We start from the raw sequence: 57,527 nt of genomic DNA, 5'->3' as shown, positions 1-57,527 counted from the left end.
TCATCATTTATGATCCTGCTGTAAAAAACAAGAACGGCTGTAAGATTTCTCTTACAGCCGCTGCTTTTGTAGCGAAGACGGGAATTGAACCCGTGACCTCAGGGTTATGAATCCTGCGCTCTAACCAACTGAGCTACCTCGCCGTTTTGGTGGTGCAAATATACAAAAATATTTACTCCCTCCAAATTTATTTTAAACTAAAATACTGCAAAACATCAGCAACATGTTCTGGTCTGTTGATTATCTTATTGTTAGCATCTAAAATAAAATAGGTTGGTGTTGCATGCACATTATACGTATCCACATAGCTGCTGTTCCATCCCTTCAGTTCCGAATCATTGACCCATGGGAATGCTGCGATTTTTTTGGTATATGAATCTTTATCAACATCCATTGAAAAACCGACCACCTGGATATTCTTAGATTTTAAATCGTTATACTTTGCCAGCAACTTAGGCAGTTCCTCTTCACAGTGCGAGCAGGTAGATGACCAGAAGATAATAATTTTTTTATCGGCTTTTACATCATAAAGTGATTTTGCAGTTGTATTTACAGGCGTCTGGAATTTATAATTGGGAAAGGCTGCTCCTATTTCAACATTGGCGTTGGATTTTAAGGTCGATGCCAACCGGTCTGTGATGGTGCATTTCAGATTTTTAGCAAGGCTTAAATATTTGTCTTTAAATTCCTGCATGTCGTAAACATCAAAAATATCAATCAATTCAGAAAGGACTGTCTGACCACGAGGTGTCTCGACCTTTAAGCGATCCAGCAACTTATCTACGGAAGTTCCTACATTGGTATTTCCTCCGGTATTAAGATAAGAAACCAGCACAGGCCTTAACAGAGAAGAAGTTTCAAGCATATCATTTGACTTATCAATAAAGTTGATGATCTCGTCCTGAGTAGGTTTTTTTGCCGGATTATTAGATAGGAACCTGTTGTAGTTTGTGTTGTAATAATAAATGAAAGGATGCTGGCTCTGATCCATTCCCTCAGATCCTCCGGAAAGCCTGTTGATTTCCGCCTTTAACGCTTTGCCAAAATCCGTATTGTCCTTGTAATATTCTTTGATTTGAGATAAGGCAGGAAGAATAAGCTCCTTTTTCTGGGAACCTTCCTGAAATTTACTCATGATCTCATTGGCTTCATCCAGATAAATGATGTCTTTTACTTTATTTCCCTGGGTTTCAAGCCTAACATTTACGTTTTTGTTTTCCGAAATAAAATTAAAGGTATTATTTGAGCCGGGAAAATAGACTTTCATCATTCCCATATAGTTTTTCGGGTACTTGAACGTCCAGACATTATTTTTACCCTGCTCTTTGGTAAATATGATATCTTTAGAACCATTTAAAGTATATAAAATCGCGTCTTGATCTTTGAAATCGGCAGGAGCCTGGATGGTAACGGTAAATTGTGCCTGTAATGAAAATACAGCCAACAACGCTGAAATCGTAAATGTCTTTTTCATAGGGTAAAAATAAAAAAACTCTCCGACTAATCGGAGAGTTTAATATTATTTTAATAAAATTTTATGCTTTTTTGCCGGTATATTTTTTAGTAAAAAATACAATAAACATTACTGCAATAATTCCAAGTGCAAACACATACATATCAATTGGAGAAGCCTGAGCTCCTGGTCCAACAACACCTCTGCTGGTTTCACCTGAATTTGGTGCGGGCGGCATCTTCTGTGCATGGATCATAAGAAATCCGAAGATCAGAAAAAAAGCTGAAACTAGTTTATTTATAACTTTCATATTTATTATTTTAAGATTTTGGTATTAACAGTTTCTCCTTTATCGGAAACAACTTTTACTACATAAGAATTTTTAAGTTTACTGTCAAGTTCGATTACAAAATCGGTTGATGTGTTAACTGCTTTCTTAGTAATAACCAATTTACCGCTCATATCATAAACCTCAATATCTGCTTTTTTCCAGTTAGGATCGAATCTAACGACGTAGTTCTCGATTCCCGGATTGTATACAACAACTGTTCTTGAAGGAGACTTCGTTTCATTTGTTGCTAATACTACATTGCTCGGCTCACCATAATATAGGTCATAATCAGCACCGTTTACAGGAACAACCGCTCCCTGAAGTGCCGGCTGAACCGTTCCGTTCTGCGACTTGTAATAGAAACCGATACCTGAAGAAAGGGTATGAACACCATCATTAATAGGCGTTCCGTTTTCTCTAACTTCAAACTTATAAGATTTAATCGTGTTAAGATCAAAATTCTTCAGCCTGATGTTTTTCCCTTTGAAGGTATTTTCGTTAGCTTCATTGATGTATAAACGGTATTGCGACATATAGTTAGGATCAATCCCTCCTGCCGGTGCTTCTTCATAAGTACCTAAAACATCAGAAACATCTATTGTTACTTGAGCTCTTGCTTCTGTTAGAGAATGACCGGTGGTTCCGTCCGGATATACCACATAATAGGTTCTTGCTACTTCATTACCGTTTACGTCAAGACCAATAACACCCAGTTGTTTATAAGTAGCAGTCGTATTTTTATTAGCCGTCACACTATAAGCAGTGGATGAATTTCTTGTATAATAATTAAATCTTCTGAGCGTCCCGAAATTCAGCTGGTCTGCTGCCGTATTATCTCTTAATTTAATAACGAAAGTACCCAAAGGCCGTACTATCTGATAATCATAATCACCAGCCATAGGATTACCTGATGCATCAAAAGCAATATATTTATAAGCTGCACCACCTGAGGTTACCGTACCTGAAGAAGTTGTCTGTACTGCATTCGGTGCAATTTCAAGTCTTACCCCTTGGATCGTAGTTAAATAATTACCATCGCCGTTAGCCTCGTTCTTTGCAATTTGTGATAAATCAAGATTGGTTAAGAACGGATTTCCGAACTGATAAACATTTTTACCATACGTTGCAGACCACGGTGTGGTTTCGAATTCATCCTGAACATAAGAATAGTACTTTTCATTGTACTGGTTAAGCGCATTTCCGTTTGTTCCGAAATTTACATTAGCCCCGGCACCCTGCAAAGTTGTAGTGGTACCGATATCGGTAAGCGGACGTCCTTTCAAAGTTCGTGTTACCGTACTTACATTAAGTCCTAGACCTCCAAGCATATAATAAGCAAATCCGTCAAGTCCGATTCCGATCTTATAGCCCGTACCGAAGTTCTGAGGTACTACATTCGTATTGTTGTTCCATAAGATCTCATTTTGAGAATGCCGGTTGTTGGTAAAAGTTTTTCCTAACTCAGTACTCAATGTAGATGCTGTTTTATCATAGAAAGGAAGACCGATCTGCTGATAAGTACCGTGGTTAACCGCTCTGAACTCCTGATCAACGATTCCCGTGAGATTAGCCTGAGGAATTCCAGTGATGAAAAGCTGGCCATAGGTGTAAGCCGGCGTTGCAGCAGAATTGTTGGTATTATAGGTAGAATAGGCGGTAGGTTCATTAAGACTGTTAACGAAATTTCCTCCGCCAGTGGCTTCGGTTTTATCAGTATTTCCGGTAGTAATGGTTTTAAAAGAATCTGTAGAAGTACCCTGAACCATGAAATTCCCGTGATTTTCGATCTTACCGGTACCTCTCATCTGTAATCCGCCTCCACTGTAAACCAGTGTGCCTTTACTTACGTACGTAGTAGCATTGTCGTCTACATGTATCAGAACATTCTGCGCCTGAACAGAACAAATGGCTGCTAATAAGCCAATAGCAAATAAACTTTTTCTCATTGTATATAAATATTTGTGTGTTAATACAATATCTCAATTGCAAAGGTATACCTTTTTTAGTAAAAAACAAAAATATTTTATCGATTAACAAAAATATTATCTTCCGTTAATATTATTTCTTTTTCCTCCCCTATGGAAAACATATAATCTTCAAGTACTTTTTCGGTAGTTCCCCTCAGACCCCTTGCACCAAGGCCTTTTTCCATTGTTTCTTCCACAATTTTTTCCACAGCGCCATCAGTAAAAACCAATTCTGCTCCATCCATTTTAAAAAGCTCAACAAATTGGTTCACAATGGAATTTTTAGGTTCCTGCATAATTCTTACCATGGTTTCTTTGGTGAGTTTGTCCAGGTAAGTGATGATCGGGAATCGTCCCAAAAGTTCGGGAATCAATCCGAAAGAACGCAGGTCAATAGCATTAATATTTGTTAATATATATTCATCTTCACCGGTTTTATTGATCTTTTCAGAGCTGAAACCAATGGCCTGCTTGTTCATTCTTCTTTCGATAATTTCTTTAATTCCGTCGAAGGCGCCACCGGCAATAAAGAGGATATTCTGGGTATTTACCTGGATGTATTTCTGATCTGGATGTTTTCTGCCCCCCTGCGGCGGAACATTCACGATGCTTCCTTCCAAAAGTTTCAATAGCCCCTGCTGTACGCCTTCTCCTGAAACATCCCTTGTGATGCTCGGGTTGTCCGATTTTCTGGCAATTTTATCAATCTCGTCAATAAATACGATTCCTTTTTCCGCTTTCTCAACATCATAATCTGCGACCATAAGAAGTCTGGAAAGAATACTTTCCACATCTTCCCCTACGTATCCCGCTTCGGTTAAGATAGTTGCATCTACGATGCAGAAAGGAACATTCAGCTCCCGGGCGATTGTTTTTGCCAGCAGGGTTTTTCCGGTTCCCGTTTCACCGATCATAATGATATTGGATTTTTCCAGCTCCACTTCCCGGTTTTCTTCCTGTGCATGCAGGAGTCTTTTGTAGTGGTTATAAACCGCAATCGATAATTGTTTTTTTGCCTGATCCTGCCCGATGACATACTGGTCAAGAAATTCCTTGATTTCTTTCGGCTTTTTCAGTTCATTTATATTTTCTGCCGGCGCATATCCCGATTTGGATCCGCTGTCTTTGACGATGGTGTGTGCCTGTTCGATACAGTTTTCGCAGATAAAGCCGTTCTGTCCGGAAATCAGCATCTGCACTTCATTTCTCTTTCTTCCGCAGAAAGAACATTGGTTTGAATTCATTTTATATAACTATAATAAGGGATAGATAAAAGAAACCCGTAAAATCAGTTTCACGAGTTTCTGGTATGTTCTAAGAATTGATAATGGAGTTCCGAATCTCGGTGTATTCTTCACCCGTAAGTTTTAACCGTTCATTTTTAAAGTTCATATCCTCCACCCGGTTCAATGGAATCAGATGGATATGGGCATGGGGAACTTCCAATCCGACAACGGCCACTCCTACCCTTACACAGGGTATCGCTTTTCTAATTTTTTTCGCGACCTCCTGGGTGAAGCCCCAGAGGTTTTTGTATTCTTCACTTTCCAGATCAAAGATCAGATCCACTTCTTTTTTAGGAACCACCAGGGTATGCCCTTTTACCAGAGGCATGGCATCCAGGAAAGCGATGAAATTCTCATCTTCGGCAATTTTATAGGAAGGGATCTCGCCGTTGATGATTTTTGTGAATATTGTGCTCATGGTCTAAGATATATCAATGAGAATACGTTAAAGGGTAATATCCAATACTTCAAACGACAGCTTGTTGCCGTTCGGCAAGGTAATGTCGGCCGTTTCTCCTACCGCTTTTCCCAGTAAGCCTTTGGCAATCGGGGTATTTACGGATATCTTTCCGGCCTTAAGGTCGCTTTCGTTATCCGGCACCAAGGTAAATACCTGCTCCTGATTGGTAGCATTATTTTTAAGCTTCACGGTGGTAAGGATGGAAACTTTCGAAGTATCCAATTGACTTTCGTCTATGATTTTTGAGCCCGAAATAACATCCTTCAGCTTGGAAATTCTCATTTCGAGCATTCCCTGCGCCTCTTTGGCCGCATCATATTCTGCATTTTCAGACAAATCCCCTTTATCTCTTGCCTCAGCAATCTGCTGGGTAATTTTCGGTCTTTCTACAGTTTCCAACTGCTCCAGCTCAGCTTTCATTTTCTCCAGCCCCTCCTTTGTAACATAGCTTGCCATAATTTTCAAAATTTAGTTTTAGTATAAAAAAATAATCCGACATTTGCCGGACAATGTTTTCGAGTTGTAATCGTTTAATTTTTACAAATATATAAAAATTTAAATTCAAATGAAAAAAAGTTTTTCAATATTAACCGTCATCACATTATTGATTTTCAGTAATTTATATTTAAATTCATGTGGAACCCGTGAAGATACCGTCAGTTGTTTCCCGACCAACCCGATCAATGTAAGCTTAAATCTGAACCTTCCCGCTTACTATAATCTGAATCAGGTCGGCGGATGGGTTTATATCAACGAACAGCAGTCCGGAACGAGAGGACTGATCGTGGTCCGGGCATCGGATACCACCTTCAAAATATACGACCGGAATGCACCGCATATATGCCCTGATAACAATACCACACTTGAAGTTCAGGATAATATCAGAATCCTCTGCCCGAAAGATAATGCCCAATGGATCCTGCTGACCGGACAACCCACCGCCGTGGCCAACGTTCCGCCGAAAACTTACCTTTACAATTACGACCCGGGAAACAAATTATTAAACATTTACTATTAAAAAAATGAAAGTCGTTGTACAGAGAGTCTCTGAAGCCAGCGTAAAAGTGAACGGACAAACCGTCGGTGAAATCGGAAAAGGACTGATGCTTTTGATCGGGGTTGATGAAAATGACGGAAAAAGTGATGCCGACTGGCTGGTACAGAAAATTCTGAATTTAAGAATTTTTGGCGATAAAGAGGACAAACTGAATCTTTCCGTTCAGGATATACAGGGGGAAATTCTCTGCATCAGCCAGTTTACCCTGATTGCCGATTATAGAAAGGGCAACCGCCCTTCTTTCATCAAAGCGGCCAGACCTGATGTGGCGGTTCCTTTATTTGATTATTTTAAAGAGGAAATTTCAAAATCCGGACTGAAAACCGGAAGCGGGATCTTCGGTGCCGATATGAAGGTTTCATTAATTAACGACGGTCCGGTAACCATTGTGATGGATTCCGTTACAAAAGCTTAAATTCGCAAAAAATATTTATATTCAACAATGAAAAAAACCTTAATTACCCTTGTTCTTCTTACAGGAGCAAACCTTGCCTTCGCCCAGAAATCGTATACCGATGAGCAGAAAGCCTCCTATTACATCGGTCTTGATATTGCCCAGAACATGAAAAGACAGGGCTTCCCGGCAGACAGTGAGCTTCTGGCACAGGGAATCAAAGATGCTTTAGCTGATAAACCGACGCTTTTCCCAAAAGAAGAAATGGGAACGTTCCTACAGGGCTTTATGCAAAAGCAGAACGAGAAAAAGCAGGCAGAAGCCAAAGTAAAAGCGGAAGAAAACAAAAAGAAAGGTGATGATTTCCTGGCTAAGAACAAGCTGAACAAAAACATCAAGACAACAGCGAGCGGCCTGCAGTATGAAGTTCTGAAAGCAGGAGACGGCAAAACAAAACCTACCGCTTCCAGCACGGCAAACGTTCTGTATACCGGAAAACTGATGGACGGAACCGTTTTCGATTCTACGGATAAGAACGGCGGAAAATCTATTGAGCTGAATCTTTCCGGAGTTATCCCGGGATGGACGGAAGGCATGCAGCTGATGAGCAAAGGAGCGAAATACAGGTTCTATATCCCTGCCAATCTGGCTTACGGTGACAATGGTGCCGGAAATGTAATTCCTCCGGGAGCCACCTTAATTTTTGACATCGAGCTTGTGGATTTTAAATAAAACCTAAAGCAGAATAAAATAAAGACCTCTGATCATAAAACAGGCTATCCTGAAAGGACAGCCTGTTTCTGTTTATGATTTGACCAACTTAAAAAAGGATATCTTAAGAAGCCTTTCCAATTTTACTGCAATGATTATCTTTTGATTATTTTCCGGGTAAAGCGGTCTTTCTTTGTGATGATCATAAGCACATAATTTCCTGCCGGCACATCATCCAGCATGATTTTCTCTGATGCAGAACCTGTTCCTGAATACTTTTTCACTAATTTCCCCTGCATGTCGTAAACTACGACCGATATAATCGCCGAATCAGCATCGATCTGCACCTGATCTTTCGCAGGATTTGGATAAACCGTTACTTTTTCCGCTACTGCTTTTTCTTTTACAGAAAGAAAACTGCTGCAGTTTGAACCGACCATAGCCGACGGCAACATATCCTGGAAATAGTTCACTTCCGTATAGTTAGGATCGGATGGATTTGCTGGATCATTATCTGCACATACATACTGGATATCCGAATTGTTCTGAAGATCTATAAAGTCGTTATATACTCCGTTCTTAATGAATAGCGTATGAATATTGTTGTCGGAAGCATTTACAGAAGGAACCTGGGTGTTATTGAGGTTTAGAAAAGTGAGCTGGTTATGGCTGCAATCCAGCAAGTGGTCGGTATTAAAAGGATTCAGGATTGCATTAGGATTACTTACTTGAAGCAAAGCAGGACTTATAAAGGAAGTCATAGCGTTATAGCTTGCGTTCAGGATATTGATTTCTGATGAATCGCTGATGGTAAGGGAAGTCAAGTTGTTATTGTTACAGCTGAAAATTTGGGTTACGATATTGGGGATTGTCAGCGTATTCAGGTTGTTATAGCTACAGTCGAAAGACTGGATAACAAAAGAACCGTTTATGTTCAGAGAAGTCAGCTGGTTGTGGCTGCAGTCGAAATACAGGCTTGGTTCCGGAATTGCAAATACGGGGACATTAGGCATCTTAACCAACGTCAGAGTACCCGCATTCAGAGAAGTAAGGTTATTGTAACTGCAGTTCAGAAAGTTGGTGGTGAGATTGGCAATATTCAGACTGGTGAGGTTGTTATGACTGCAGTCGACCCCTCCTTTGTGATAAGTCAACGTATTGGGCCCTGACCCAAGGAAATAAGCTTCCCCGGTAATATTCAGTCCGCTGAGGTCCAGTGAGGTAAGAAGGTTGTTGCTGCAGTCCAGGATATGCAGGTTGCTGCATCCGTTTAGAAGAAGCGTAGTAAGCTTACTGTTGCTGCAATCCAGTTCATAGATATTGCTGTTCTGCAGGTTAAGATAAGACAGCATGTTTTTATTACTGAGGTTCAGGGGCATCTGGCTGAAGGTAACATTATGAAGATCCAAGTACTCGATGTTTGCGCCTACTCCGACGCCACCGTTATTCAAGGTATTATCGGATGCGTTGATCCACTTGATGGAAGCCATATTCATAAAAAGCTTGTCGATACTGTTATGGCTGCAATCAAAAGACTCCAGATTGGTAAAATCAGTGATTCCGTCAAGAGACGAAATCGAAGAAGTGTTTACGTCGAGGCTTTTCACCTGAGCCGCTTCGGCCTGCTGAATTTCCCCGTCTCCATTGGCATCAACGGCAAAATAACTGCCGGACAAATTTTTGGCAATGGTATTGGCAGGACCGGAAGAAAGGATTTTGGCTTTGAAATTAGGGTCCGGAATGGTGATATTCTGGGCGAAGGCTGCCTGAGCGCATAGGGCGAACAGCGTAAGTAAATAAAATTTCTTTTTCATAGGGTTGTGAATTTTAAATAATTTTCTGCAAAATTAATTTAAATATCCGCTGTCCTAAGTATAAAACCTGTAGATTAAATTCTACAAACCACCTGATTTCTAAGATAAAAGCTACCGGAGATTCTGGCCACTCGAAAAAAAGCGCCTTTCAATATTTGAAAGACGCTTTTAAAATAAACTTTTATAAAAAATTAATTAGCAGGCACACTGTTGAAATTCAGTGCCACCCTAAGGTTCATATCTGAACTTGTCTGATTTTTCAATTCATAAACCGTTCTTACGGTAACGCCGGTGCTTTTTACCACACTATCCAGATATCCTGTATTTTCAAGGTCCAGGGTGATGCTTGAAGCATCGGTGGAAATGTTGGATCTTGAAGCCACCAGCCTTTCTCCGGTTCCGTTTGACGAAATATACACTTTAATGGTTTTAAGAGCGTTAAGCGATCCACCGGAAGGTGAAACTACGGATACTTTAGCATCTGAAATCCTTACATCTTTAATTCTTGCATCATTATTTCCTCCGAACCAGGTCTGGATATTGGAAGCGGTCGCAGTGGAAGATACTTCCTTATCTGCAGGGACACCGGTGGAAATCAGTACATTCGCCGTATAAGGAAATGTATTCTGAACCAATGACTGCACGGTACCGCAACTTACTAAAGCTACCGAAGCCACTGCCGCTGTCAAAAATATATTTTTCATAATGATAAATTTTAGATTTTGTTTGCAGAAATTATACCAAATTGAAAATTACTCCACACTTACGGTAAAACTTCCTTTCGTACTGCCGGATGCCATATTGCTTTTGCCGACGATCAGCCATACTTCCCCTTTTCCTTTTACGTCATAGGTAATTTCCCTTCCGAAAGGTCCGTCATAATCGCCGTTCGGCAGTTTGATCTGGTTAAAGCGGATATTGAAATCCTTGACGTCGGTGGAAATTTTCGCTTTGAGTGTCTGTTTACTGAAATTGGTTATTTTTAAAATAAACTCCTGACCGTCTTTGGTAAATTCTTCCCCCAGTTTAAAAGGAAGCTGTGCCGCATCGGCAGTCCGGATAATCTGCCCGTCTTTCACATCCCTCATTACCCCTTTACTCAGAACCTCTTTTGTTTTGGGGGCGTTATTGATTATGGAATCCTTCATTTTTACTGTGGCCGAATCTGTTTTTTCTACAGGAGATGCCTCTTCCGAAACAATCACTGAATCCCTGTCCTGCATTTCCATAACTTTCGGTTCTTTTTTACAGGAGATGATCATCAGCGGAATGAGCAATAAGGACTTTTTCATAATATGTCTTTTTTAATTAAACCTTTAGGCTTTTTGAGTATAGGGTGCAGCGAAAATTGTTCCAACCGTACATTCAGATTTGTTTTGAATGGTTATTTTGAGGGTAAAGTCCGGTAAAACAATACGCTGGAAAGAAGTGTTTCGTTTTGCTGTAATTTTACCTGCTCCGAATTCAAAATTTCAGATTTTAAACGGAGATCGTTCTTCCCTTCGGCATAATTCAGCAATTGCTTTTCACTGAAACTGATGTGCGTCCGGTGGTAATCCAGGGCGAAATCTTTTCGTTTCATGTTTTCTGCGGTGATGATGCCGCCCCAATTGATATAGCTGCAGACCAGAACCGTACCGTAAACAAACCATGCCATTGTATTGAAGAGAAAGGCATTTCTTTTCCTGAACTGTATTTTAATGAACGTCAGGACCAGGCCGGTCAGTGAAAGAATCAGGAAAGCATAGACGCCAAGCCTTTTGTAGGTGAATCCGTGATTGATGATATACTCCGAGTTTTTTACCATGGCAGAGAGAATGAGCAAGGCATTCAGAATAATCCAGATCTTCGCCAGTATTTTCATAAAGCGGGCTTTGGGATCAAAATTAAATCCGGATTTAAAGTAGAACATCATCACCAGAATGGACATGACGATAGACATGATGACGGCATTGACCTGCTCATGGGTTTCTTCAGAAAGCCTTACCGGAGTCTTTACCGATTCATAGAACTGTTCGTAATTGTAAGTAAAGATGAAGAATACCAATAAAATATTTAAGGCAGATAAAGAAATAACCCCACTCATTCTTTCGGCATCAAGATCAAGAAAAGAATAGGTCGGCTTCTGAACGTTTGACTTTTTAAAATCATTATCCAGTGTACGGTTGCTTTTGTAGATAAACCGTTCTACCGAAAAGTTCCAGTAATTGAAAGCAATGAAAAAACCCAGCACGATCATGGTCATCAGCTGCCAGAAATTAATATCCAGTTCCAGGTCCGTAAACAGATTGGCAAAATGGTCACTGCCCGCTGAATAAATTCCGAAGAATACAGAGATCAGGATCATCGGGATCAGTATAAAAGCCAGCGTCTTCTGCCATAGTCCGGGAACATTTCTTTTGGGAAGCCAGTCATCGAAATTGAAAACCCTGACAAATGAAGTAAAGAAATTGGTAACGAAAACAGGAAGCAGCAACAGGACCTTCATTCTCCGGTTCCGTGACCGGTAGCCCAGCATCAGGAGCGAGCAGGTCACCGCCAGGAATGAAGGAGAATCTCCATACCAGGCAAAAGCAGCACTTGAAAGAATACTTGCTGCAAAAAGCAGGACAAAAGTTTTAGTTCTTCTTCTTTTCGGGGTTCTGATCAAAGTCAGGATGGCATACACCCAACCGATCATCCCCAGATTGAGACCGGCACTCTGACCGTAGAACAGGATAACAAAGAGAACGGTGGTAAGAAATATATAATGATGTGTTTTCATAAGGTTATATTTAAATTAAAGATTACAGGAATTAATGACTGCGAGGAAATAAATGATGCTGATCGGAATGTTCATTACAACCAGGACAGCAGAATTTCCGTGCGGCTTGTTATCCTTGACATTTGTAAAGAACGAAATGAGTTCATAAAAGAATACGATGAGATTGATCACGGCTGCTGCCAGAACATAATAGAATCCGACGGTCAGCAAGACTTCACTTTTAGTCAGCAAAAAGCTGATGAGAATCAGCGTTCCCAAAGAAAAGGAGAGATAAAACGCCGTTTTTCCTTCCGTGCTGAATTTTATATTTCCCATATCAATGCAATACTGTGGTATTTTTCTGTTGGATAAAGTCTTTCAGATGTTCGAAATTCTGCCAGAGCAGGACTTCAAAATCCCAGTGGTGAAAGGGCCGCATGCTTTTGCCTTTTTGATAAGCTTTTATATAAATCCTGAAGTATTCCGGTAAGATCAGGCTTCCCAGAACAATGGCCGCCAGAAGATGGGCATTCAGTTTTCCGTTTCCCAACAGCAGGAACTGCATCGCAATTTCATCCTCAAACTGCGTACTGAAACCCGTAATCAGGTGATGGACATCATGGTCTTCCATTTTCGGGATCATGCTGAACCCATGTTTCCTGTAAAAATCCCCGAGCTTCCGCCCCAGAGAATCTTCCCGAAATTCCAGCAGCTGCTTCTCGGTAAACTGCCATTGTCTTTTCTTTTTCTTAAAATATTTCCGGTAAAGCTTCTGGGTCTTACCGTACACGAAAAGCAGAAAACGGACGCGTAATTTTTTCATAGTTGATAGGTTAAAATTAAGTTATAATTAATAGGTTAAAATTTGCCGGAATGAAAATCCGCTAAAAGAAAACTTCTGATGATACCCACTGTCTCAGTCATCATTTAAGGTCAATAAGGCATCCATAAACAAGGGCAATCGGAATATTGATCAGCAAGACAGCTGCTGACTTCAGGCATGCTATAAATTTTGATTGATAGATAAACCCGTAAATCATCAGAGCAAAAAACACGAATGTATTCAGCAGGGCAAATAGGCATAAAACCCATCCGCCAAACACTACAAATTCAGTCATAAATCCCGAGTATAAGCTAAAAAACAGAATGGTTCCGGCAGAGAAAGAAAACCAGAACACTGATTTTCCAGTTTTTAAAATATGAGGTTCAGTCATTTATCCCCGTATTAAAGTAAACACCGTAATTTCCGGACGCACCATAAACCGGACCTGGAAAGAATGCCCCAAAGCACGGTTGATGTAGAGCATCCTGCCATCTTCAAGGTCAATGGCTCCCGACGTATATTTCCGGTTCTTCACCGGCAGAAGCGGCGTGATGACACCGGGAATGCGGCATTGTCCCCCGTGGGTATGGCCACTGAGGGTCCATCCCCGGTAATTGTTCCATACCGGTTCATCGCAGGTGTCGGGATTATGGCAGAGCACGATATTGGCTTTTAAAGGATCATAATCTCGCATCACTTCTTCAGGTGTAAAATTCTTTGACCAGAGGTCGTCGAAACCGATAAAATTTAATCCGTAGCTTTCCTGCTGTGCATTTCTCAGCATGGTAATTCCCGAATCTTCTGCAATTTCACAGATTTTACCAGCCACACCAGGTCCTTTCCAACCGGTCCCGTAATCATGATTTCCCAGAATTCCGAAGGTCGCCAGGTTTTCCGGTACCGCATGTTCCAAAACCTTTCTGAGATCCTCACGTTCTGCCAGGTTTCCGTGATTTACAAAATCGCCGGTATATACTACGAAATCAGGCTTGTATTTTTTGGCTTTTTCAAAGGAATCCATCAGGAACTTCCAGTCGAAACGCGTTCCGACGTGCAGGTCCGAAATCTGCATCAGGATTTTCCCTTCCAGCTCCCGGGGCAGGTTTTTAACAGACAGTTTTCTTTCCACAAACTCCAGCCAGAAAGGTTCGACCTGCCAGGAATACAGCATTGGAAATGCACCAACGGCTGAAATCTGCAACAGTCTTTTTAAAAATGTTTTACGGTTCATTACACTTCCGTTTAGCTTCCCGCAAAAGGACTTCCGAAAATTCCGACGGCCAGCTCGATCCATACGAGGGCCAATACCAGGAGAATCGCAAAGCAGATTATAAATTTCGAAGCATTTGTTTTCCCTGACCTGATCACCAGATTGACGAGAAAAGCCATTACGAAAAGCAATACCGCAGCCACCAGAAAATCAAGCGGCGACCAGTTCCACCCTTCTGCAAAGAGGTTTCCGAAAAACGCCGTAAGGAGCAACAGGGCCGGTACAGCGAAAATAATCTTTGTTTTTTGTTTGTCTAAAATCATAATTCTTTAATTAAATATTTAAAAGTACTTTGTATTTCAAAGTATAATTACAAAAAAATATACCCATCAACGGCCGATCAGTTTTTCCAAAGCATTGAGATGATCGGTAAATGCTTCCCTTCCGCTTTGGGTTACCCGGTAAGAGGTTTTCGGCTTTTTACCAACGAATTCTTTCTTCACTTCGATATAGCCCGCCTTTTCCAGAGCATTGCTATGGCTGGCCATATTGCCGTCCGTAATTTCCAAAATGCTTTTCATTTCGGAAAAATCAACCCAGTCGTTCACCATCAGGACGGACATGATGCCCAGTCTGACACGGCTTTCGAATTCTTTGTTGAGTTGATTTATATTTATCATTTTATTTAATCTTGTTGTCTGATATGCTCAAGCACAATGACTTTATTATGGGCAAACTTTACAATCAGCTGATGGTCCACAAAACCAAAGCCGGTACTTGTTCCTGTATAATACTGCCAGAATTTTTGCTTCTGGTCTTTTAATTCAGGGCTACCTAAAATTTCTCTTACTTCCGAAGAATCTCTATCAATCAGTAATCTGCTGTCAATAAGATCATCAACCATTTCATAGTTACCCGTTCCGTTTTCCGTTCTTGCATTTGCCTGCCATATAGCTGCATCAAAATCTCTGCTTCTTTCTCTGGTTGCACTTAAAATCAGAACGGAAACAATCAGGAAATAAATAACCGGAGCAATAAAAACGGCCAGCAGGATGCTTTTAAAAAACTGCCTTTTCCTGTTTTTAAACACCACCGAAAAGATGCCGAAAACAACAATTGCCAGGATCAAAATAGTTAAAAAAGCTGAACGATCCATTTTACTTATACTTTTTATGCATAATCAATCCGTACACAATATGCAACAGCCCGAAACCGATGGTCCAGAAAAGCAGCCCCCATCCCGGAAAAAACAAAGAGATCAGTCCTAAAGCAATCTGGCAATAGCCCAGGTATTTTACATCCGTCAGCGTATACCGTTCCGCACTTACCAGGGCCAATCCGTAAAAAACCAATGTCGCCGGTGCAATAAATACAAAGAGATGATGATATAAAAGGCCCAGGCAAAAGAAACCTCCCGTTACCAAAGGAACAGCAAAGGTAACCAAAAGACGCCGGGTAGTGGCATCCCAGATCTTCAATCCTTTCTTTTTGCTCTTATTGGCTGTAAAAAGATAACCGCTGAGCACCGCGACAACCAGAATGGCAATTCCGGTCAGGACAAGCTCTTTTACCAGCGAAAGTCCGAAAATATTCCTTTTCCCATCAAAATAATCAATTCCTTCCCTCTGGAAAACAAAATACACGTACACGGCACCAACCACTGCTGCCAGACCGGCAACAACGCCTGAAAGACCGCTTAAAGAAATAAACCGGGAAGAGCGCTCCATCATGGAACGGATATGCGACAAGTCTTCGTGATAGTTTTTTGATTCCATAAAAAGAACTTTGAATTACAAAGTTATTATTTTTTTTGAATGTGCAAGATATTTTTTAAAAAAAACGAATAATTCTCCTTACCTGTCAATCTGAAATGATAACAATACCGAAAATCCAATTTTGTTGACGCCGAAAGCATCAAATAAAAAACCGCCGGGAAATCCGGCGGTTGTCGTTTTATGAAATTTTGAAATTATTTCGCTCTCAGTCTTTCTTTAATCGCTCCGATGCTTTTCTTTGCGGAATCTTCGAGAATCAGGCTGGCACTCATGTGAATCCTGGCCGGCATCAGTTCATTGAAATGATCGGTTCCTTCCCAGGATACTTTTTTAATCAGCGCCAAAGCTTCGCTGCTTCTGGAAGCCAGGGTCTGCATGAATTTTTCAAGTTTAATATCCATTTCTCCGATATTTTCAGAAACCGAATGGTAAATATTGTGCTGTTCCGCCCATTCCGCCGATCTGAAGTCCGCATCGATGGCCATTGCAGAAAATTGCGACTTCCCGATTTTTCTTTCAACATAAGGTCCGATAACGAAAGGCCCGATCCCCAGGTTAATTTCCGTGAGAGCCAAAGCGGCATCTTTCACTGCAAAACAATAATCCGCACCGCAGGCAATCCCCACACCGCCGCCGGTGGTTTTTCCCTGTACTCTTACGACAACAATCTTACCGCAGTTCCTCATGGCATTCAGCACTTTTGCAAAACCTCCGAAGAACTTCGTCGATTTTTCCAGTTCTTCAATTTCCAGCAATTCATCGAAGCTGGCGCCGGCACAGAATGCTTTTTCCCCTTCGCTTTTTACAAGGATGGCCTTTACCTCATCTTTAGCCCCCTCTTCAAGTATGGTCCGGGCCAGTTTTTCAAGGATGGCTCCCGGAAGGGAATTGCTTTTAGGCGTTCCGAAGGTAATTTCGGCAATGCTGTTTTTCAGTTCTGCTGCTACAAATTCGTTCATTTTTAGTTTAAATTGGATTTCCACAAAAATAGGAAAGTTCGGCGAAAAGCCATACAGGAACTTTACCCAATGTCCAGTGGCCGTATTAAAATCCTTTACTTCTCATTACCGCTATCCATCCATACAATAAAAGGGCCTGAAAAACGGATTTCCCCCTGTATTCAGTAGAAATACGTAATGCTGAATTTGGGGATTTTTACGCTACCTCAGAATTTATATTTATTGTTACTTTGGGGTGTCAATAAGATGAAATAAAATTTACATCAGCTGATTCCAAAACTAATACCCATAAAAACTTGATATTGCAGAATATCGATTGAGATTCTAAACGCATAAATGAGAAGAAATCCCCTTATGACAGGGGATTTTTATTTTAATGTTGATTCGGCTGTATGCACTCTGTAATCAGTTGTTTATTTAATTACAAATAAAATCAATTCTATTCAGCCAGGATTTTAAATAGAATTTTCCTGATCTAATAACAAAATATTTTGTTTGACTATTAATACCTTCAAAAGGAACTTCCGGCATCCTTCTTCCCTCTTCCAGCTTCTAACCTGACTCTTGTTTCAAGTTTACATTATTTCAGTATCCTTCAGCTTCCGACAATTAAGCAGCGCAACACCAATATTTAAATGCCATGAAACTTATTTTACCCATTTATTAATCTGTTCAATCTTTGTATTTCTATTCATCAAAGACCGGAATCTGAGCTGTAATAGAATTTTCCTACCTTCCGGTGTTCTTGTGAAAATCAGCTCTGAGTGAGCAAAATTTTCACTCCACTTCTTTCTGAAAAATGCTGCACTGGCTTTATTTTTACCCATGATTTCAGGAACAGGAAAATAAATACCTGTCTTAACAAATAGGAATTTTTCTTCCTGCTGAATCAGATATCTCGGATTATCGACCGGGGAAATCAGCTCCTGCAATGTCCTGATGAATATTGATTTTTCATAGCGGCTTCCTCCTTCCAGATGACAGACAGAGCTTTTATAAACATCATCAGCTGTCACAACTGACATTTCCTGAGGAGGTGTTTTAATAATTTTTTCGTGGATCAGGCTTTCCAGAACCACATTACCCATGGCCTGCAGATACTTCGAAAACTTCTTATATTTAAAATATTGCCTGCAGGCTCTTATGAATTTCATACCGCAGGTCAGGATTCCGATGATGCCGGCCACCATAGAAACCTTGAAAAACCCGTCCATCGAATGGATATCATCATAAGATTTCACAATTTCCGAAACCACTTCGTGGAGAAAAGTGATTCCCGTAGAAATCATGATCCCTGAAAAGTTACCCAGCATCTTTTTCAGGTACGTCAGTTTCATTTCTTCAGTCCGGCGCATTTCACTTTTCGGGACCTGTATTTCTTCAATCAGAATATTGCCTTTGGCTAAAGCTTTTTTCCACCGGTTTGAAAGATTTTTACGATCTCCTGCAAATGCAAAGGTCTGCAGATTGATCAATGACAGGTCTCTTTTACTTTCCTCAATTTTTATATGCAGCCTTTCAAAATTGTTTTCAATGGTATTCTCATCATTATTGGAGACTCCGACAAAAGTTTTAAACCTCTTTTTCAGAATATCGAGATCCTTGCTCCCGATTTCATCATTGCCATCAAAACATACCAGATGCCAGATATTTCCCGTTTTGTCCGGACAATCTTTATCCGTTCTGATGACCCTTCCCCGCATCTGATTGGAGAGTACGAAGGAACTTACAAAGCTTGCCAGAATTAAAGCGTTCATTTTCGGTGCATCCCAGCCTTCTCCCAAAAGCGATTTTGTACCGATGAGTACGTGTATTTCTCCCGACTGAAACATTTCCGTGATGATATGGACGATCGCATGTCTTACGGCATCTGTTATATGGATTACCAAATAGTTTCCGTCATAGGAAAGCTCAGTCCCTGCTGAAACTTTGCTGGTACGGCATAAAAGATCAAAGACATTTTCTGAACCTTTGGGGATAATCACCAGACTACCGGTGAGAACCCCTATTTTTTTATGATCCGGATTTTCTCTGCGCAACTTTTCAAAAATAGGAATTGCCCCGGTTTTATCAATTTCAAAGCCGTTATGATGATGGGTGGCCAGAAATTCTTTTTTGATGAAGTCGGTAAGAACAAGCATTTTCAGACCATCACCCAGAACAGAATACTCAAAATTAACGATTTCTTTTATGCCTTCCAGTTTTCCTATGCTCGAGTTTAACATCTGATGTACCTTCTTATTGTCGAAAAAGCAAACCGTTTTGTTTTCCAGGAAGCCGTTTCGTCTTACTCTGTTTTCCAGCCGGCTCCGATGATCATGAAACTGTTTAAAATACAGGTCATCTGTAAAGAAATAAAAATCCAGCAGTTCCTCAAGCCAGAAAAAATCAAATTCGGGTACCAACTTCTTCTCATCACCGATTATTTTAAAATGAATGTCTGCAATTTCCTTTCCCCTGAAGTTAAGATATACCAGGCCTGAAGTGTACGAAGAAAGATGATCGTAAATCCAATCCAGGTGCTGTTCCGGATTTTGGTAAAGATCATGGTTTTCCAGAGCATGCAGTAAAACTTTGTCATTATTTACCTCCTCAAAGATGGTGCGGGCACGGTGGTAATGGTTTTCAATGGTATGTTTTTCCTGTTCCGTCGGCGAAGTAAAATAGACCAGATCCTGATGGGGACAAAGATCTCCTTCGATCATCAGCTCCGGAACAGAAATTTCGATATCCACAGGGCCGTTAAGCTGAATATATTTCTGCCATTCCGCCCCGGATACATCGAAAGGGGGAGTTGCCGTTAAGGCCACAACCTTTGGTGAAATCTCTTTTTTAAGGTCAGTCAGGCTTTTCCACCATGCATTTTTTAAATGATGGGCTTCATCCAGAATAAAAGTTTCAATTTTTTGCTGTTTTAATCTCCGTGTGATTTGGGAAAAATTGTTTTCAGCGCCTTCTGGATCAGGACTTTTTTCATCAGTCAATACCCCGGGCTTTTTGTTACAGGCCGCATGAAGTCCCTGATAAGTGGTTACCGTTACAAATCCCGGGTTATAGATATCGTCGGAAATCCACTCCGGTAAGTGTTCAGTATGCAGGAACAGCTCCCGGAACCTCTGCATCCACTGGTTTCTGATGGCCAATGTCGGTGCAACGATAAGGGCAGGTTTATTAATCCGTAGCATTACTTCCAATCCCAGCACGGTTTTTCCCGAACCGGGTGGCGCTACAATATGAAGATGCCCATTTTTTAGATATTCGTCAAAACGATCTAAAAAATGTCGCTGATAGGTTCTCCACTGATATTTAAAATGTATTCCTGAAGGAAATGATTTCATCCGGTTATTTTTTCAAAGCTAAAATATATTTATCAATATACAGCTGCTTCTCTTTCGATTTGTACTGCTGGATGTATCTCGGATGTTCCAGGACGGTCATTTTCTCAAATAGGTTAGCCTCGTTATTGATTTTTGAAATGAAATCCGCATTCTTTTTACCCATGACAAAAATTTCGGAAGAATCGAGGTTCAGGCTGAGGTGCTTTTTTAAGGAATCGATCATAAAATCTTTTACGGCAGCAAATAAAGCTTTGTCATCATAATAATTGGCATTTATCCAACCGCTCTTCGATTTCCTTACAATCGCCAGCGGGAAAGGCGAATTGATATAAACATCGCGGTAAAATTCTTCGGCACCGCCATATTCTGCAATCATGTCATAAACGAACACCGAGGAAACTTCATGGGTATAGGCTGAGGTCATCTTAATTCCGCAAATGCTTTCCAGCCTTTTGGTATCGGTAAAGGGGACACCGGTGACGCCTGAACCGTGGCGGCTGGGATTGATGCCGAGAAAGAATTTCCGCTGATTGGAGTCGTTGTAGTATTTGCGGTAAAATTCTTTCATTACCTCCATTGTTTCCGGATTATTCAGATATGGATTCATCACCATGAAATCATCAGGCAGTTTTCCTCTGTAATGAAGATTATTATTGAATTTGATAACCTGTTCTGCAAAAGTTCCTTTCATATTTAATTATAGCATTTAAACCACCCCGTTATCTTCTTCCTCATCATCACTTAATGCCAGCTCAATATCGATAAACTGGATATACAAACCGCAGATCAGGCCGTTTTCGTCATAGGCAAAATAGACAGGATAACCGCCGTCGCCGAAACCGCTGGCAAACATCGGGATCTGATAAGCCGTTTCCGGGATGGTCCAGTTGATCCAGTCGCCGCCTTCCCGTTGATTATCGGGATGCGCTTCATAGCTTTTCCTGAACAGTTCCGAAAAATAATCATCGTACAGGTTATTTCCATTAAGATCTTTTACGAAACGGTCAAAAGCGGAAAGAGTTTCAGCATCGGCAATGCAGGCCAGTCCCGCATCTACACGGAATCCGAAATAATCATCTTCCTGTATGCCTTCAAGATTTTCGTTACCGGTCAGAGCTTCCTGATAAAAGACCGGTTTACCCTCCGTAAATTTTACTTTTACCGCCGCATACCGGGTGCCCCATTCTTCAGACTTTACCACGGCAACCGTTACCGGGAAATTTCCTTTGGGAGCTTCGGTAAAATAAGGCTTTTCACCGGCATTCAGGAAAACCAGCGGATCCCTCACCAGTATTTTTCCGGAAGGAACTGAAACCCGGCCGATTTCCATCTTTTCCATAGGAAGGCCACCAACTTCATCCAGAGTAAAATAAGTCTCCAGATCCGTTGGGCAAACCAGCATTTTTTTTACTTCTTCATATTTTTGCATCCAGCTCTCGTTCATCTGTACTGTATTAATTTTAAGATAAATGTCTATTCGTGATCAAAATACTCTTCTGTCTTTAGTCCTCTGATAAAGGTTTCAAAGTTTTTCGCCAGAACCGTTTTTCTGTAGTCTGCTTCCTGGTCTACGTGCACTACTTCCGGTTCTCCTTCTTTTCCACATCCGGAATAATCCAGCAATATCATATCGTGTCCTGCAGAAGGGCAATCGCAGAAGTAAATCCCATCATCCGGATATCCCCATTCTTCAATCATGAAACGGCTGCCCAGTTCTCCGCAAAGCGCATAGGTCTTTTCCCTTCCGATTCCCATAATACCGGTAATCGCAATATGATCTTCTGCCCATGAAGTGCCTTCTGCTGCCGGGAAGCAGCTTCTTTCTACCAATCCGCCATTCCGGATGCGCATCAGCTCGATATAGGATGACGGAAGTTGATAACCCAGTTCCTGCTCTACCGAAAGGATAGTTTCCTCTTCCGGAAACGGTTCGGTATAATCCCTTTCCGAATAGCTGCTTTCATTCCAGAAACCGGTGAAATCAAAGTCTTTGAAAAATGCCTGTTCCATATATTTGTATTAAAAAAGGAACCTGTTAAAAAAAGGCTCCTTTAAATTTATGAATTTATTTTGCATTATACCAATCCGAACTGCTCGAAATGATGGGTAAAATGCTTTCTGTGCATCAGTTCCCACATTTCCTTATTCAGCTTCCCGAATACGAAATTCATATGCTCGGCCTGCGGATTTTCTTTATAATAGATTGAAAATCTTTTCAGGTTTTCCAGGAACGACTGTTTTGCCGCTTCCAGGTTTTTATGTTTCAGTTCAGGCAATGAGCCATCGGCATTCAGGAACGGGGCCTGGAAATCTTTCGGCATTTTGCGGTGGTTATACAGGGAATCCTGCCATTTTTCCAGCTGCTCTTCCGGGGTAAAGCACCGGTCGGCTTCCGGCTCGCCAAAACTTACCAATATGCCGTGTTCCAAATGTTCGATCATCTGCTGGGCGGACATTTTCCCCCATTGTGAAGCGGTATTTTCCGTTAAGCCGTTCAGGATTTTCTGAACACTCTTTACATTCAGATCGATAAAAGGCGAATGTTTTGCCACCAGAGTCAGAATCGTAGCTACACAAACTATTTCTTCTCTCTGGTTTACCACTTCCACCAGCCATTTTACCACGCCGGAAGGGATGTTTCTTCCCTTTACGCCACGGTTGATCTTTTCTTTTGCCGTTAAATAAACGGTAATTGTATCTCCGGCGTATACCGGTTTGAAGAATGAGCAGTTTTCCAGACCGTAATTGGCAATCACCGGTCCTTTTTTTCCGGAAACGAACAATCCTGCCGCTGCGGAAAGGATAAAGTATCCATGGGCAACCGTTTTATCGAAAATGGTTCCCGTTAAGCTTGTTGCATCCGTGTGGGCATAGAAATGATCCCATGAAACGTTTGAAAAGTTTACGATATCGGCATCGGTAATGGTTCTTCCCGCGGTTTCCAGGGAATCACCGATTTCCACTTCTTCAAAATACTTCCGGAAAGGATGCTTGTCGGAATATTTCTTTTCCGCCCCCTGCTGGTAAACTTTGGTTATCGCCGTCAGAATATCCGGGGAGCCCTGAATGGCGGTTTTCTGAAGGAAGAAATGAAGACCGTTCAGTCCGCCCATCTCTTCACCTCCTCCGGCTCTTCCGGGCCCTCCGTGCATCAATGTCGGAAGCGGCGAACCGTGACCGGTACTTTCCTTGGCATTATCCCTGTTCAGAACGAAGATCCTTCCGTGCTGGGAAGCCATTTTCCATGAGGTTTCGGCTACGAATTTTTCATCGTGAGAAATGATGGATCCTACCAGGCTTCCCTTTCCTCTTTTGGCCAGAGCCGCCGCTTCTTCCGCATCTCTATAAGGCATCAGGGTGGAAACCGGCCCAAAGGCTTCGACATCATGAGAGATATTTTTTTCGAAAGGCTTATCGTTAAAGAACAGTTTAGGGCTCATGAAGGCTCCGTTTTCATAATTGGCATCTACCAGTTCGTGCTGTCCGTCATAAATCAGTTCCGTTTCCGCTTTCAGTAAATTTACTTTTCTTAACACCTCATCATACTGCTGTCTGCCAACCAGAGATCCCATCTTCGTTTCCCGGCTCAAAGGGTTTCCGATTTTAGTCTGGTCCAGAGCTTTTGATAAAGCCTGCTGAACATCACCCACCAAATTCTCAGGGACGATAATTCTTCTGATGGCCGTACATTTCTGTCCGGCTTTGGTCGTCATCTCGTTCCGTACTTCCTTGATGAATAAATCGAACTCCGGAGTGCCCGGCTTCGCTTCCAGTCCTAAGATCGAACAGTTCAGGGAATCAGCTTCCATATTGAAACGGACAGCATTGCCTGCTACCGACGGCAAGGATTTTAATTTCCTTCCCGTGGTCGCCGAACCGGTAAAAAGGACGGAATCCCCATCCTGAACGTAATCCAGGATATTTCCAGGTTCTCCGCAAACCAGCTGTACGGCTCCTTCCGGCAAAAGACCGCTTTCGATCATATCCTGAAATACCGCATTGGTAAGATAGGATCCGAACGGTGAAGGCTTCACGATGGAAGGAACACCCGCCAGCAATGAAGTCGACAGTTTTTCCAGCATCCCCCAAACCGGAAAGTTATAGGCGTTAATCTGAACGGAAACCCCTTCACTCGGCGTCAGAATATGGGTTCCCAGGAAAGTTCCGTTGGCCGAGATTTTCTGGGTTTCCCCATCTACCCAGAACGGGGTATTCGGAAGCATTCTCTTTGCCAGTCCGGAATACGTAAAGAACGTCCCGAAGCCTCCTTCGATGTCCACCCAGGAATCCACGTGGGTGGCTCCCGTTTTGTAAGATAAATCGTAATATTTTTTCTTTCTTTCAAGAAGGTAAAGCGCTACTTTTTTAAGCATTTCCCCACGGTCATAGAACGTCATGGATGCCAGGTTTTTGTACCCAACAGTTCTTCCGTAGTCCAGGGCCTGTTCGAAATTAAGTCCTTCGGTATCCGAAACGGCTACCTGCTCGCCCGTCACGGCATTGTACAGAGGAATTCCGTTTCCGGTACCTTCCACCCATTCGCCGTGGATATAATTTTTCAGTTTTTGCATAAAATATTTAATTTAATAACGTATCAATTTAACAGTTTACCAATAATTGTTACATTGATCCATTTTTAGATTGTTTCATTTTTAATTTTTCGGTTCCTGATAAGGAAATAATTTCACCAGTCCTTCATACAGGCTTCTGTGCAGAATCGTCGCGTGATTATCGGTCTCCATCATTTTATACTCAACCGTCCAGTTCTTTTTACCGGATTTCTTAAGTACATCATACAGATCCTCAGCATCTTTTACCATTACCGGATGTTCTCCCTTTCCGACGGAAATATAAATAAATTTCCTGGTATCCGGAATTTTGGCCAGCGATTGGTCTGCACTTTTCAGTAAGCTTTCATCATCCCACCATAAGCTGGGGCTGATGATAAAATAATTATCGAACAGTTCTGGTTTTTTCAGTAAAATCTCCGTGGCCAGCAATCCGCCTAATGACTGCCCGAATAAATAGGTACCGGTGACTTTAAACTGAGTTCCGATATAAGGTTTTAGTTCTTTTTCAAGAAAGCGGATGAACTGATCGGAATGCCCGGTCGTCGGATAATCCTGCTGTAAATCTTTTAAGTCGGTATGAAAAGTAAAATCTTTTTTCCGGTCGATATTCGCAATTCCGACCACAATGGTTTCCGGCATGGCATACATCTGGTTGAAAAACTGAACCAATCCGGTAACATGAATAAAATCCTCATTCAGGCTTCCGTCCAGCAGGTAAATCACCGGATAAGATTTGGCTTTGTTAAAATTCAGCGGGAGATAGATGTTTAAAGTTCTGTCTTCCTTCAGTATTTCAGATCTCAATGTCCTGATCTCTCCAATCGTCAATGGTTTTACCTGGCCCTTTTGGGCCGAAACCAGGCTCGAAAATCCAAGCAGCATGCTGCAGATCAGCAGGATTTTTTTAATCATTTTTTTGTTTTTTAACCTGATGTGATTTATGCGATTTATTTCACGTCATCCCAAATACTGTAATCCACCACCTTCGTCGGGATCTGCTGTACATATTCGGTAAACGGTTCACAGGGAAGAATGGCATCTTTTCCTTCCCGGGCCAGCTCCTGGTATAGCCGGGTTCCTTCGGTTTTCCACCTGATCATTTCATCGGAAACGTCACGGATGATCCTGGCCGGACTTCCGACAATCAGTTTCCGGGCTTCGCATCTGAAGTTGGCGGGAACAAAAGCCAGGGCGCCGATGATGCATTCATCACCGATAACCGCTTTGTCCATTACAACGGCATTCATTCCGACCAGGCAGTTCTTTCCGATATGCCCGGAATGGATGATCGCTCCGTGACCGATATGGGCCGATTCTTCAAGAATGGTTTCAATGCCCGGAAAAACATGCAGCGTACAGTTTTCCTGAACATTCGCGCCATCCTTCACGATGATCTTTCCCCAGTCGCCGCGGATGACCGCATTCGGACCTACATACACTTCTTCACCGATTTCAACATTCCCGATGATGACCGCCTGCGGATGAATGTAGGCAGAAGATTTGATAATAGGCCGTATGCCGTGGTAGGAATAGATATTCATAAATTTTAATTTAGAAATTTGAAAATGAGTTAATTTGAAAATTATTTTTAAAGCAAAGTCCAAAAATTTTTTGGAAATATGTCTGTGTATTTTCCTTCTGAAGGCGTTTCCATTCAGCAAAGTCAACTATTAAAATTACTGAGTTCACTTAAAACTGAAAATGTTTTCTCTCTACCATTTTCAAATTATCAAATTGAACCATTTTCAAATTGATTACACTTTTTCAATCACCATTGCATAACCCTGCCCTACACCAATACAAAGGGTGCACAGGGCATATTTCTTATTCTGTTTCTGAAGTTCCATAGCAGCAGAACCGACGATTCTCGCTCCTGAAACGCCCAGTGGGTGACCGATGGCAATGGCGCCCCCGTTCGGATTTACTCTGGAATCATCGTCTTTTAATCCCAGTGATCTCGTTACGGCCAGAGCCTGAGCGGCAAACGCTTCGTTCAGTTCGATGACATCCATATCTTCCAATGACAGGTTCAGTCTTTTCAAAACTTTTTGGGCAGCCTCTACCGGACCGATGCCCATAATTCTCGGTTCCACACCGGCAACGGCTGAACCCAGGATTCTGGCGATCGGCTGCAGCCCGTATTTCTGTACGGCTTCTTCACTGGCTAAAATCAAAGCGGCGGCACCGTCGTTCATTCCCGAAGCATTTCCGGCAGTTACCGTTCCGCCTTCTTTCCTGAAAGCCGGACGAAGTTTTGCCAGGCCTTCCATCGTAGAAGCCGGTTTGATGAATTCATCTTTATCGAAAACTTTAGGTTCTCCTTTTTTCTGCGGGATCTCTACTTTTACGATTTCTTCCGCCAGTCTTCCGCTTTGCTGTGCGCTGGCCGCTTTCTGCTGGGACCATAAAGCAAACCGGTCCTGGTCCTCACGGCTGATCTGATGCATATCAGCCAGGTTTTCCGCCGTTTCTCCCATTCCGTCGACACCGTACATTTCTTTCATTTTCGGGTTTACAAACCGCCATCCGAAAGTGGTATCGAACATCTGGCTGTCCCGGCCGAAAGCCGTACTCGGTTTTGACATCACGTAGGGCGAACGCGTCATGTGCTCTACACCTCCTGCGATATAGATCTCCCCTTCTCCGGCAGCAATCGCACGGAAGGCATTGGCTACGGCAGACATTCCCGAAGCGCATAGTCTGTTTACGGTTTCACCCCCGATTTTATACGGTAGCCCGGCCAGCAGCAGGGCCATTCTCGCCACGTTCCGGTTGTCTTCACCGGCCTGGTTGGCGCATCCGAAGATTACATCCTCAATTTCCCCTGCCGGAACTTCCGGGTTTCTTGCGATGATTTCTTTGATGACAATAGCCGCCAGATCATCGGCTCTTACTTCTGAAAGGCCCCCGCTTAATTTTGAAATCGGAGTTCTGATGTAGTCTATGATGTATACGTTGTTCATAATTTAATGTAACGATTTAGCAGTGTAACAGTGCAACAATACTAAATGTCTTGTTTTTTATTTAAACTTGTACTTAATATTTTCTATATAATTTTTTCTATTTCTGTAATTTGACGTTCCAATTTTTCATCAAATGGATACGTTCTGGAATATTTAAGAGATAGAGCCAATATTTTGTTTCTTCTAATTCTTTAGCCGCAATTTTTATTTTACTGATAAAATCATTTTTACTGTGCGGATTCTGTGCCTCAAATGCATTAGCTCCAATGCTTGTCCCCGGAACGCAGCAGCTGTTTGTCACTAACAAACTTTTTCTTTTCTTCCAACAGTTCGCAGAATTCAATAATATCTAAAGAAAACTGTACACTTTTTTCTATTAATGGGTTCTTTTCGAAATTGATCATTTGTGTTAATTTAATTATTTTATTTATCCACTATTACAGATTGTTACATTGCTACATTGCTACATTGTTACGTGGAGCTAAAGTTCCGTTACTTTCTTCCCTATTTTATACACCGTTCCGACAAACTTGGCCACCAGTTCATCGTTCTGATTGGTGATCTTAATATCGTAAACTGCAGTTTTTCTGGTTTCATTTTCCAGGATGCTTTCTGCCCTGAAAATATCGCCTTCTTTTCCGGCTCTGGTAAAATTGATGACACAGTTTAGGGCTACTGCGGCGTCTCCCGAATTGTTGGAAGAAAAGGCCAGTGCCGAATCGGCGAAGGCAAAGGTAACGCCTCCATGTACCGTTTTAAGCCCGTTGATCATTTCCTTTTTAACGGGCATTTCGATTAAACAATAATTTTCTCTGGCTTCGATCAATCTGATATCCATCCATTGGGAAAATGCATCCTGACCGAGCATATATTCTGCAACCTGTTGTGGTGTCATTTAGTTTTATTTAAATTTTTAAATTTCAGTACATCTTTCCAAGTGTACTCTCTGCCATCTAAGATAAACAAACCTAAAAATATAAAGAGGAAATAAACTGCAAATCCAAATACATTCAGGCTCTCCTTATCCTCCCATCCGAATGCATAAAAAAGAAGTTTTATAAGGAAAAAACCAGTCGTATAAATAATTGCGTTCATTAAAGAGCGCAGGAGATTTTTCTTTGTCAGTATTCTTTTAAGCATAAATTTCTGTTTAAGATTGAAGTATCTATTGCTGTATGATTTTTTCGTATAATTCATCAGCCAATCGGTCGTAAATGTTCATGGTTTTACCCAGAATGATTTGGCCATTGGAAAGACTTTCTGGATCGTCGTTGTTGTTTTCATTAAGATAAGAAGTCTCCAGATCAACGCCTTCTTCATCTGCCATTCTTTTGATCAGTGCTTTGTATTTTTCATTGAATTTACCCAGCAATTCAAGTCTTTCCTGATCATCCTGCATGGAAAGAAGTTCCTGAACAATGTATTCTTTTTCAATATTCAATCTTGTTTCCAGTTCAGCTCTGAAGCTTTCCATATTCATAAAACTTTAATTACTTCATTATGTCTTTCCAGTCAGGCTTTTTCAAATACTGTTTTCCATCTTTATCGAAATTCCATACATTTGATATTTCTCTTAACTGAAAAAGTTCAAAATTTCCTTTGTGGATTTTAATTCTATTTAATCTTCTAAATTTTCTGTTAGCCTCTAATTTATTTTTCTTTTCCGTCTCTGCTGTAGTAATTCCTGTTATTGGATTTTTCCTTCTTGACCTACTCATCAATAAATTAGTTTTATAATTATAGTTTTCTCAGCAAAGGACTTTGTCTATAACGGTCTTCCTGATATTCGTCATAAAGATTCTGCAGGGTTTCGGAGATCTTTGCATATCCGATTTCCTGTCCCCAGGCCAATAATCCTTTTGGATAGTTGACCCCTTTCTGCATGGCCAGTTCAAGGTCCTGATCAGTGGCAATGCCTAATCTTTTGGCTTCCACCGCCTCGTTGATCAGCATAGAGATAATTCTCATAAAAATCTGATGATAAAGCACCTCCTCTTTCTGCGGTTCAGCTTTCACCGCTCCTTCAGCGTAATCATAAAACCCTTTTCCGGTTTTCCGGCCGTGAAGCTTGGCTTCGGACATTCTCTGCTGCAACAGGGACGGTTTGTATTTCGGATCGTAAAAATATTCGTTGTACACCGTTTTGGTTACTGAGAAGTTTACGTCCACCCCAATGAGATCCATTAATTCAAACGGTCCCATTTTAAAGTTTCCGATGGTTTTCATGGCATCATCCACCTGTTCTACAGTGGCGATGTTTTCTTCCACCATCCGAAGGGCTTCCCCGTAATACGGACGGGCAATCCTGTTTACGATAAATCCGGGGATATCTTTGGCGATGACCGGCGTTTTTCCCCAGTTTCTCATCAGGCTGTACATCTTTTCCGGTAATGATTTTTCAGTCAGCAAAGACGGGATCACTTCCACCAGAGGCATCAGCGGTGCCGGATTGAAAAAGTGGATTCCGATGAAACGTTCAGGGTGTTTCAGTTCCGCACCGAGAGAGGTAATGGAAATGGATGAGGTATTGGATCCGATGATACAGCTTTCGGAAACATGGTTTTCCAGTTCCGTAAAAACTTTGGTCTTGATTTCTTTATTTTCGATAATGGCTTCAATGATGAGTTCACAGTCCTTGAAGTCCTTCAGTTCGGTAGCGATAGCGATATTGGCTAAAATTTCAGTCATTTTCTCTGCTGAAATTTTTTGTTTGTCTACGAGTTTAATCAGTGTTTTTTCCAGGCCGAGGGTGGCGGTTTCCACCTGCCGGGCATTGGCATCATAGACCCAGACGCGGCATCCGTTTGTGGCGGCTACCTGTGCGATGCCTATTCCCATGGTTCCGGCACCGATAATTCCTACTTTCATATATATCAATATAACAATGTAACAATATAACAATGTATGTAACAATAAGATTGGTAAACTGCTACATTATTACATTGTTATATTAATTTCTATTTTCCTTTATAATCAGGTTTTCTTTTCTGTAAAAATGCATTTACGCCTTCGATGAAATCTTCTGTTCCGGCAGCTTCCTGCTGCAGGTCGGCTTCCAGTTCCAGCTGTTCCTTCAACGTATTATTATAAGAATTGGCGAATGCTTTTTTTGTTAATTTAATCGCAGCGGTCGGCATATTGGCCATTTTCTCGAGAATTTCCATGGATTTGGAATTGAATTCTTCTTCCGCAAAAACCTCAGCCACCAATCCGTAGGATTTTGATTCTTCAGCCGATAATCTTTTGCCGGTAAATGCCAAATAATTGGCGAGTTGTCTTCCCAGTAATTTCGGTAAGAAATAGGTACCTCCGGTATCAGGAATCAGTCCGATATTGGAGAAAGCCTGGGAGAAATATGCCTTGTTATTGGCCAGTACAAAATCACAGATCAGGGCCAGCATGGCTCCGGCACCTACAGCAGGACCATTCACCAGGGCTACCACCGGTTTTTTGCAGCGGGTAAGCTCCATCACCAGCGGATTGTAATAATCGGTTACAATTTTACGGATAACATCATGGTCCTGATGTTCATTACCGGTAACAAAAGCATCATCCAGATTCTGGCCTGAACAGAATGCTCTTCCTCTTCCGGAAATGGCTACACAACGAACCGTGTGATCGTTGCTGCATTCATGGATAAAATCTTTCAGATCGGATAAGGATGGCTTGGTCAGTGCATTCATGGTGTCCGGCTGGTTGAGGTAAGCAATTTTCAGCTTTCCTTCAAAATGAGTCTCAATATCGAGTTGGGTATACATCGTTTTAATTTTTTGATTTAACAAATATAAAGTAATGTAACAATGTACCAGTATAATAATCTATCAATATACCAGTTTAACAATGTAATACTTATAATTCGGTCTGAATTTTATTGGTAATTTTCTACATTGATGTATTGTTACATTGGTATATTTTTACATTGTTACATTAATTTTAGTGGCATTTAAAATAATCAAAAGGTTCCAGGCAGTCCAAACACTGGTAAGAGGCCTTACAAAGCGTAGATCCGAACCGGCTGATCTGCCTGGTGTGTTCCGAACCGCAGCGCGGACATTTTTTCGGTTTTCCGATATGGTGTTCGTCTGCCCCTTTTTCCGGTGGTGTAATTCCGTAAACCCGCAGTTTTTCCCGGGCTTCATCCGTAAGCCAGTCGGTGGTCCAGATCGGAAACATTTTGGTCACGACTTTAGCGTCCCAGCCGTTTTCCTTCATGATCTTGATGATGTCTTCCTCAATGGTGAACATGGCAGGACAGGCAGAATACGTCGGCGTAATGGTAACTTCACAGGAATTTTCCCCGGTTACTTTCGCTTCCCGTACAATGCCCAGCTCTACGATATTGATCACGGGAATTTCCGGATCAGGAACCATTTCTAATATGTCTAAAGGATCTTTCATTGATTAATTTAAAAATTTGAAAACCGGGGAAATTTGAAAATTCAAAGTTGTTCGTCATTTTAAAATTAGCACATTTTCAAATTAATTAATTGGATTTTTTTACCAGGTACATCCCGGATACGCTCTCTGCATATACTGCAGTTCGCAAAGCATAAATCCGAAATATTCAGTATGATAGCCGGTTCTTGATTTTGGCTGCATGAAAGGATTTGCTGGATATTCCAATCCGTATCCGGCAAAGTCTTTCCGGGTGATTGCTAAAAATTCTTCATACAGTGCATCTGTATCCGGAACAATATGTAAAGCCATCAGATCATCCTCGCCTTCAGTTTTGGCAAATAATCCTTTGGTGTATTCCCAGATATTTTCAATGGCTTTTTCCAGACGGGATCTGCTTTCTTCGGTTCCCTGAGCGAAAATTTTCATCCAGGAAGCCGCATGGGTATAATGGTACCGCACTTCCTTCAGGGATTTCTGGGCAATGGCAGAAAGCTCTTCGTCCGCAGATCGGGATAAAGATTCATACATCAGCTTCTGGTACACCGCAAAAACATAAACTTTCAGGATCGTCTGTGCATAATCTTCGTTGGGAAGCTCGGTCCAGTGGGCGTTCACATATTCATGTTCGTATCTTAAGAAGGCAAGATCGTCTTCGGTTTTACCGTTATCGGCAACTCTTGAAGCATACACGTAGAAGTTGTTGGCCTGTCCCAATTCATCCAGCGCGATATTCGTCAATGCGATATCCTCTTCCAGATAAGGGCCTTCCCCGCACCATGCCGATAAACGCTGCCCCATGATAAAGCTGTCGTCGGCCAGTTTTAATAAATAATTATATAATGGATTCATTTTTCAATTTTTGTACAATGTAAAATGTCGGAATGTACAATGTACTTTTTACATCTGACATTTTACAATGGATTACATATTTTTTACATCGTTCGGGATGTCGTAGAATGTCGGGTGACGGTACAGCTTGTCGTCGGCCGGATCAAAAAATGCTTCTTTGTCGATCCCTTCCGAAGTCACGATATACTTGCTCGGCACCACCCAAACGGAAGTCCCTTCTTTTCTTCTGGTATAAACGTCCCTGGCGTTCTGCAATGCCATTTCGGCAGTCGGTGCCTGTACGATTCCTACGTGTTTGTGGGACAATCCCGGTTTAGTCTGGATAAATACTTCCCACATATCTAAATTTGCCATAATTAAAATTAATTTAACAATGTATCAATGTAACAGTTTAACAATAATGAAATTCCTTGCTTAATACAGAATGACAATAGCATTGTTACATTTTTACATTGGTATATTGTTATATTGAAATTTTTTCCTGTTTTTCTGCAAAAGCGGCCGCCGCTTCTTTTACCCAGGAATTCTCTCTCTGGGCTTTACGTTTGGTTTCAATACGTTTTTTGTTGCACGGGCCGTTTCCTTTCAGGATTTCCATAAATTCATCCCACGGAAGTTCTCCGAAATCGTAATGCTGTCTTTCCTCATTCCATTTCAGGTCTTTATCAGGCACGGTTAAGCCTAAAAATTCAGCCTGAGAAACGGTGACATCGATAAACCGCTGACGAAGGCTGTCGTTGCTCTCTCTTTTCACCCGGTAGTTCATCGAGATTTTGGAGTTTGGTGAGCTGTCGTCATTTGGCCCGAACATCATCAGTGCCGGCCACCAGAAACGGTTCAGCGAAGCCTGGGCCATCTCTTTTTGCTGCCTGGTTCCGCGGCATAGCGCCATCAGGATTTCATACCCCTGTCTTTGATGGAAGGATTCTTCTTTACAGATCTTCACCATCGCTCTGGAGTAAGGTCCGTAGGAATTTCCCATCAGCATCACCTGGTTCATAATTGCAGCACCATCTACCAGCCATCCGATGGCACCGATATCGGCCCAGCTTAACGTGGGATAGTTAAAGATGCTTGAATATTTGGCTTTTCCGGAAAGCATATCTTCATAAGTGGCATCCCGGTCGGCCCGGATGCTTCCGTCCCCTAAAGTTTCGGTAGCGGAATAAAGATATAAACCGTGTCCGGCCTCATCCTGAACCTTTGCCAGCAAAGCCATTTTTCTCCTTAGTGAAGGCGCCCTGGAAATCCAGTTGGCTTCCGGCAGCATCCCTACGATTTCAGAATGGGCATGCTGGGAGATCTGGCGAACCAAAAGCTTCCTGTAATCGTCAGGCATCACATCTTTCGGTTCCACCTTATTTTCGTCGTGTACATATTGTACGAATTTTTCTAAGTCCATAATTAAAATTTTTCAAATTTTAAAATGTAACAATATATAAATGTAACAATGTATCAGTGCAATAGTGTATTAATGTCATAATGTACAAATCCGGCAATAATTGTTACATTGGTAAATTGTTATATAGGTATATTAATTACACATCATAATTCAGCATCACCACGTTGGTAGTCGGGTGGCACTGGCAGGTCAGTACATAGCCGCGGGCTACTTCTTCTTCGGTAAGCGCATAGTTCTTTTCCATAAAGACTTCCCCTTCGAGAACTTCGGCTTTACACGTACAGCACACTCCTCCTTTGCAGGCAAACGGCACCGGAAGATTATCCTTTAATGCTTTATCTAAGATACTTTCTTTTTTTGAGTTGAGGTGGAATGAGTATTCATCATCATCAATAATAACCGTTACCATACTCTCGATATTGGCAATGGCTTTGAATTCGTCGCTCATCTCTTCCGAATTTTCTTCATCCGGAGCGGTGAAATACTCAAACAATACCTGGATAGCCGGTACTTTTTTATCTTTTTTCAGATAATCCGCTACCCCTTTGATCATTTCCGAAGGGCCGCAGATAAAATAGGTCGCTTCCTTTACATCAATCTCAGGATGTCTTTCGAACAGCTGCTCCAGTTTATCCGGACAGATTCTTCCTTCAAACAGTTCATCTTCATGCTTCTCACGGCTTACGAGATAAATGACCTTCAGCCTTCCGTTGAATTTCTGCACCAATGCCTCGATTTCAGCCTTTTTCATCACATGGTTCATACTTCTGTTGCTGTAAAACAGATATGCGTTTGAATCCGGCTCCTGATACAAACTTTCTTTGATGTTGGAAAGCACGGGGCTGATTCCGCTTCCTGCCGCCAGTCCGATATAGGTTTTCACATTGGTCGGGTGGTAGGAAGTATTAAAACCGCCCATCGGGGGCATTACTTCCAAGACTTCATCCATGTGCAGGTGTTCGTTGAAATAGCCGGAAACCTTTCCGCCTTCCAGCAGCTTTACCAATACTTCCAGCGTATTGCTTTTTTCGCTGGGTGCATTGCAGATGGAATAAGAACGCCTTTCTTCATTTCCGTCGATCATCATGCGGAAATTAAGATACTGCCCCTGCCTGAACCTGAATTTATCCTTCAGCTCCTCGGGGATTTCCACGGCTACGTTCACGGCATCCGCTGTATCTTTCTGAACCTTTACGGTTTTTAGTTTATAAAATGAATTCATTATCTTTTGAGTATTCTGTTGATTTTTCCGCCTTCGCATTTCGGCAGGCTGTCCTGGACGTGAATTTTCACGGCAGTAGTAATCCCAACCCGCTTTTTTATTTCGTTTTCTATTTTTTTTCCGAAGTTTCCGACAAAAGTAAGATATTCATCGGTACCCTGCTGCAGGTGGGAGGATTTTATAATACCGGCATCAATTTCCACGTCGATATCCAGTGCTATGCACATCTGCTCTTTTTCCACCGGCGTCAGGTAATAATTCGGTACGACTCCCGGAACGTGGGAAAACGCTTCTTCGATCTGGCTTGGGTAAACATTTACACCTCTCACGATCAGCATATCGTCTGCCCTTCCTAGAATCGGCTTCATTTTCACCATGGTCCGTTTTCCTTTTTCATCGTAATACAGGCTGGTGATGTCGTTGGTCCAGTAACGCAGCAGTGGCATGGCCTTCTTCGTTAGGGTCGTGATCACCAGTACACCTTCTTCCCCGAATGGGACCGGCTGCTTGGTAATGGGATCTAAAATTTCCGGATAAAAATGGTCTTCCCAGATATAGGAACCTCCTTTTTCTTCAAAGTCTTCCACCGAAACGCCGGGACCGATGATTTCGCTGAGCCCGTAGATGTTTACCGCATGAACACCGAGTCTTTCTTCGATATGATGCCGGATGATTTCCGTCCACGGCTCTGAACCGAGCACCGCATATTTCAGGCTGACTTCTTCAGGAGCCACCCCTCTTTTCATGAGTTCATCTGCAATGGTCAGGGCATAGGAAGGCGAACAGCACAGGACTTCTGGTTTGAAATCCATGATCAGATCAACCTGCCTGGAAGTCATTCCCCCTGAAATCGGAAGAACACTCATTCCGAGCTTTTCCGCTCCGTAATGAAGTCCGAGGCCACCGGTAAAAATCCCGTAACCATAAGCATTGTGCAGCTGCATCCCCGGTCGGGCTCCTGCCGCATTCAGTGATCGGGCCACGACTTCGCTGAACAGGTCTACATCTTCTTTGGTATACCCCACCACCGTCGGTTTGCCGGTTGTCCCGCTGGAGCAGTGAATCCGCTGCAGCTCATTTTTAGGAACTGTGCATAACCCGAACGGGTAGTTGTCTCTTAAATCCTGTTTATAAGTAATCGGCAGCTTAGCAATGTCGTCAATGGATCGAATATCTTCCGGTGAAATTCCCGACTCCATCATTTTCCCTGCATAAAACTCCGATTTATCACCCAGATACCGTACCAAACGAATCAATCGCTCAGACTGTAAAGCCCGCAGCTGATCCAATTGTAAATATTCCACTGAAAAATCCATGACTAAACTAACTAACACTTGTTAGGTACAAATGTAAAAAGAATTTCAGAGATAACAAAATTTTTATGATTTTCGTCATGTGGGACTTTGACAACCCGGAAAGATGAGATTTAACACATAAGAAACATGAGATTTTTGGGATAAAGCTTTGCACATATTTTAGAGCACATGAGAAATAAAATCTTTGATTTTATTGGTATTTCATCGAACCTTACGGTGGCTGAGCGGAGCCTAAAGCCCCGTTATTATCCATGAAACATAAAGAAGCCTGTTGAAGCATTCTAACCACAAAGCGGCAAAAGATATTTTTCCTGTACAATAAACCAATACAAAATGTGTAGAAGGCTACAAAAGCTTTTACAATTTTTAATTTATCTGATGTGTTCTAAAATATTTTCAGCCTATTAAAATCTTCTCTGTGACTCATGTGTCAAAACGTAGCTATCTATGAAATCCGTTTTGATTTATAGGAGAATAAAAAGCCCGCTTTAAACATTCCGTTTTCCTAAAAGCCCAAACAGGATCTTATCCCTGATTTCATCGGTGATTTCGGTGGTGGATTCCGTGTTTCTTTTGAACCAGAAATAAGAATTGTTGAGGGTATGAAGAATAAACCTGGTGGTAAAAGAAGGGGACCGGAGTTCCCATCGCTCTGCCTGGTAAATATCGGCAATCAGCTGTTCCACTTCCTGCTGGTAGCTTTTCCTGAGTTCCACAAATTCGGGGAGCCTCTCTTCCAGGTGTTTCCATTCATTGGAATAAATGTGGGTAACGTCGCGGTTCTGAAGGACTACGGATAAATGCTTTTCAATAAAGAGGTTCAGCTTTTCCCTTGGGGCTGCCTCCGTATTTTTTACCTGCTGAAGCTCGTCGAAAAATTCCTGCGCAATGCCGAAACAGATCCACTCCAGGATTTCTTCTTTAGAACGGATGTGTGCATAGAGGGAAGCCGCCTTGATATTCAGCCGGGTGGCCAGATCGCGTACAGAGCTTCCCATATACCCTTTCTCCTTGAAAAGTTCTACGGCAACATCTAATATTTTCTTTTGTTTTTCTTTAAGTTCCATCAGGTAAAACACAAAAGTACTTATTTTGATCGTAAAACAGGAGATTGGAAATATGATTTTTGACGTCAGTACAAACAGCCTTTACATATACCACTGTATAAATGCCTCCGTCAAAAATCCTGTATAGTCCCACCATTCCTGTATTGAAGTGGAATCTCAGGAGACTTCAATAACTGGAAGTCTGTCATGATTCATTGTCTGACGATTATTCCAATCAATTTTTGCTGAAATGGTTAAAACCGGAAATTTTGACTTTCCATTTTATCATCAAAATGTAAAATCCGGAAATTTTGTCCTTATTTTTTGAAAATTCAACAATTGAATGCTTTTTGCGATATAGCTCCCGAATTAAATGATTGAATCAGATAAAGGACATCAGACTTTAGATATCAGTTTTAATTTGATTTTAATTTAAAGTCTCACGGAATGGTCTGGAATCTGATGTCTGAATCTGAAAATAAAAAGTAACAAATCAAAAATAATATCTATATGAATCTTAATCAATATACTGTAAAATCGCAGGAAGCCATCCAGGCCGCACAACAGGTCGCCATGGAATTCGGCAACCAGAGTATCGAGCCCCAACATCTTCTTGAAGGTATTTTTCAGGTAGATGAAAATATTTCGCCGTTCTTACTGAAAAAGTCTGAAGCCGATGCAGCTTTGGTAAGAGATCGCAACCGGGAGAATTTAGAAAAACTTCCAAAGGTACAGGGAGGAAACATTTACCTTTCCCAATCCGCCAACAAGGTATTGCTGGATGCACCGAATATCGCTAAAAAGATGGGCGACGAATATGTAACCATCGAGCATTTATGGCTTTCACTTATCGAAACCAGCTCAGAAGTTTCAAAAATGCTGAAAGACATGGGCGTTACCCGGAACCTGCTGGAAGGCGGGATCAAAGAACTGAGAAAAGGAAGCAAGGCGACTTCTGCCAGTTCGGAAGAGACCTATCAGTCTTTAAACAAATACGCCAAAAACTTCAACGAACTGGCTGCCGAAGGAAAGCTGGATCCGGTAATCGGCCGTGATGAAGAGATCCGGAGAGTGCTGCAGATCCTTTCGAGAAGAACGAAAAACAACCCGATCCTGATCGGCGAGCCGGGGGTAGGTAAAACCGCTATTGCCGAAGGAATCGCCCACCGGATTATCAGTGGCGACGTTCCGGAAAACCTGATGGATAAAACCCTGTATTCCCTGGATATGGGAGCCCTGATTGCCGGAGCCAAATACAAAGGGGAATTTGAAGAAAGGCTGAAATCCGTAGTTAACGAGGTGATCAAATCCGACGGACAAATCATCCTTTTTATCGATGAGATCCACACATTGGTAGGAGCCGGCGGCGGTGAAGGCGCCATGGATGCGGCAAACATTCTGAAACCGGCTTTGGCAAGAGGAGAGCTGAGAGCCATCGGAGCCACGACATTAAATGAATATCAGAAATATTTCGAAAAAGATAAAGCCCTGGAACGACGATTCCAGAAAGTGATGGTGGAAGAGCCGGATACCGAATCCGCCATTTCCATTCTCCGCGGAATCAAGGATAAATACGAGGCACACCACAAAGTAAGAATCAAAGACGAAGCAATTATTGCTGCTGTGGAAATGTCGCAGCGTTATATCTCCGACCGTTTCTTACCGGATAAAGCGATCGACCTGATCGATGAAGCTTCCGCCAAACTGAGAATGGAAATCAATTCCAAGCCTGAAGAGCTGGATGTTCTTGACCGTAGACTGATGCAGCTGGAAATTGAGCTGGCCGCCATTTCAAGAGAGGGCAACCAGACCAAAATCGACCATTTGAAAGAAGATATTGCCCGGATTTCCGAGCAACGGAACGAGATCAATGCCAAATGGCTGAAAGAAAAACAGAAATCTGAGGATTTAACCCGGATCAAGACAGAGATCGAATCCCTGAAACTGGAAGCGGAAAGAGCTTCGAGAGCCGGTGATTACGCCAAAGTAGCGGAAATCCAGTACGGAAAGCTGCGTGAAAAAGCAGACGAACTTTCCAAGCTTGAGCTTGAAATGCAAAATCATCAGAATGAACTCATCAAAGAAGAAGTGACTTCTGAAAACATTTCTGAAGTCATTGCAAAATGGACGGGTATTCCGGTAACCAAGTTGCTGCAGTCTGAAAGAGAGAAATTGCTGAGCCTTGAAAATGAACTTCACCACCGGGTTGTAGGACAGGATGAAGCCATCACGGCAGTCGCCGATGCGATCAGAAGAAACCGGGCCGGACTGAGCGATGATAAAAAGCCGATCGGATCATTCCTGTTCCTGGGTACTACCGGGGTCGGAAAAACCGAGCTGGCCAAAGCCCTTGCTGAATTCTTATTTGACGATGAGAACAACATGACGAGGATCGATATGAGCGAATATCAGGAACGCCACAGTGTTTCCCGATTGGTAGGCGCCCCTCCGGGATATGTAGGTTATGATGAAGGCGGACAGCTGACAGAAGCGGTAAGGAGAAGACCTTACTCCGTAGTGCTGCTGGATGAAATTGAAAAGGCCCATCCGGATGTTTTCAATACCCTGCTTCAGGTTCTGGATGACGGACGTCTGACCGACAACAAAGGAAGGGTAGTGAATTTCAAAAACTCGATCATCATCATGACGTCGAATTTAGGTTCGCACCTGATCCAGGAGAATTTTGAAAACATTACCGATGAAAACCAGGATGAAATTGTAGATAAAACCAAAGATCAGGTTTTCGATCTACTGAAACAGACGCTGCGTCCTGAATTCCTGAACAGGATCGACGAGGTGGTACTGTTCCAGCCGCTACGGAAAAAAGAGATCGGAAAAATCGTAACCTACCAGTTAAGAGGATTCAATGACATGCTCGCCAAACGGAACATTATCATGACTGCAACGCAGGATGCCGTGGATTACCTGATGAACAAAGGTTACGACCCCGCTTTCGGAGCAAGACCGTTAAAAAGAGTGATCCAGCAGGAAGTCCTGAACCGGCTGTCCAGAGAAATCCTTGCCGGGAAAGTAAACGACGGCGACCGGATCACCCTGGATTATTTCGAGGAAACCGGACTGGTTTTCAGGCCCGCTGATTTATAAGTAGTTTTTTTTCATATATATTATTTTTGTAGTAAGTGCCGCAGACAAAATCTGCGGCACTTACTTTTTAAGTTCATTGATTCTATAAACGTAAAGTCCGCAAAGTTTTTTTCCCATACTAGCTGTCTTTAAGTTCGCAAAGGCGTTTCACTCAGCAAGGAACACGATGCTTTTGAATTGTGAGGTAATTAAACTTCTCTACAAATAATAACTTTTTAGCTAAACTAGAAATTTATTCAAACAAGCATATTATAAAAAAGATATTTACAATACGGTTTTCCATAAAGTCCTGGATTTAAATAATCTTTTCTTTACAAGCTAGTTTTAAAATATAAATTTATGGGAACAACCATTGGAAATTTGTTAATATCTTATGATGTTGATATGAAACATTCTGAAGTTAAAAATGCTATGTTAACATTAAACTACTATGATGGATTTAGACAGGATGGCGAATCTTACGATTTGCCGAATACAACATTATGTCATCAAGCGAAATCATCAGATCAGGCAATGGCTGATATTAAAAAAGTCTGTTCAGATTTAAAGGTTACACTGGAAAAGGCCGTAGCCGTAAAAGCAGAGGAATTTGCAGGATTATAATCTAAACCACTCGAAAGAGTGGTTTTTATTTGTCTTTACATCATGAATTTTCACCTGAGAGGGTTAAACTATCATTCCCAACTATAATCTTTAAATAATATTAACAGATTAATCCTTTTCATCAAATCCACAATCCGTAAAAACCCCATAAAGAATCAGGAAAAAACCGTGTGGCATCAACCTCTTTTTTTCCGAGATTTGCAGGACCAACTAAGATTTCATTAAAAACGAGTTTATGAAAACAACCCCTGATCCTTTAGAAACTGAAACGGTAAAAACGGGTGCAGCACCCCATACTATGCCTTGTACGTTCATCAAAACCCTGGTGGATAACTACAGAAAGAATCAACTGATGTCGGTAAAAAACACGCTGGGCATTGATGATGCGCATGCCATCCATTTTGATCTGGCAACACTTAAAAAATTTATCTCCGATATTGAATCGGAAGCACAGAAAACCGATCCTGATGCTACGGCGGAAAATCTGGGAATCCGCTTCTACTATGCGGCTTATCCGAAAGCTGCCGACTGGGATATTATGGCCAATACCCTGATCGGAGAGGAATGTGCTGAAAAACATACCCTGGTCATGGTTCCAACGATAAAAAGAGACGATGAAAACGGTGAATCGTCATGCTGCGACTTCAGCCCGGTCAGTTCCGGTTCGTCCGGCAGCGATAAAATCCTTGCAATGGCAAAAGGTACCGCGTTAACGGGAGATCTGATTTCCCAGAATCACGGAACCTTAAGCCCACCGACCACCCTTACTTCCGAATTATTTTAACAGCCGGCCAAAAGAATCTCATTCTTAATTAAAAATCCTGATGACGGAATTCCAAAGAATATTGCAAGAGTTATTGGTTTGGACGGAAGGCCTTGCCGCTTTTATTTCAATTATTTTCTACCGCCGCGTAAAAGAGCAGTACTGGAAATATTTTTCGTATTACCTGATCCTGATGTTTCTTTGCGAATCGGTAGGAAAATGGGGCGAACACTTTTTTGCGTACAGCAAACCGGCATTTTTTAATTATTTTGTTATTCCTGCCGAATTTATTTTTTTCTACTGGCTGTATGCTGCAAAATCTCTCGGAAGGCAGAATTTATTTTACACCTTATCCTTGCTGTATCTCTTTTCCTTTATTCCGAGTGAATATTTTTTCAATACAAAAAAGATTATTTTTTCACTGAATTATACCTTTGGGTGCCTCCTGCTCATGATCTTGGTCATTATGGAATATTACAAGCAGATTAACTCATCTGATATCCTTAATTTCAGCAAAAACAGAATGTTTTACATTAATCTCGGAGTAACTTTGTTTTATATAGGAACACTGCCTTTCTGGACATTTTTCACGTACATCATTAAATATAAAGAAATATACAGTGTTTACTTTGCCTATTTCTTAATTTCGGGGATTATTATGTATTTGTTATTTTCAATCTCATTAATATGGGGGAAGCAGAACTCTTAATTACACTTATTCTTTTCAACCTGTTTTTCATTTTGTTTGTGGTTGCCGTGATGGTCTATATCCGGAAATACCAACAGCGGAAGAAAGAATACCTGAACGAAATTGAAGTAAAAAACGAAGTCCACCAGCGGGAACTTCTAACTACCCAACTGGAAATCCAGCGGGTAACGATGCAGCAGATCGGCCGCGAACTTCATGATAATATCGGCCAGAAACTTACCCTCGTAAGCCTTTATACACAGCAGCTTTTGTATGAAAACAAGGTTCAGGAGGTCAGCGAAAGAATAGAGCAGGTTTCACAGATCGTCAACCAGTCGCTGCAGGATCTGAGAAGTCTTTCTAAAACGCTGACGGATGATAACATCAGCCAGAAAGAAATCGTAACTTTAATCCAGGAAGAAGCGGACAATACTAATGCTTTTAAAAGATGCCATGTCGATTTCAAGCACAACTTCGAACATCTTGACCTGGGATTTGTTCACAAAAATGTACTGCTGAGGATTACGCAGGAGTTTATTCAGAACAGCATCAAGCATTCGGGATGCAGGAATATTTTGATCCGCCTGAACACTTCGGAAGAATTTCTCTGGGAACTGAATATCAGAGATGACGGGACCGGGTTCGACCGGTCGGATATTAATTCGAGCGGGATCGGGCTTACCAATATGAAAAACCGGGCCGAAATCATCGGAGCCGAATTCAGCCTTGACAGTGAGAAAAATAAAGGAACTACGCTCAACATTATTTTAAAAAGACAGCCATGAAAAAAACGATAGTGATTGTTGATGACCATCTGCTTATCGCCAAAGCACTTGAAGGGATTATCGGAAATTTTAAAGAATTTGAAGTCATTTACGTGGCAGAAAGCGGTAAAGACCTTATTCAGAAATTTGAAAGCAACAGCCGGATTCCCGACATCATTCTTTTAGACATCAGCATGCCCATCATGGACGGTTTCGAAACCGTACTCTGGCTGAAGCAGAACCACCCGGCTATCAAGGTAATGGCATTAAGCATGCAGGGCGATGATAAGAGCGTGATCAGGATGATTAAAAACGGTGCAAAAGGCTATTTGCTGAAAAATACACATCCCAGAGAGCTTGAGAATGCCTTAACGAAATTAAACGAAGACGGTTTCTTCTATCCCGAATGGGCGTCAAAAATCATTTTATCCAACCTGAACAATGAAGATCCCGCCACCGGCATCCGGATTTCTGAACGTGAAAAAGAATTCCTGAAATATACCGTTACCGAACTCAGCTATAAGGAGATTGCCGACAAGATGTGCTGCAGTCCTAGAACAGTGGAAAGCTACCGGGATCAGCTCTGCGACAAGCTGGACCTGAAAACACGGGTTGGACTAGCTGTTTTTGCAATAAAAAACGGATTTGCCGAATCTTAAAATTTAAAATACATTCACTCACATCCTCTACAATTGAGATCCTTTCCTGCTTTCAGGGAAGGATTTTTTACAATCAAATCTAAAGGTATACATAATCTATTCATTTGACATAAAATTACCACATAACCAAAATAACATTTATCGCAAACCATTTTCAATAAAAACACGTTTTAAATACATATTAAACAATACATTTAAAAAATTACTATTGATCGAATAATAAAATAATTCAACAAGTAGGTGAAATACTTGCACAGGAATTTCAAAAATGATAATTTCATCCTACGTAACAAAATATATATATCTATGAAAAAGTTATTATTCGGAGCACTTATGCTTGGCTGCATGTCGGCCTGCAACAGCGACAATCTTTCCAACCAGAATGAGGAAGCCCAGAACAACCTGACCGCTTCAGATCCCGGAACCGCATTAAGAAGAGGCTGCGCTTCTGAAGAAATCAGAAAAAATGCCCTTCAGAACAGTGCCGAACTGAGACAGAAATATTCGGAGCTTGAATCCAGGACCGAAAAATTTGAGAATGACCTGAAACTCGGAAAAGTACTATCCGACGGTTCGGTAGAAATTCCCGTAGTAGTAAATGTCTTATACAGGACCTCTTCAGAAAACCTTTCCGATTCCCGTATTGCCGAGCAGATCGCTGTCCTGAACGCCGATTATGCAGGAAGCAACAGCGACGTCAATAAAATCCCTACTGAATTCCAGGGAGTAAAAGCAGGCGATGTAAAAGTAAGGTTCAGACTGGCCAATACCGTAAGAAAGTCCACTACAAAAACCAGCTGGAGCACCAACGATGCAATGAAAAAATCGTCCAGCGGAGGAATCGATGCCTCCAGCCCTTCCAATTACCTGAACATCTGGGTAGTAGGAAATATGGGCCAGATCCTGGGATATGCCACTTTCCCGGAATCTGCCGGATTATGGAATGACGGAGTAGTGATCGCAGCCCCTTACTTTGGAAAAACGGGTGCTTCTTCACCATTTAATCTAGGAAGAACCGCTACCCACGAAGTTGGTCACTACCTGAACCTGAGACACATCTGGGGAGATGCCAATTGCGGAAACGACCTGGTAGCCGATACGCCTACCCAAACCGGAGCCAATTCGGGAAAACCTAGCTATCCGCTTTACAATACCTGCAGCGGCACCCAGAGATCCGTTATGTTCATGAATTACATGGATTACGTGGATGATGCGGCCATGTTCATGTTCTCTGCGGGACAAAGATCAAGAATGCAATCGGTGGTTGCTTCTTCAGGAGCCAGATCCGGATTGAGACTTTACTAAGCTTTTCAAGTTAATTTTTATAAAAAACCCGGCTGTTCCAATGAGGAACAGCCGGGTTTGTATTTGCTATAAGGTTTTCTGATTGTCATCAGGTGTATAATCCATGAAAATACCGCCGTCCAGCTGCACCGATTTCACTTTCTTTTTAACCGGTACGGTGAGCACCATCTGCTTCTGGTCTTTTTCCCAGACCGCAGGAGAGAAATGAAGCTTTTCTACCGCTCCGTCTTCATACCTGATTTCCGCATCAAAAGGAATGGCAAAGCCGCCGGCATTTTCAATATTTACCGTCAGAAGATCATTCATCTGGGCCGCATTGGTTACCTTCAGGTCGATATAGTTGTTGGTATAAAACCAGTTGTTGAAGAACCAGTTGAGATTTTTCCCGGAACCGGTAGTCATCGAATTGAAATAATCCCACGGAATGGGATGCTTCCCGTTCCAGTTGTTCATATAATGATGCAGGGCTTTTTTAAACAGGTCGTCGCCCAGGTAATCTTTTAGCGCAAGATAAGACAGGGAGGCTTTCACATACGAATTGTTTCCGTAACCTGCACCGCTTACCTGGGTACTCATGGTAATAACCGGTTGGTCCTGCTCAGCAGAAGGATCATTGATCCATCTTTTTACTCTGAAATTTTTATAAAATTCCTTGGCTTTTGCTTCGCCGTTCTCATCAATTCCGATCAGATATTCCAAAGTTGTTGCCCATCCTTCATCCATAAAAGCATAACGCGTTTCGTTGATTCCCATATAAAAAGGGAAATAGGTATGCGCAATTTCGTGGTCTGCCGTCAGTCTGGCATCCTGGAAATCATCCGGAATACTGGTATCATTGATCATCATCGGGTATTCCATATCGGCATACCCCTGAATTGCCGTCATTGCATTGTACGGATATTCCACGCCCGGCCAGTTTTTTGAAAACCAGTCAAGGTTATAGCGCATCCATTCCACATAATGCTCAAAATCTTTAGCCCCGTTTTTATATCCTGCCTGAACGCTCGCCCTTTTCGTTTTCAGCTGCACACTGGCCCCATCCCAGACGTAATGGTTGCTTAAGGCAAAACAGAAATCGGTAATGTGGCTGGCTTTGAATTTCCATACATTCCATTTGTTCGGTCTGGTAACTTTTCCGGATTTCATTTCGTGCTCGTCGGCAATCCGGATGACTTTATCGCTTTTCAGAGAAGATTTGTAACGTTTCAGGTATTCCGGCTGAAGCACGGCCTCGGGATTCAGGAAATCGCCGGTTGCCCAGACTACATAATTCTTCGGAGCGGTAATCGCAAAGCTGTAATCATTGAAATCATTATAAAATTCCTGCCGGTCGGAGTGCGGAAGCATATCCCAGCCGTTGTAATCGTCGTACACCGAAATTCTCGGGAACGAATAAGCGACATAAAATGTTTCAGGATCAATCTGCCCTTCCCGGCCGCTCTGTACAGACAGAGGATATTCCCATTCTATCTTCACCTCCGCTTTGGCTTTGGATTTTAAAGCCGTATTCAGTTTTACTTTTTCTACCGTTCCCCAATCGTCGCTGTTCACCATGTATTTTTCACCGTTCACAACAAAGGATTTGATATGCAATCCTGAAGAGAGGAAATCTTTGGAAACCACTCCTGATCTCGGAGCCTGGGGCTTATGGAGATTATTAACGAACCGTATGGCCAGGTCGTTAAGGGCATTCGGACTGTTATTGGTATAAACAATTGTTTCTTTTCCCGAAACGATTTTCGAATTGGCATCTACTTTTACCTCTACATTATACATCCCCTTATTCTGCCAATAGTTTTTTCCCGGAACGCCCGACCGGTCACGGGTCCCGTTTTCGTAGGCTTTTTTAATATTTCTCGGCATATACAGTTCCTGCGCGGAAAGCTGCCATGAAGCCAAAAGCACAACGCCCAAAATAATTCTCTTCATTAAAATTCTGTAGGTATTTAATTCAACATAAAAATACAAAAAACAGCAATACGGGACTCACGGTCCCTGCAAATTTTTATCCCACGAAAAAAGACCGTCTTTATAATACTCCATTTTGGAATTTCACGCCGGTACATTGTGGATAACTTTGTGGATAACTCGGGGAATAAGTGTGTGGATAACTTTCAATCGATTTATTCGGATGAAAACATCCATAATTAAATATCTAAAAATCAAATAATTAAAAAAATTAAATTTAAAATAAGTTTTCCACAAACAGGTCTACAACATTTGTTTGTTATGGATAAGTATCATCTGCCATTCCACAGGATCAAGCTACGAATTTTTACAGTACTCAATTTTCGGGAATAAAAAAAAGCGCATTTTGACAGGCGCTTTGTATTTGATATTGAAATCTGGATTTTTATTTAAGCCGGGTTATTTCGTAAACTGCAGTTCCGCCAATACCGGAAAATGGTCCGAAGGATACAACAGATTCTCTCTCCGGTCGTTGATATGGCGGTGGGATCTGATCCTAAAGCCTTTTACAAAAATGTAATCGATCCTTTCTTCCGGAACCTCATTCACATTAAATCCGGTGAAAGTCCCCTTCGGCCCGTAATGCTTCGTCTCCGAATGATAGAAAGAATCCTGTAGGTTTTTCGACATGATTTTAATCGGTTCCGAATCTTCCGTCAGGTTGAAATCACCGCTCACCGTTACCGGTAAGTTTTTGGGATTGATTTCTTTGATTTTCTTTAAAATCAGTTCTGAAGATTTTACCCTGGCCACATTTCCGACATGGTCGAAATGAAGATTCAGGGCCATAAATTCCTTCTTTGATTTTTTATCTTTAAAAACCGCGTAGGTACAGATCCTGTTCAAAGCGGCATCCCATCCTTTTGAAGGTTTTTCCGGTGTTTCGGAAAGCCAGAAGGTCCCGGAATTGATCACCTGTAGCCTGTTGGTATCATAAAAAATAGCAGAGAATTCACCTTTTTCTTTTCCGTCATCCCTTCCTACTCCTATATAGTCGTAATTCTTCAGGCCGGTTTTAATATCCTTCATCTGTTCCGGCAATGCTTCCTGAACCCCAAAGTAATCCGGATGATAATACGTCAGCAGATCCGCTACATCCCCTTTCCGGTTGGTCCATGAATTTTCTTTGTCCGAATCCACATTCAGCCTGATGTTGAAGCTCATTACCTTAAGATCCTGCGCAAAACCGAATGCGAAAGCCAATAGAAATACAATTGAAAATTTTAACTTCATTATTTTTACTTTGAATCAGGCAAAAATAAAAATTCTGTCTCAAAGCGGGACTATAAACCCTGAACTTTCCTGTTATATTTCGTTCATAGAAAAGAAAGGCCGTTCGGAACTTACAGATCCTGAAAGCCGTGAGGTTTTAAACTAAAAAAGCTGCCTTTTCAGACAGCCTTATCATTTTATATCATGCCAGCCATGGGCACAACCGTATTGGTAATCCAAACTTATTCTTTTGTAAACTTGAATTCTTTTCCACCCTGGTTGAACGTGATGGATTTCTTATCCTGGCTGAAAGTCATTGTGATCTGCGCCATTTCAAAAGTAAAGGTATTGCTTCCGGTGTACTCCAAAGGAAATGCCTGCTGACCGGTAGCCTGGGCGTACAATTTATTGTCTTTCTCCGTAAATGTGATTTTCAATGGAAGATCCTTGCTGCCATACACGCCGGTGAAATCTCTGAGGCTGATCTTTTCCATCGGTTTGGCCTGAGCGGAAGTCCACAGATTATTCTGGCTGTTTACATCAGGAATCTGAGCATTCGGATCCAGTTTTACCTGCTCGATTTCTTTATTGGAATCCAGCTTGAAGGTCCATTCCTTATTTCTTTTCCAGACCTCGATCGGAAGCTTTACCATTTTTTCGGTTCCATCCTTGAATTTCACCTGTACGGTAGTCGGCATCGGCAACTGACCGATATTTTCAATAGTAACCTGAGCTCCGTTTTTGAAATCACCGTTTACGTATTTTACGTCTTTTACGCCCTGGTCGATCTTCCATTTGTTGATGAACCATCCTCTCCAGAACCAGTTCAGCTCTTCACCGGATACATTCTCCATGGTATGGAAGAAATCCCACGGCGTCGGATGCTTGAATGCCCACCGGTCTATATACGTTCTGAACGCCTTATCGAATTTTTCAGGTCCTAAAACAGACTCTCTTAATATGCCCAGGCCAAGCCCCGGCTTGTAATAAGCCAGGATACCGATGCTGTTTTCCTTCATATTGTCCGGCCCTACCATGATCGGCTCGAAATTATCATTCATCAGGAAAGCCCCCATCTGCGCTACATTTTTCTTTTCAAAGTACTCTCCTTTATTGAAAGCTTCCGTGGAAAGTTCGTTGATGAATGTATTGAACCCTTCATCCATCCACGCAAAAAGCCTTTCGTTGGAACCGACGATCATCGGGAACCAGTTGTGTCCGAATTCGTGGTCGGTAACGCCCCAAAGCTCGCCGCCCTTGGAGTTCATGTGGCAGAAAACAATTCCCGGATATTCCATTCCGCCTTCGTTTCCGGCTACATTGGTCGCTGCAGGATAAGTATACGGATACCATTTTGCCGAGTAATGCTCAATAGCCGCTTTCGTGTATTCGGTAGATCTTCCCCAGGCAGCCTGCCCGGCACTTTCAACAGGATATGCAGAAATAGCCATTGACTTTTTACCTTCCGGAAGATTGATTTTTGCAGCATCAAGAACAAATGCCGGTGAAGAGGCCCACGCAAAATCCCGGGCCTGGGTAATCTTAAATTTCCAGGTTTTTGTACCGCCGTTCTGCTGGCCTTTTCCGATCTCGGATTCCGGGCGGATCATCACGGTTTTATCACTGTTTTTAGCCTGTTCCCAACGGTTGTTTTCTTCTTTGGAATACACCTCTTTCGGATTCATCAGCTCACCGGATGCTACAACATAATGATTGGCCGGAACCGTAATATTCGCAGTAATATCGCCATATTCCAGATAGAATTCAGACGCTCCCAGATAAGGCATGGTATTCCAGCCCAGCACATCATCATAGATGCACATTCTCGGATACCACTGGGCCATGGTATATATTTTCCCGTTCTTCGTATCTTCAATGCCCATCCGGTCGGAACCGTATTTCGGGGAAAGAAAAGTATATTCTATTTTAATTTTAGCCACTCCGCCCTGTGCTTTCAGGCCGGCAGGAAGGTCGATCTGCATCCGGGTATCGGTAATGGTGTATTTTACCTCTTTACCATCCAGCTTTACGGATTTTATTTTATAGCCGCCGTCAAATTCCTCACCATGCGCTCCGTTACGGCTTCCCGACATCGGCACCACAGCGTTTCCTCTTGAGTCTTTTGCAAATAAATTCTGATCCAGCTGCAGCCAAAGGAAACCTAATTTATCCGTACTGTTATTGGTATAGGTAATTTCAGCGGTTCCGGTAATCTCATCTTTGGCTTCATTAAGGCTTACATTCAAATTGTAGCTGGCCGAATTCTGCCAGTAGGCATATCCGGGCTGGCCGCTGGCCGATCTTGTCGGTGTACCGGTCTGGGTGTAGAAAAACGGCTTGAATGCTTCTACATAATCGTATTTCGGGGCTTCCTGGGCCAATACCGGCTGTGAAAAACACAGGACGGCAAGCGCAGAACAAAGGACTGGAATTTTAAAGTTCATAATTTATTTTTAATTTTAGCAAAGTAAACAAAAATAAGACTTCCCTGTACAGAAAAGTCTTCCGTAAACTTTAAATTATCAAATTATTTAAGCCTTTCTTCACCTGAAGAAAATATCCGGGGAAAACTTCCGCCGAAACAGCCTGTCCACTTTCCAGTTTTACGATACCTACCGTTTTATAATAGGCGGACAGTATGATCTTTTTCTTTTTCAGTTCCTGCTCCAGTTTCCTGAGATCAGCATTTGTCCTGAGAACGGCCAAATAGGTTTTCATCATGCTATGCCTGTATTAATCCGTTTCCGATGTCCTGTATTTCAACCTTTCGATCGGCCTTGCCTTCGATTCCGCCCATTCCCAGATTTCCCCCGCCGCTTTTTCCGGAAACTTTTCCATGTACAATGCCAGCATTCCCGCCACATGCGGCGTTGCCATACTGGTCCCGCTCATGGCATAATAGTTTCCGCTTTTGTTCTTGGAATTTTTAGGATACAAACTGATGACGTCTACTCCCGGCGCGCAGAGATTCACATTGCCGCCGGTAACGGGATTCAGTCCGGCATTCGAAAACCGGGCGATTTTCATCTGGCTGTCAATAGCTCCCACTGCCATAATTGATACCGAGTTGGCCGGCGTGGAAACCGGCTTCGGAAGCGAAGGCCTGCTGCTGTCGTTTCCTGCTGCGGCCACAATGATGCAGTTGTTTTCCAGTGCCCTGGCTCCCACCGTTTCAAAGAGCGGCGAAGGGATCTCATTCAGTTTTACAGCGGAGGCGAGAGAGAGGGAAAGGATCCTGAATTTTTTGGTAATGGCCTAGTCGATCGCATCGATAACACAGCTGGTTGTCCCTTTTCCCGAATCGGAAAGCACTTTGGCAATTTTCAGGCGGGCTTCTTTGTTTAGCTTCTATTTGCGTGAATTCGGCCGTATCTAACTTAAAGTGAGTTCGAATAAGAATAAATAAATTTATGCTAAAAAAAGCAGAAAAATTAGTATATTAATATATTGAAATTCAGATATTTAACTAAATTTTCCGCTATTTATAATGAGAAAATTACAATTATTTATTTCATTGTCGACGAGTTTTTTAAAGAATTTAACAGCGCTCTGAAAGATTATGCCCTGAAAGATCCTAAAATGAAGACCCGGAACCGAAAATCAGCCCTGTCTCAAAGCGAAGTGATGACTATTATGATCCTGTTTCATTACGGTGCTTTCAAAAACCTCAAACACTTTTATCAAGGTTACGTGCAAAGACACATGAAGAAGGAATTCCCCGTAACGGTTTCCTACAACCGGTTTGTAGAACTTCAGAAGAAAGTAAATGTCCCGATGGCTGTTTTTGTAAAAATGATGTGCCTGGGAAAATGTACAGACATCTCTTTTATCGATTCCACGCCGATCAGAGCCTGTCACATCAAAAGAGAAAAGCAGCATAAAACCTTTAAAAATATCGCTCAGAAGGGGCAATGTTCTTTGGGTTGGTTTTATGGTTTTAAGCTCCATTTGATTATCAATGACAGGGGCGAGATGCTGGATTTCATTCTGACAACAGGCAATGTAGACGACAGGGAACCCCTGAAGAGTATGGAGCTGCACAAACGGATTTTTGGAAAGCTTTTCGGTGATAAGGGGTATATCGGAGAAGATTTATTCGAACAGCTTTTTATAGATGGGGTTCATTTGATCACTAAAATAAAAAAGAATATGAAAAATTGTTTAATGCTTCTTCATGACAAAATTATGCTTAGAAAAAGGGCGTTAATAGAATCTGTAAACGATGAGCTTAAGAATATTTGTCAGATCGAGCATACCCGCCACAGAAGTTTTGACAATTTTGTTCTCAATATTCTCTCCGCTTTAGCAGCTTATTCCTTCTTTGATAAAAAACCTTCTATCAACAGTTCTTCTACCGAATAATGATGTCTATTTGTCTTCAATTGAATTGAACTGGAAGCTGATTTTCTATTCCTACAAAACTATCTTCGACCCATATGTCAAACTGTTGCGAAACATTGGATTCGAAGACATAATTAAGGCTAAACTTAGGACTAGACAAAAGATACGAATCGTTAGGTTTCAGGATATAGGCTTTCCCGGTAGCCATTTGCAGCTTGACCACGCAGTCAAACCGAAAGTACCGTATGTATTATTGGTTGTGCTCTAACATTATATTGAAGTAAAATGGATAAGCTGTTTAAAAGCAATATTTATAGGTTATAATATTGAATTGCCTTTTTCTTTAAAGGATTTGTACTCCACTCTTTCCATTCATTTGTATAGGGATTATATCCGCATTTCAATGGCTTAGAAATATCTAATCCCTGATCACTTCTCAGAGCAGCTTCGGTAAAAGCTCTACAGTCTGTACATATATATCTAAATTCACAATCTTTGCAGATTTCAATATCATCCTTGGTTATATTCCAATATTTCTTAAAATCTTTTTTACTTAAAGCTTCCTCAAGTGTTGTATTTTCTATGTTTCCAAAACTTTGGCACATTGAAGGACAATTCCTGATATTTCCATTTAGAGCCTGTTTAAATTTACCTTTTATATTTTAACATTAAGAATTTAAGGCATTTTAGCTTAAAAAATCAATATGTCGGTTGCCCGGCAATATTCAATTAAGTCAATTGAAATCATCGTATTAAAGTGAAGAATAAACAAAGTTTATTTAATTCAGAAAATTAAGAGAAATGACGGAAAGTTTGATGAATTAAAATTTTAAACAGGCTCTTATTATCCCCCAATAGTATATATCTCTCTACCGACATAAGTCCAATTACCTGAAGAATCATCGCTATAATAATCTACATCTGTAGCTCCTTGTGCACCAGATGCAGCAGATCTTGTACTTGTACCTGGTAATTTACCACCTTGAATTAAATTAAGATTTTTTAGTTTTTTGTTTTCTAGTGAAGAAAAATTATTCTTCAAACCTTTTAACTTTTTCATGAATAAATTTTGTTTTAATAATTATTTTATTTTTACAATTAAGTTTTATCCTCAATTGCAAGACAAATGTATAAAAATATTTCACTAAAAAAAGATTTAAAAAAAACATCTTCTTAATCCCTTTATTGGTGGGAGTTATAGATATATCACCAAAAAGTAAATTAAAAATTTGATAATAAATTTTTATTATGATATTTAAAAAATAATTCCCACCATTATTTTAAAAAAAACATAAAACACTCTCATATAAAAACATAGCAATCAACACAAATAAACACTACAATTATTATTTTAACACATAAAAGGTGATTATAATTATTAATTACAAAACACATTAATAAGTAGAAAGTTATAATATTTTTTTTATATACTCAATATGAAAAAATAAGATGCAGAACTGGATAATATGAAAGCTTTATTTGATGATTAAATTGCTCATTGAAAATAAAGATCTTATTATTCAATTCGGTGAGCGAAGATTATTGTATAGAAGTATATTTGCATTGTATCTCAGTTATTTTAAAATCTGTCTTCACGACTCAACTTGAATTATTCCGGTAATATTTTCGCATTTACTTTGCTAATTTTCGCTTTGGCGTGAACCCACTCAGTGAACTCCCTGAATCGGAACCGTAGAATCCCCCAAATAAAAAAGTAGATTCCCCATAGAGAACCTACTTTTAATTGTATTTGATAAAGGTTTACCTTCTATTTACGTGAATTCGGCCGTATCTAACTTATATTCTTGGCAGAACAAAAACTGTTAACTTTTCTGATAGAATTTCATCCTATCCTGTGCTAAACCGTCCCTTCGGGACTTTAAAATCACGAAAAATGAAAATGATATTCAGTTAATCAAAAATAGCCTTTAGCCTATTGAGTCAGGATTAAACTGGAAATAGGTGACAGAGCGACAAAATATTCAGTTTGATAATCAAAACCTTTTTCCCTGTTTTCGACAAGAGAAACTCCCGGCACCACGCTTCCCTCTTCCTGCCTGTTTCTTCGAGTTCACGTTAAAATTAAATCAATTCGATTTTTTTGCTTTAATCATTGTTTCCAGCGCATCCCACATTTCCTGGGGAATATCTTCCAGCATGTTGAATTCACCGGCACCCTGCAGCCATTCGCCGCCGTCGATGGTTACCACTTCCCCGTTCATGTAGGCTGAATAGTCGGACACCAGATAAGCAGCCAGGTTGGCTAGTTCCTGATGTTCGCCTACCCTTCTCAGCGGTACTTTTTTCCGCATATCGAATTTTTCCTGTAGGTCTCCCGGCAAAAGCCTGTCCCACGCACCTTTTGTCGGAAAAGGTCCCGGCGCAATGGCATTGAAACGGATGCCGTACTTGGCCCACTCCACCGCAAGGGATCTGGTCATGGCCAAAACTCCGGCTTTTGCACAGGCCGACGGGACTACATAGGCAGACCCCGTCCAGGAATAGGTAGTTACGATATTCAGAACCGTCCCCGGCGTTTTGGAATCGATCCAGTGTTTTCCGATGGAAAGGGTACAGTTTTTTGTTCCTTTCAGAACGATATCCAGAACCGCATCAAAGGCGGAATGGGTAAGCCTCTCCGTTGGGGAAATGAAATTTCCGGCCGCATTGTTCAACAGGATATCGATCTTCCCGAATTCTTTCAGGGTGGCTTCCTTCATGGCTTCCACCTCATCCCAGTTCCTTACGTCACAGGCGACACAAAGCACTTTACCGCCGGTTGCTTCTTCCAGTTCTCTGGCTGTTCCCTGTAATTTTTCCAGATTTCTGGATGTGATGACTACGCTTGCGCCCAGCTCAAGGAAATATTTAGTCATGGCTTTCCCAAGGCCGCTCCCGCCTCCCGTTACGATGGCTACTTTATCTTTTAAAGCTCCTTCGCGAAGCATCGGTTGTGTATAAAGATTCATAGAATTGTTATTTTATATAGATGAACTTACTTCTGTTACTTTGCGTTCTTCCGTAAATTTACTATAAATATTCGTTTCTTCTGCTTAAAAAACTATGCAGAATATACAAATGGTACCCAACAGCATTTCAAACAAATCGATAACGATTTAAAAATATCAATATTAAAATCACATTTATTTTATATAATAAATAAATTATTAATATAAAAAATTTAATTTTGTAAAAAATACAAACCCACATGCCAAGTCTTGCTCCCAAAACCAATGTCCTGGGATTTTCGAATGCCTACCATCTCCTCAGACGCACCACCTACAACATTACCAAGGCAAAAATACTGGATTTTGCCACCAAGACTCCGCAGCAGGCCCTGACGGAACTGTTTACCTTCAACAATCCGGTTCCGCTTTCTCCGCTTAACAATATCGGGGAGACTATTGTTCCCACAGCAGCGAATCCAACCATTACCGACAGCCAGAGTACCGTCAACAGCGTGAAGTACGATCTTTACTGGTGGCTGCACAGTGCCCTGAAAGATCCTTCGGCACAGCACAAAATCGTTTATTTCCTCCACATCCTTTTTGTAACCGATGACGGTGCTTCGTTCTGGACCAATTTCGATTACCGGGAGCTCCTGAGATTCCATGCCGGCGGAAGCCTGAAAGACCTCGCGATACGGGTCACCCAAAATGCGAGAATGCTGATGTTTTTAAACAATAACCTGAACCAGAATACCAGTCCCAATCAGAATTACGCCCGCGAACTCCTTGAACTTTTCACCATCTTAAAAGGCCCTCAGATCGCTGCGGGAAATTACACCAATTACACGGAAACCGATGTCCAGCAGGCAGCGCGGGTATTTACCGGCTTTTCCCTGACTTCATCCATCCACCTCGATAAAACGGCAAGGCTTACTTCCCTTGATCCGGTGACCAATATTCCTATCGGTGAAGTGAAAGTCAATAAACATGATACCGGCACCAAAACATTTTCTTCCGCTTTCAGTAGCCAGTCGATTACCGGAGGAACTACGGAAGCCACCATCAAAACAGAGCTTCAGAACT

Annotated in this window: 62 protein-coding genes and 1 tRNA gene (1 of these 63 running past the window's edge); 12 read left to right on the top strand and 51 right to left on the bottom strand. The window is 41.6% G+C overall.

Annotated features, from left to right (window positions below):
* Positions 1–69: 69 nt before the first annotated feature.
* From CHA01nite_RS04800 to greA, 7 genes are all read right to left on the bottom strand, one after another.
* Positions 70–143: transfer RNA gene (locus tag CHA01nite_RS04800), tRNA-Met, on the bottom strand.
* Between the two features lie 44 nt (positions 144–187).
* A complete protein-coding gene (locus CHA01nite_RS04795; protein ID WP_146940075.1) occupies positions 188–1,474 on the bottom strand; it encodes a TlpA family protein disulfide reductase in 1,287 nt (428 codons plus the stop codon).
* A 61-nt stretch (positions 1,475–1,535) separates the two neighbouring features.
* Positions 1,536–1,763 carry an Fjoh_0651 family PID-CTERM protein gene (locus CHA01nite_RS04790; protein WP_146940074.1) on the bottom strand — a complete coding sequence of 76 codons (228 nt, stop codon included), beginning with the start codon at positions 1,761–1,763 and terminating at the stop codon, positions 1,536–1,538.
* Positions 1,764–1,768: 5 nt separating this feature from the next.
* Positions 1,769–3,730, bottom strand: coding sequence for a T9SS type A sorting domain-containing protein (locus CHA01nite_RS04785; RefSeq protein WP_146940073.1), 1,962 nt, complete (start codon positions 3,728–3,730; stop codon positions 1,769–1,771).
* A 77-nt stretch (positions 3,731–3,807) separates the two neighbouring features.
* Entirely contained in the window at positions 3,808–4,995 is a 1,188-nt protein-coding gene (gene clpX / locus CHA01nite_RS04780) for an ATP-dependent Clp protease ATP-binding subunit ClpX (protein WP_146940072.1), read from the bottom strand.
* A 70-nt stretch (positions 4,996–5,065) separates the two neighbouring features.
* Positions 5,066–5,455 carry an HIT family protein gene (locus CHA01nite_RS04775; protein WP_146940071.1) on the bottom strand — a complete coding sequence of 130 codons (390 nt, stop codon included), beginning with the start codon at positions 5,453–5,455 and terminating at the stop codon, positions 5,066–5,068.
* 27 nt (positions 5,456–5,482) lie between these two features.
* Positions 5,483–5,953, bottom strand: coding sequence for a transcription elongation factor GreA (gene greA, locus CHA01nite_RS04770; RefSeq protein ID WP_146940070.1), 471 nt, complete (start codon positions 5,951–5,953; stop codon positions 5,483–5,485).
* Positions 5,954–6,062: 109 nt separating this feature from the next.
* Here greA and CHA01nite_RS04765 point away from each other — a divergent pair, with 109 nt between their 5' ends.
* Genes CHA01nite_RS04765 through CHA01nite_RS04755 form a run of 3 tightly spaced genes read left to right on the top strand, consistent with a single transcriptional unit; the run spans position 6,063 to position 7,680 of the window.
* Positions 6,063–6,515, top strand: a complete 453-nt coding sequence (locus tag CHA01nite_RS04765; RefSeq protein WP_146940069.1) for a hypothetical protein — start codon at positions 6,063–6,065, stop codon at positions 6,513–6,515.
* A 4-nt stretch (positions 6,516–6,519) separates the two neighbouring features.
* The gene (gene dtd, locus CHA01nite_RS04760; RefSeq protein ID WP_146940068.1) at positions 6,520–6,969 is read left to right on the top strand and encodes a D-aminoacyl-tRNA deacylase; all 450 of its coding nucleotides are present in this window, start codon (positions 6,520–6,522) and stop codon (positions 6,967–6,969) included.
* A gap of 27 nt (positions 6,970–6,996) precedes the next feature.
* Positions 6,997–7,680 carry an FKBP-type peptidyl-prolyl cis-trans isomerase N-terminal domain-containing protein gene (locus CHA01nite_RS04755; protein ID WP_146940067.1) on the top strand — a complete coding sequence of 228 codons (684 nt, stop codon included), beginning with the start codon at positions 6,997–6,999 and terminating at the stop codon, positions 7,678–7,680.
* Between the two features lie 134 nt (positions 7,681–7,814).
* Here CHA01nite_RS04755 and CHA01nite_RS04750 read toward each other — a convergent pair whose 3' ends face one another.
* From CHA01nite_RS04750 to CHA01nite_RS04585, 35 genes are all read right to left on the bottom strand, one after another.
* Positions 7,815–9,473, bottom strand: a complete 1,659-nt coding sequence (locus tag CHA01nite_RS04750; protein WP_146940066.1) for a T9SS type A sorting domain-containing protein — start codon at positions 9,471–9,473, stop codon at positions 7,815–7,817.
* A gap of 191 nt (positions 9,474–9,664) precedes the next feature.
* Positions 9,665–10,177: a hypothetical protein gene (locus CHA01nite_RS04745; RefSeq protein ID WP_146940065.1), complete on the bottom strand. Its 513-nt coding sequence runs from the start codon at positions 10,175–10,177 to the stop codon at positions 9,665–9,667.
* 48 nt (positions 10,178–10,225) lie between these two features.
* Positions 10,226–10,765, bottom strand: coding sequence for a hypothetical protein (locus CHA01nite_RS04740; RefSeq protein ID WP_146940064.1), 540 nt, complete (start codon positions 10,763–10,765; stop codon positions 10,226–10,228).
* A 92-nt stretch (positions 10,766–10,857) separates the two neighbouring features.
* Complete coding sequence (locus CHA01nite_RS04735) at positions 10,858–12,237, bottom strand: DUF4153 domain-containing protein (protein ID WP_146940063.1); 1,380 nt, start codon at positions 12,235–12,237, stop codon at positions 10,858–10,860.
* Between the two features lie 15 nt (positions 12,238–12,252).
* Entirely contained in the window at positions 12,253–12,552 is a 300-nt protein-coding gene (locus CHA01nite_RS04730; protein ID WP_146940062.1) for a hypothetical protein, read from the bottom strand.
* A gap of 1 nt (position 12,553) precedes the next feature.
* A complete protein-coding gene (locus CHA01nite_RS04725; protein ID WP_146940061.1) occupies positions 12,554–13,039 on the bottom strand; it encodes a Coq4 family protein in 486 nt (161 codons plus the stop codon).
* A gap of 391 nt (positions 13,040–13,430) precedes the next feature.
* Positions 13,431–14,270 (bottom strand): metallophosphoesterase, encoded by an 840-nt coding sequence (locus tag CHA01nite_RS04720; protein WP_146940060.1) that lies wholly within the window; start codon positions 14,268–14,270, stop codon positions 13,431–13,433.
* Positions 14,271–14,281: 11 nt separating this feature from the next.
* Complete coding sequence (locus CHA01nite_RS04715) at positions 14,282–14,572, bottom strand: hypothetical protein (protein ID WP_146940059.1); 291 nt, start codon at positions 14,570–14,572, stop codon at positions 14,282–14,284.
* A 66-nt stretch (positions 14,573–14,638) separates the two neighbouring features.
* Positions 14,639–14,929 (bottom strand): winged helix-turn-helix domain-containing protein, encoded by a 291-nt coding sequence (locus CHA01nite_RS04710; RefSeq protein ID WP_146940058.1) that lies wholly within the window; start codon positions 14,927–14,929, stop codon positions 14,639–14,641.
* A 5-nt stretch (positions 14,930–14,934) separates the two neighbouring features.
* Entirely contained in the window at positions 14,935–15,405 is a 471-nt protein-coding gene (locus CHA01nite_RS04705; RefSeq protein WP_146940057.1) for a hypothetical protein, read from the bottom strand.
* A gap of 1 nt (position 15,406) precedes the next feature.
* Positions 15,407–16,024, bottom strand: a complete 618-nt coding sequence (locus tag CHA01nite_RS04700; protein ID WP_146940056.1) for a hypothetical protein — start codon at positions 16,022–16,024, stop codon at positions 15,407–15,409.
* A gap of 194 nt (positions 16,025–16,218) precedes the next feature.
* Positions 16,219–16,983 carry an enoyl-CoA hydratase/isomerase family protein gene (locus CHA01nite_RS04695; protein WP_146940055.1) on the bottom strand — a complete coding sequence of 255 codons (765 nt, stop codon included), beginning with the start codon at positions 16,981–16,983 and terminating at the stop codon, positions 16,219–16,221.
* Positions 16,984–17,630: 647 nt separating this feature from the next.
* A complete protein-coding gene (locus tag CHA01nite_RS04690; RefSeq protein WP_146940054.1) occupies positions 17,631–20,321 on the bottom strand; it encodes a DEAD/DEAH box helicase family protein in 2,691 nt (896 codons plus the stop codon).
* Positions 20,322–20,325: 4 nt separating this feature from the next.
* Positions 20,326–21,012 (bottom strand): SMUG2 DNA glycosylase family protein, encoded by a 687-nt coding sequence (locus tag CHA01nite_RS04685; RefSeq protein ID WP_146940053.1) that lies wholly within the window; start codon positions 21,010–21,012, stop codon positions 20,326–20,328.
* Positions 21,013–21,027: 15 nt separating this feature from the next.
* Positions 21,028–21,765 carry a DUF4241 domain-containing protein gene (locus tag CHA01nite_RS04680; protein WP_146940052.1) on the bottom strand — a complete coding sequence of 246 codons (738 nt, stop codon included), beginning with the start codon at positions 21,763–21,765 and terminating at the stop codon, positions 21,028–21,030.
* A 29-nt stretch (positions 21,766–21,794) separates the two neighbouring features.
* Positions 21,795–22,331: an SMI1/KNR4 family protein gene (locus tag CHA01nite_RS04675; protein WP_146940051.1), complete on the bottom strand. Its 537-nt coding sequence runs from the start codon at positions 22,329–22,331 to the stop codon at positions 21,795–21,797.
* Positions 22,332–22,396: 65 nt separating this feature from the next.
* Positions 22,397–24,892 (bottom strand): phenylacetic acid degradation bifunctional protein PaaZ, encoded by a 2,496-nt coding sequence (gene paaZ / locus CHA01nite_RS04670; RefSeq protein ID WP_146940050.1) that lies wholly within the window; start codon positions 24,890–24,892, stop codon positions 22,397–22,399.
* A gap of 81 nt (positions 24,893–24,973) precedes the next feature.
* The gene (locus tag CHA01nite_RS04665) at positions 24,974–25,804 is read right to left on the bottom strand and encodes an alpha/beta hydrolase (RefSeq protein ID WP_146940049.1); all 831 of its coding nucleotides are present in this window, start codon (positions 25,802–25,804) and stop codon (positions 24,974–24,976) included.
* 35 nt (positions 25,805–25,839) lie between these two features.
* Positions 25,840–26,433: an acyltransferase gene (locus CHA01nite_RS04660; RefSeq protein WP_146940048.1), complete on the bottom strand. Its 594-nt coding sequence runs from the start codon at positions 26,431–26,433 to the stop codon at positions 25,840–25,842.
* A gap of 213 nt (positions 26,434–26,646) precedes the next feature.
* On the bottom strand, positions 26,647–27,855 hold the full coding sequence (pcaF, locus tag CHA01nite_RS04655; RefSeq protein WP_146940047.1) for a 3-oxoadipyl-CoA thiolase: 1,209 nt from the start codon (positions 27,853–27,855) through the stop codon (positions 26,647–26,649).
* 97 nt (positions 27,856–27,952) lie between these two features.
* Positions 27,953–28,156 carry a four helix bundle protein gene (locus CHA01nite_RS21010; RefSeq protein ID WP_307725972.1) on the bottom strand — a complete coding sequence of 68 codons (204 nt, stop codon included), beginning with the start codon at positions 28,154–28,156 and terminating at the stop codon, positions 27,953–27,955.
* Positions 28,113–28,259, bottom strand: a complete 147-nt coding sequence (locus CHA01nite_RS21005) for a four helix bundle protein (RefSeq protein WP_307725974.1) — start codon at positions 28,257–28,259, stop codon at positions 28,113–28,115. The genes CHA01nite_RS21010 and CHA01nite_RS21005 overlap by 44 nt, the downstream gene beginning before the upstream one ends.
* 77 nt (positions 28,260–28,336) lie before the next feature.
* Positions 28,337–28,750, bottom strand: coding sequence for a PaaI family thioesterase (locus tag CHA01nite_RS04645; RefSeq protein WP_146940046.1), 414 nt, complete (start codon positions 28,748–28,750; stop codon positions 28,337–28,339).
* Positions 28,747–28,995 carry a hypothetical protein gene (locus CHA01nite_RS04640; protein ID WP_146940045.1) on the bottom strand — a complete coding sequence of 83 codons (249 nt, stop codon included), beginning with the start codon at positions 28,993–28,995 and terminating at the stop codon, positions 28,747–28,749. The genes CHA01nite_RS04645 and CHA01nite_RS04640 overlap by 4 nt, the downstream gene beginning before the upstream one ends.
* Before the next feature lie 25 nt (positions 28,996–29,020).
* Complete coding sequence (locus CHA01nite_RS04635; protein WP_146940044.1) at positions 29,021–29,329, bottom strand: hypothetical protein; 309 nt, start codon at positions 29,327–29,329, stop codon at positions 29,021–29,023.
* Between the two features lie 16 nt (positions 29,330–29,345).
* A complete protein-coding gene (locus tag CHA01nite_RS04630; RefSeq protein WP_146940043.1) occupies positions 29,346–29,573 on the bottom strand; it encodes a hypothetical protein in 228 nt (75 codons plus the stop codon).
* A 19-nt stretch (positions 29,574–29,592) separates the two neighbouring features.
* A complete protein-coding gene (locus CHA01nite_RS04625) occupies positions 29,593–30,723 on the bottom strand; it encodes a 3-hydroxyacyl-CoA dehydrogenase NAD-binding domain-containing protein (protein ID WP_146940042.1) in 1,131 nt (376 codons plus the stop codon).
* Between the two features lie 89 nt (positions 30,724–30,812).
* Positions 30,813–31,613, bottom strand: coding sequence for an enoyl-CoA hydratase/isomerase family protein (locus CHA01nite_RS04620; protein WP_146940041.1), 801 nt, complete (start codon positions 31,611–31,613; stop codon positions 30,813–30,815).
* Between the two features lie 175 nt (positions 31,614–31,788).
* A complete protein-coding gene (gene paaD, locus CHA01nite_RS04615; RefSeq protein WP_146940040.1) occupies positions 31,789–32,253 on the bottom strand; it encodes a 1,2-phenylacetyl-CoA epoxidase subunit PaaD in 465 nt (154 codons plus the stop codon).
* 99 nt (positions 32,254–32,352) lie between these two features.
* Complete coding sequence (gene paaC / locus CHA01nite_RS04610; RefSeq protein ID WP_146940039.1) at positions 32,353–33,102, bottom strand: 1,2-phenylacetyl-CoA epoxidase subunit PaaC; 750 nt, start codon at positions 33,100–33,102, stop codon at positions 32,353–32,355.
* 72 nt (positions 33,103–33,174) lie between these two features.
* The gene (gene paaB, locus CHA01nite_RS04605; protein ID WP_034679196.1) at positions 33,175–33,456 is read right to left on the bottom strand and encodes a 1,2-phenylacetyl-CoA epoxidase subunit PaaB; all 282 of its coding nucleotides are present in this window, start codon (positions 33,454–33,456) and stop codon (positions 33,175–33,177) included.
* Positions 33,457–33,565: 109 nt separating this feature from the next.
* Complete coding sequence (gene paaA, locus CHA01nite_RS04600; RefSeq protein ID WP_146940038.1) at positions 33,566–34,504, bottom strand: 1,2-phenylacetyl-CoA epoxidase subunit PaaA; 939 nt, start codon at positions 34,502–34,504, stop codon at positions 33,566–33,568.
* Between the two features lie 136 nt (positions 34,505–34,640).
* A complete protein-coding gene (locus CHA01nite_RS04595) occupies positions 34,641–35,726 on the bottom strand; it encodes a 2Fe-2S iron-sulfur cluster-binding protein (RefSeq protein WP_146940037.1) in 1,086 nt (361 codons plus the stop codon).
* Entirely contained in the window at positions 35,726–37,042 is a 1,317-nt protein-coding gene (locus tag CHA01nite_RS04590; RefSeq protein ID WP_146940036.1) for a phenylacetate--CoA ligase family protein, read from the bottom strand. Before CHA01nite_RS04590 ends, CHA01nite_RS04595 begins: the two co-directional genes overlap by 1 nt.
* Positions 37,043–37,530: 488 nt before the next feature.
* The gene (locus tag CHA01nite_RS04585; protein ID WP_228458336.1) at positions 37,531–38,121 is read right to left on the bottom strand and encodes a TetR/AcrR family transcriptional regulator; all 591 of its coding nucleotides are present in this window, start codon (positions 38,119–38,121) and stop codon (positions 37,531–37,533) included.
* 477 nt (positions 38,122–38,598) lie between these two features.
* Between CHA01nite_RS04585 and clpB the strand changes: the two genes are divergently transcribed.
* The 7 genes from clpB to CHA01nite_RS04550 all read left to right on the top strand — a co-directional run bounded on the left by clpB (position 38,599) and on the right by CHA01nite_RS04550 (position 45,975).
* Positions 38,599–41,193, top strand: a complete 2,595-nt coding sequence (clpB, locus tag CHA01nite_RS04580; protein WP_146940035.1) for an ATP-dependent chaperone ClpB — start codon at positions 38,599–38,601, stop codon at positions 41,191–41,193.
* Between the two features lie 339 nt (positions 41,194–41,532).
* Positions 41,533–41,796: a hypothetical protein gene (locus CHA01nite_RS04575; protein WP_146940034.1), complete on the top strand. Its 264-nt coding sequence runs from the start codon at positions 41,533–41,535 to the stop codon at positions 41,794–41,796.
* A 235-nt stretch (positions 41,797–42,031) separates the two neighbouring features.
* Complete coding sequence (locus tag CHA01nite_RS04570; protein ID WP_146940033.1) at positions 42,032–42,580, top strand: hypothetical protein; 549 nt, start codon at positions 42,032–42,034, stop codon at positions 42,578–42,580.
* A gap of 40 nt (positions 42,581–42,620) precedes the next feature.
* Positions 42,621–43,268 carry a hypothetical protein gene (locus CHA01nite_RS04565; protein WP_146940032.1) on the top strand — a complete coding sequence of 216 codons (648 nt, stop codon included), beginning with the start codon at positions 42,621–42,623 and terminating at the stop codon, positions 43,266–43,268.
* A complete protein-coding gene (locus tag CHA01nite_RS04560; RefSeq protein ID WP_146940031.1) occupies positions 43,247–44,032 on the top strand; it encodes a sensor histidine kinase in 786 nt (261 codons plus the stop codon). Before CHA01nite_RS04565 ends, CHA01nite_RS04560 begins: the two co-directional genes overlap by 22 nt.
* Positions 44,029–44,670, top strand: a complete 642-nt coding sequence (locus tag CHA01nite_RS04555; RefSeq protein ID WP_146940030.1) for a response regulator transcription factor — start codon at positions 44,029–44,031, stop codon at positions 44,668–44,670. The genes CHA01nite_RS04560 and CHA01nite_RS04555 overlap by 4 nt, the downstream gene beginning before the upstream one ends.
* A 306-nt stretch (positions 44,671–44,976) precedes the next feature.
* A complete protein-coding gene (locus CHA01nite_RS04550) occupies positions 44,977–45,975 on the top strand; it encodes a zinc metalloprotease (protein WP_146940029.1) in 999 nt (332 codons plus the stop codon).
* A gap of 66 nt (positions 45,976–46,041) precedes the next feature.
* Here CHA01nite_RS04550 and CHA01nite_RS04545 read toward each other — a convergent pair whose 3' ends face one another.
* From CHA01nite_RS04545 to CHA01nite_RS04525, 5 genes are all read right to left on the bottom strand, one after another.
* The gene (locus CHA01nite_RS04545; RefSeq protein ID WP_146940028.1) at positions 46,042–47,904 is read right to left on the bottom strand and encodes a M1 family metallopeptidase; all 1,863 of its coding nucleotides are present in this window, start codon (positions 47,902–47,904) and stop codon (positions 46,042–46,044) included.
* Positions 47,905–48,342: 438 nt separating this feature from the next.
* Positions 48,343–49,176 (bottom strand): endonuclease/exonuclease/phosphatase family protein, encoded by an 834-nt coding sequence (locus tag CHA01nite_RS04540; RefSeq protein ID WP_146940027.1) that lies wholly within the window; start codon positions 49,174–49,176, stop codon positions 48,343–48,345.
* 221 nt (positions 49,177–49,397) lie between these two features.
* On the bottom strand, positions 49,398–51,599 hold the full coding sequence (locus CHA01nite_RS04535) for a M1 family metallopeptidase (protein WP_146940026.1): 2,202 nt from the start codon (positions 51,597–51,599) through the stop codon (positions 49,398–49,400).
* A 70-nt stretch (positions 51,600–51,669) separates the two neighbouring features.
* A complete protein-coding gene (locus CHA01nite_RS04530; RefSeq protein ID WP_146940025.1) occupies positions 51,670–51,876 on the bottom strand; it encodes a hypothetical protein in 207 nt (68 codons plus the stop codon).
* Positions 51,877–51,888: 12 nt separating this feature from the next.
* Entirely contained in the window at positions 51,889–52,407 is a 519-nt protein-coding gene (locus CHA01nite_RS04525; RefSeq protein WP_146940024.1) for a S8 family peptidase, read from the bottom strand.
* Between the two features lie 228 nt (positions 52,408–52,635).
* Here CHA01nite_RS04525 and CHA01nite_RS04520 point away from each other — a divergent pair, with 228 nt between their 5' ends.
* Entirely contained in the window at positions 52,636–53,517 is an 882-nt protein-coding gene (locus CHA01nite_RS04520; RefSeq protein WP_146940085.1) for an IS982 family transposase, read from the top strand.
* 16 nt (positions 53,518–53,533) lie between these two features.
* Here the strand turns inward: CHA01nite_RS04520 and CHA01nite_RS21060 are convergent, their stop codons facing one another.
* The 4 genes from CHA01nite_RS21060 to CHA01nite_RS04500 all read right to left on the bottom strand — a co-directional run bounded on the left by CHA01nite_RS21060 (position 53,534) and on the right by CHA01nite_RS04500 (position 56,465).
* Positions 53,534–53,743, bottom strand: a complete 210-nt coding sequence (locus tag CHA01nite_RS21060) for a TraQ conjugal transfer family protein (RefSeq protein ID WP_373869018.1) — start codon at positions 53,741–53,743, stop codon at positions 53,534–53,536.
* A gap of 64 nt (positions 53,744–53,807) precedes the next feature.
* Positions 53,808–54,119: a hypothetical protein gene (locus tag CHA01nite_RS04510; protein ID WP_228458340.1), complete on the bottom strand. Its 312-nt coding sequence runs from the start codon at positions 54,117–54,119 to the stop codon at positions 53,808–53,810.
* Positions 54,120–54,340: 221 nt separating this feature from the next.
* The gene (locus tag CHA01nite_RS04505; RefSeq protein ID WP_146940021.1) at positions 54,341–54,556 is read right to left on the bottom strand and encodes a grasp-with-spasm system A modified peptide; all 216 of its coding nucleotides are present in this window, start codon (positions 54,554–54,556) and stop codon (positions 54,341–54,343) included.
* Between the two features lie 1,027 nt (positions 54,557–55,583).
* Positions 55,584–56,465, bottom strand: a complete 882-nt coding sequence (locus CHA01nite_RS04500) for an SDR family oxidoreductase (protein WP_146940020.1) — start codon at positions 56,463–56,465, stop codon at positions 55,584–55,586.
* Positions 56,466–56,704: 239 nt separating this feature from the next.
* Here CHA01nite_RS04500 and CHA01nite_RS04495 point away from each other — a divergent pair, with 239 nt between their 5' ends.
* Positions 56,705–57,527: the 5' portion of a DUF1800 family protein gene (locus tag CHA01nite_RS04495; protein WP_146940019.1), read on the top strand. It continues 812 nt past the right edge of the window; 823 of the gene's 1,635 nt are visible here — the first part of the coding sequence; it begins with the start codon at positions 56,705–56,707; the stop codon falls past the right edge of the window.

Origin of the sequence: Chryseobacterium hagamense (genome assembly GCF_007991455.1) — a bacterium.
In the GTDB taxonomy this organism is placed as follows: Bacteria; Bacteroidota; Bacteroidia; order Flavobacteriales; family Weeksellaceae; genus Chryseobacterium; species Chryseobacterium hagamense.
Note: the sequence above shows the minus strand (reverse complement) of the source record. Positions and strands in the feature narration are given on the sequence as shown.

Coding starts and splice junctions, on each gene's coding strand:
- CHA01nite_RS04575 (WP_146940034.1), top strand. CDS start 41,533: ATGGGAACAACCATTGGAAATTTGTTAATATCTTATGATGTTGATATG.
- CHA01nite_RS04725 (WP_146940061.1), bottom strand. CDS start 13,039: ATGAAAAAATTACGCGTCCGTTTTCTGCTTTTCGTGTACGGTAAGACC.
- CHA01nite_RS04715 (WP_146940059.1), bottom strand. CDS start 14,572: ATGATTTTAGACAAACAAAAAACAAAGATTATTTTCGCTGTACCGGCC.
- CHA01nite_RS04680 (WP_146940052.1), bottom strand. CDS start 21,765: ATGAACGAGAGCTGGATGCAAAAATATGAAGAAGTAAAAAAAATGCTG.
- CHA01nite_RS04500 (WP_146940020.1), bottom strand. CDS start 56,465: ATGAATCTTTATACACAACCGATGCTTCGCGAAGGAGCTTTAAAAGAT.
- CHA01nite_RS04790 (WP_146940074.1), bottom strand. CDS start 1,763: ATGAAAGTTATAAATAAACTAGTTTCAGCTTTTTTTCTGATCTTCGGA.
- CHA01nite_RS04565 (WP_146940032.1), top strand. CDS start 42,621: ATGACGGAATTCCAAAGAATATTGCAAGAGTTATTGGTTTGGACGGAA.
- CHA01nite_RS04560 (WP_146940031.1), top strand. CDS start 43,247: ATGGGGGAAGCAGAACTCTTAATTACACTTATTCTTTTCAACCTGTTT.
- dtd (WP_146940068.1), top strand. CDS start 6,520: ATGAAAGTCGTTGTACAGAGAGTCTCTGAAGCCAGCGTAAAAGTGAAC.
- CHA01nite_RS04545 (WP_146940028.1), bottom strand. CDS start 47,904: ATGAAGAGAATTATTTTGGGCGTTGTGCTTTTGGCTTCATGGCAGCTT.
- CHA01nite_RS04570 (WP_146940033.1), top strand. CDS start 42,032: ATGAAAACAACCCCTGATCCTTTAGAAACTGAAACGGTAAAAACGGGT.
- CHA01nite_RS04590 (WP_146940036.1), bottom strand. CDS start 37,042: ATGGATTTTTCAGTGGAATATTTACAATTGGATCAGCTGCGGGCTTTA.
- CHA01nite_RS04785 (WP_146940073.1), bottom strand. CDS start 3,730: ATGAGAAAAAGTTTATTTGCTATTGGCTTATTAGCAGCCATTTGTTCT.
- clpB (WP_146940035.1), top strand. CDS start 38,599: ATGAATCTTAATCAATATACTGTAAAATCGCAGGAAGCCATCCAGGCC.
- CHA01nite_RS04710 (WP_146940058.1), bottom strand. CDS start 14,929: ATGATAAATATAAATCAACTCAACAAAGAATTCGAAAGCCGTGTCAGA.
- CHA01nite_RS04675 (WP_146940051.1), bottom strand. CDS start 22,331: ATGGAACAGGCATTTTTCAAAGACTTTGATTTCACCGGTTTCTGGAAT.
- CHA01nite_RS04695 (WP_146940055.1), bottom strand. CDS start 16,983: ATGAACGAATTTGTAGCAGCAGAACTGAAAAACAGCATTGCCGAAATT.
- paaZ (WP_146940050.1), bottom strand. CDS start 24,892: ATGCAAAAACTGAAAAATTATATCCACGGCGAATGGGTGGAAGGTACC.
- CHA01nite_RS04665 (WP_146940049.1), bottom strand. CDS start 25,804: ATGATTAAAAAAATCCTGCTGATCTGCAGCATGCTGCTTGGATTTTCG.
- CHA01nite_RS04775 (WP_146940071.1), bottom strand. CDS start 5,455: ATGAGCACAATATTCACAAAAATCATCAACGGCGAGATCCCTTCCTAT.
- CHA01nite_RS04750 (WP_146940066.1), bottom strand. CDS start 9,473: ATGAAAAAGAAATTTTATTTACTTACGCTGTTCGCCCTATGCGCTCAG.
- CHA01nite_RS04685 (WP_146940053.1), bottom strand. CDS start 21,012: ATGAAAGGAACTTTTGCAGAACAGGTTATCAAATTCAATAATAATCTT.
- CHA01nite_RS04720 (WP_146940060.1), bottom strand. CDS start 14,270: ATGAACCGTAAAACATTTTTAAAAAGACTGTTGCAGATTTCAGCCGTT.
- CHA01nite_RS04660 (WP_146940048.1), bottom strand. CDS start 26,433: ATGAATATCTATTCCTACCACGGCATACGGCCTATTATCAAATCTTCT.
- CHA01nite_RS21005 (WP_307725974.1), bottom strand. CDS start 28,259: ATGATCAATTTCGAAAAGAACCCATTAATAGAAAAAAGTGTACAGTTT.
- CHA01nite_RS04700 (WP_146940056.1), bottom strand. CDS start 16,024: ATGGAATCAAAAAACTATCACGAAGACTTGTCGCATATCCGTTCCATG.
- CHA01nite_RS04620 (WP_146940041.1), bottom strand. CDS start 31,613: ATGTATACCCAACTCGATATTGAGACTCATTTTGAAGGAAAGCTGAAA.
- CHA01nite_RS04730 (WP_146940062.1), bottom strand. CDS start 12,552: ATGGGAAATATAAAATTCAGCACGGAAGGAAAAACGGCGTTTTATCTC.
- CHA01nite_RS04765 (WP_146940069.1), top strand. CDS start 6,063: ATGAAAAAAAGTTTTTCAATATTAACCGTCATCACATTATTGATTTTC.
- CHA01nite_RS04540 (WP_146940027.1), bottom strand. CDS start 49,176: ATGAAGTTAAAATTTTCAATTGTATTTCTATTGGCTTTCGCATTCGGT.
- CHA01nite_RS04625 (WP_146940042.1), bottom strand. CDS start 30,723: ATGAAAGTAGGAATTATCGGTGCCGGAACCATGGGAATAGGCATCGCA.
- paaD (WP_146940040.1), bottom strand. CDS start 32,253: ATGAAAGATCCTTTAGACATATTAGAAATGGTTCCTGATCCGGAAATT.
- CHA01nite_RS04705 (WP_146940057.1), bottom strand. CDS start 15,405: ATGGATCGTTCAGCTTTTTTAACTATTTTGATCCTGGCAATTGTTGTT.
- CHA01nite_RS04555 (WP_146940030.1), top strand. CDS start 44,029: ATGAAAAAAACGATAGTGATTGTTGATGACCATCTGCTTATCGCCAAA.
- CHA01nite_RS04530 (WP_146940025.1), bottom strand. CDS start 51,876: ATGATGAAAACCTATTTGGCCGTTCTCAGGACAAATGCTGATCTCAGG.
- CHA01nite_RS04640 (WP_146940045.1), bottom strand. CDS start 28,995: ATGCTTAAAAGAATACTGACAAAGAAAAATCTCCTGCGCTCTTTAATG.
- greA (WP_146940070.1), bottom strand. CDS start 5,953: ATGGCAAGCTATGTTACAAAGGAGGGGCTGGAGAAAATGAAAGCTGAG.
- CHA01nite_RS04745 (WP_146940065.1), bottom strand. CDS start 10,177: ATGAAAAATATATTTTTGACAGCGGCAGTGGCTTCGGTAGCTTTAGTA.
- CHA01nite_RS04630 (WP_146940043.1), bottom strand. CDS start 29,573: ATGAGTAGGTCAAGAAGGAAAAATCCAATAACAGGAATTACTACAGCA.
- paaC (WP_146940039.1), bottom strand. CDS start 33,102: ATGAATCCATTATATAATTATTTATTAAAACTGGCCGACGACAGCTTT.
- paaB (WP_034679196.1), bottom strand. CDS start 33,456: ATGGCAAATTTAGATATGTGGGAAGTATTTATCCAGACTAAACCGGGA.
- CHA01nite_RS04535 (WP_146940026.1), bottom strand. CDS start 51,599: ATGAACTTTAAAATTCCAGTCCTTTGTTCTGCGCTTGCCGTCCTGTGT.
- CHA01nite_RS04550 (WP_146940029.1), top strand. CDS start 44,977: ATGAAAAAGTTATTATTCGGAGCACTTATGCTTGGCTGCATGTCGGCC.
- CHA01nite_RS04740 (WP_146940064.1), bottom strand. CDS start 10,765: ATGAAAAAGTCCTTATTGCTCATTCCGCTGATGATCATCTCCTGTAAA.
- CHA01nite_RS04595 (WP_146940037.1), bottom strand. CDS start 35,726: ATGAATTCATTTTATAAACTAAAAACCGTAAAGGTTCAGAAAGATACA.
- CHA01nite_RS04795 (WP_146940075.1), bottom strand. CDS start 1,474: ATGAAAAAGACATTTACGATTTCAGCGTTGTTGGCTGTATTTTCATTA.
- CHA01nite_RS04645 (WP_146940046.1), bottom strand. CDS start 28,750: ATGACACCACAACAGGTTGCAGAATATATGCTCGGTCAGGATGCATTT.
- CHA01nite_RS04505 (WP_146940021.1), bottom strand. CDS start 54,556: ATGAAAAAGTTAAAAGGTTTGAAGAATAATTTTTCTTCACTAGAAAAC.
- clpX (WP_146940072.1), bottom strand. CDS start 4,995: ATGAATTCAAACCAATGTTCTTTCTGCGGAAGAAAGAGAAATGAAGTG.
- paaA (WP_146940038.1), bottom strand. CDS start 34,504: ATGGACTTAGAAAAATTCGTACAATATGTACACGACGAAAATAAGGTG.
- CHA01nite_RS04635 (WP_146940044.1), bottom strand. CDS start 29,329: ATGGAAAGCTTCAGAGCTGAACTGGAAACAAGATTGAATATTGAAAAA.
- CHA01nite_RS04735 (WP_146940063.1), bottom strand. CDS start 12,237: ATGAAAACACATCATTATATATTTCTTACCACCGTTCTCTTTGTTATC.
- CHA01nite_RS04755 (WP_146940067.1), top strand. CDS start 6,997: ATGAAAAAAACCTTAATTACCCTTGTTCTTCTTACAGGAGCAAACCTT.
- pcaF (WP_146940047.1), bottom strand. CDS start 27,855: ATGAACAACGTATACATCATAGACTACATCAGAACTCCGATTTCAAAA.
- CHA01nite_RS04690 (WP_146940054.1), bottom strand. CDS start 20,321: ATGAAATCATTTCCTTCAGGAATACATTTTAAATATCAGTGGAGAACC.